Source organism: Ferdinandcohnia salidurans, from assembly GCF_042680725.1.
GTDB lineage: Bacteria > Bacillota > Bacilli > Bacillales > Bacillaceae_L > Ferdinandcohnia > Ferdinandcohnia salidurans.
Genome location: NZ_JBHUEK010000011.1, coordinates 1 through 56621, shown reverse-complemented (window position 1 = coordinate 56621; position 56621 = coordinate 1). Strand labels below are relative to the sequence as shown.

Here is a 56621-nt window from a genome sequence, read left to right as displayed (position 1 = left end):
GAATAGGGTCATTAGATCGGAATTTTTCAACTTGGCTCCACGAAGTCCCACCGGCTCCTGCAACATCAATAAATGCAACTCCTGCATCAACTAACTTTTTAGCTGTTTGATCATCAATTCCCCATCCGACTTCTTTAACCCCGACAGGAACCTCCAGTGTTTTGCATAGTTGTTCAATCTTCTTTAATAACCCTTTAAAATTCGTATCTCCATTATCTTGAATCACTTCCTGGATACTGTTCAAATGAAGAACGAGCATATCCGCATCGGTCATCTCGATAATTCGCCTGCATTCCTCGACTCCATATCCGAAATTTAACTGAACCGCTCCTAAGTTAGCTATAATTGGGACGCTTGGTGCATATTCCCTCACCTGAAAAGAGGAAGCATGTCCGTCACTGTCGAGTAGCGCCCGAGTTGATCCGAGTGCTAGAGCCCAACCCCTTTCCTCAGCAGCTATAGCCAAGTTTCGGTTAATCGCCTCCGCAAGGCCTGTCCCACCCGTCATCGAACTGATGAGAAACGGAGTTTGGCATTCAAAGCCTAGGAATTTGGTTTTAATAGAGATTTCATCAAAATCAATTTCAGGGAGTGCATTATGAACGAACACAAGCTTCTCTAAACCTGTTGAAATTGATTCTCCCGTAACTTTTTCGTTCAGAGTAATTTGAATATGTTGAGATTTTCTTTGCTCAATTGAGTTGGCCATCACTAACACCTGCCCTTATTCTAAATTCACACACTCATGTTACTTACAGCAAACACGGTCTCTAGACCTAATAACATTGTGCTATTTGGTCTGTACTTCTTCCACTGTTTGCTCTACTTCAGCACGCGTCATTTTCTCCCGACCATCTTTCAATGCTTGTAACGTTTTATGTGCCAAGGCAAGCGGAAGGCGACAAAATAATATAATGCTTTTCCTTTTAAGAGATTTCATATACAAATCGGCTTTTGCTAGGTTTTCCTCAGCGTATTCGAATAAATCGGCACGATTCCAACCGTCAGGAACAAAGCTTACACCACGTTCGTCCAAATCTTCCTTCTGATTGCGCAAAATGTTTACAGCCTGAAGTCCACGACCATAACCAATCGCTAATTCCCGATCTGTCTTTTCTCCGCCGTAATGCTCCCAAAGGTCTGATAGCATCACTCCAACAAGTCCTGCAACGTAATATGTATAGTCATCCAAATCTTCACGTGTACGAATACTCCAATTTGCTTTGGACCATTTTGCCATTCCCGATGCCATCTCACAAGCAGCATTTGTAACAATCGTCAAAGCATCCTTCGGACAAGCCTCTAGCCATTCTTCTAAACGAATTGTCACTTCAGGCATTTTATCTTTTATTGGTCCAAGTATTCTTAAATATTCTTCATTATCAAATGGTTGTTTGAATAATTCGCTTAACTTTGCTAAAACTGTATATTTCACATCATTGTCGATCTCTTCATGGTCTTCAATTTCATCAATCGCACGAAATACTAAATAAGCAGATGCAACCGAATACTTTAATTCCTTCTGCAAGAAAGTAATCGGTATATAAAATGTACGACTCGTCTCTTTTAACATACGCATCGCATCTTTAGGAAACCCACTCATATTTCATACCTCCTATTTACAAGCCTTTAACATTCATTATACATAACATTCATGAAAGTTGGTCAATGTAAGAACTACCAAAATTAAAAAGTGGAGACTTTTTTACTAATGACCCTCATCCCGATAAATGTATTTGGATTTTTTGAGTTCTCTTTAACTTGTATATTTGTAATAATAATCCTCGCTAATCTAATAAGTCTAATGGTATTATTCCCATAACTATCGACTTTTTAAATCCAATCTTATTGGCACAATGTATCGTCGATCTATATTAAAGCTACACTTATAGGATGTTTAGAGGATTCAAAGTTGACTTCCGAAAAGGTATTTGATTCTGACTCATCCTCGAATATAATCCATGGGCACTGTCAGAATACGCACTTGATTGGGACACTGCTTGATGAAAAACTGGGGGCCGTGTCCGAATACGTACTTGATTCGGTCACTGCTTGATGAAATACTGGGAGCCGTGTCCAAATACCTTTTTGATTCTGACTCATTCTCGACTATATCCAATACTCTTTGTCAGAATACGCGCTTGATTGGGACACCGCTTGATGGAATACTGGAAGCCGTGTCCAAATACACCCTTGATTCTGACTCATCCTCAACTATATCCAATACTCTGTGTCCGAATACGTACTTGATTCCGACACTGCTTGGTGAAAAACTGGGGGCCGTGTCCAAATACCGCCTTGTTTCTGACTCATCCTCGACTATAACCCAAGGGCTCTGTCAGAATACTTACTTGATTCCGACTCATCCTCAACTATATCCAATACTCTCTGTCAAAATACGCACTTGATTCTGACACTGCATAATGACATCCTTTGGATTCGTGTCAAAATAGAACTTGCTCAAAAACAAACTCATGCTGGAAATGATTTTTCTATGCCACTTCATTAAACCAAAACATAAAAAAGACCCTTTCCACAAAAGTGAAAAGAGCCTTGAAACGCCAAAATTAACGTTTTGAGAACTGAGGTGCACGACGAGCGCCTTTAAGACCGTATTTTTTACGTTCTTTCATACGCGGATCACGTGTTAATAGTCCTGCAGATTTTAATGCTGGACGGAATTCAGGATCAGCTTGTAGCAATGCACGAGCGATACCGTGACGGATAGCTCCAGCTTGACCAGTGTATCCTCCGCCATTAACGTTAACAAGAACGTCATAATTACCTAAAGTTTCAGTAGCGTTTAGAGGTTGTTTTACAACTTCTCTTAAAGCTTCGAATGGAATATAGTCTGCAATGTCACGACCGTTGATTACAATGCGTCCGTCGCCAGGAACTAAACGTACACGCGCAACAGAGCTTTTACGACGACCAGTGCCATAATATTGTACCTGTGCCAAATTAATACCCTCCTTATTAATTAACCGCGAAGTTCGTAAACTTCAGGTTGTTGTGCTTGATGTGGATGTTCGCTTCCAGCATAAACGTGCAATTTCTTACCCATTTGACGACCAAGTGAACCTTTTGGAAGCATTCCTTTGATTGCAAGTTCAAGCATTTTTGTTGGATAGTTTGTACGCATTTCTAATGCCGTTCTTGATTTTAATCCACCTGGGAATTGACTGTGACGGTAGTAAATCTTGTCATTTAATTTATTACCAGTTAATTCGATTTTTTCAGCATTGATAATGATTACATTATCACCAGTGTCAACATGTGGTGTGTAAGTTGGTTTGTGTTTTCCACGAAGTAATGTTGCAACTTCAGTTGATAAACGACCTAAAGTTTTGCCTGCAGCATCTACAACATACCATTTGCGCTCTATATTGCTAGCATTAGCCATAAATGTTGTACGCATGAATTTCCCTCCTAATTTCACTAACGTTTCATTTTGTATTTAATCACGATTAAAGTTCCGGGGCTTTAACGTGGTGTTTAAATATCATACTAAAATATAATATAACTTTCAGGATGTAATGTCAAGGAAATGTTACACCAGGATTAGTTGTTATAGCATTATGGGGGTTTCCTAAACCTTCCACTCTTCGTAGTACACCTGCCAAAGGTATAATCCCTGACCTGGCGCGGTCTTTCCTGCAAGCGATCTGTCCTTTCCGGAAAGGATCGATTCCATCATAGTTGGGTCTTTTTGACCTCTTCCAACTTCTAATAGGGTGCCTACTAATATTCTTACCATATTATATAAGAACCCATTTCCTATAAACGAAAAAATAAGTTCATCATCATGTTTTTCAATATTAATCTCGTATATGGTTCGTACTTTATCTTGTACTTCCGTTTTTGAAGCACAGAAACTCGTAAAATCATGTGTTCCTATTAATCGTAACGAAGCTTCTCTCATCGCATGAAGATCTACCGGGAAAGTATAATGATGAGTATAATGACGTTTAAAAACGCAAGGTTCTTCACTCATTAACAATCGATAGCGATATTCCTTCGCCTTCACATCAAAACGTGCGTGAAAGTCTGGATCCACTTCCTCAACATAACGAACGCGAATGTCTTCAGGGAGCATCGAATTTAGGGCTCGTTTCCACCCTTCGACTGGAATAGATAATGGAGAATCAAAATGAACAACCTGTCCACGTGCATGTACAGTTGCATCTGTTCGACCAGAAGCTACTGTTTTCACCTGTTCTCCTTTATGCATTTTCTGTAAAGCAAGTTCGAAGTCAGATTGTACTGTTCGTTTATTTGGTTGTACCTGGTACCCTGAAAAATGGGTTCCATCATAGGAAATGATGCATTTGTAACGACTCATTTTTTCCCTCATTATCCTCGTAGTAAAAATAATACCATTGCCATTGCAAATAGTAAGACTAACATAAGTGTATCAAGACCACGCCACTGTAGCACACGTAATTTAGTACGTCCTTCTCCACCTCGATAACCTCTTGCTTCCATCGCAATAGCAAGTTCTTCTGCCCGTTTAAATGAACTTATAAACAATGGAATTAATAAAGGAACAACAGCCTTCATGCGATCTTTTATCGGTCCACTCGTAAATTCGACTCCTCTTGCAGCCTGTGCCTTCATTATTTTCTCTGTTTCTTGCATTAACGTCGGTATAAATCGAAGTGAAATCGACATCATTAACGCAAGCTCATGTGTTGGGAGACCGATTTTTTTAAATGGAGCTAATAAGCTTTCCATGCCATCGGTGATTTCAATCGGAGTACTTGTTAATGTTAATATTGTAGTCATAATAATTAAAAATAATAGCCGTAATGAAATAAAAATCCCTTGTGTTACGCCACCTTCATAAATTTGAAGCCATCCAAGGTCAACTAACAAGTCTCCTTCTTTGGTTAAAAAGACATGAAGGATAAATGTAAATAGAATAACCCATAAAATTGGTTTCAATCCTGACAAAATGTAGCGTAATTGGACTTTTGTTAATAACACAATTCCTAAAGTATAAATCCCTAATAATGCATAGGTAAGAACTGAATTGGCTAAAAAAACAATAAACACATAGAAGAAAATTAATAATAGCTTTGCTCTAGGATCCATTTGGTGAATTAGCGAATGACCAGGTATATATCGACCTATAATAATGTTCATTTCGGTACCCCCTTATCGTTAAGGGCATTTCCTACATATTGAACAATTTCATCCACCGACAGACTAGCTGATCTTGGAATCTCAATTCCTAACTTTTCTTCGAGCAGTCCTTTTAATCTAACTGCCTCAGGGACATCCAAACCTAAATGAAGAACTTGTTCAGGTTTTGAGAATATCTCTACAGGACTTCCTTGAAATTTTATCGTTCCTTTTTCCATTACAAGTATTTGATCAGCGTAACGGGAAGCATCCTCCATACTATGCGTTACAAGGATTGTTGTCAGACCGTTTTCTTTATGAAGTTTATAAAACATCTCCATAATTTCAAACCGTCCCCTAGGGTCTAGCCCTGCAGTAGGCTCATCCAAGACTAAAACCTGTGGGTTCATCGCCAAAATTCCTGCAATCGCAACCCGCCGCATTTGACCTCCACTTAAATCAAAAGGTGACTTCATTAAGTATTCATCAGATAGTCCGACCATTTTTATGGTTTGTCTAGCTCTTTCTTTAGCTTCTTCTAATGGAACCCCAAAATTTAGCGGTCCAAAACAAATATCTTTCTCGACCGTTTCCTCAAAAAGTTGATGTTCGGGAAATTGGAATACAACTCCAACGTTCTTTCGTAACGACTTAAGGTTTTTTTCTTTTTGTTTGGAACTAATTGTACGTTCTCCAATGGTGATTGATCCTGAGGTTGGCTGCAAGAGTCCATTTAAATGCTGGAGGATGGTTGATTTTCCAGAACCCGTATGACCAATTATAGCGGTATATGAACCAGACTTGATATGCGCATTAACATCATATAAGGCTAGTCTTTCAAATGGTGAACGAATCTGATAGCGATGTTCTAAATTTTCGATTGTAATGTCCATAACTCATCCACCAAGCCTTCTTCTGTTATATGATTCTTAGAGAGAGGAACACCGATTGCTCGTAGTTTTTTAGATACTTTTACAGAAAAGGGTAAATCCAAACCAATTTCTACAAGCTTATCATCTAACGCAAAAATCTCCTCGGGTTTTCCTTCTGCGAACAATTGTCCCTGATTCATTACAATAATTCGATCGGCTCTTGCTGCTTCCTCTAAGTCATGGGTAATTGACATAACCGTAATCTGACTCTCATTTTTAATTTCTCTTATCGTTTCTAAAACCTCTGTACGACCGATTGGATCTAACATAGAGGTCGCCTCATCCAAGATGATTAAATCCGGTTGGACAGCAAGAACACCAGCAATTGCAACTCTTTGTTTTTGTCCACCTGAAAGCTGATGCGGTTCATGCTCTAGAAAATCTCTCATATTTACCATATCAATAACTCTTTCAATTCGAGAGGCCATCGTTTCTCGTGGGATCCCGTTGTTTTCCATTCCAAAGGCAATATCATCTTTTACAGTTGTTCCAACGAACTGATTATCCGGATTTTGAAACACCATCCCAATCTTCCTTCGAATATCCCAAATTGAATCTTCATTTAGCTGTACACCCTCAATTGTTACTACTCCAGTCTGAGGCAACAATAACCCATTGAGAATACGTGCTAGGGTTGATTTTCCAGAACCGTTGTGACCAACAATCGCAAGCCACTCTCCTTTTTGAACAGAGAATGATAGATTTTCTAGCGCGGGACTCGCATTTTCTGCATATTGATAGCTTATCTGATCAACGACTAAAAGGTTCTCGCTCATTCTCATCCCCCTCTACCTTCTTATTAAAATACACCAAGGCGTATTTTACCCAAGATTTCTTAAACTTTTTCAAATCTGTAACTCTGCTGGACGCCTTAAACTTTTTCAACCAAGAGGCTGAATAAAATTATTTCCATAGAAATAATACTATTTCTTAAGCCAACTTACTACCTAAAAAATATTCGTTTCTACCTTATCTGTCAAGGGAATAAGAACGCGTTATTCCTAACTTCAAGGAAAAATGCTATGCATTATGTTCGTTCAAAAAGGATTGTAATATACTATTTATGGATAATTCTATCTTTTTTGAAAAATGATGAATGTAAAACAAAAAGGGCTTAGACCAGTTTGGAAAACTGTCCCGCCCTTATAAGAAAATAAAAATTAAACTAATTCAATGATAACCATTGGAGCACCGTCACCACGACGAGGTCCGATTTTCATGATACGAGTGTATCCACCTTGACGCTCTTCATAACGAGTTGCAATGTCACTGAATAATTTTTGTAGCGCATCTTGACCAGTCTCTTCGTTTGCTACTTCGTTACGGATGTAAGATGCAGCTTGACGACGAGCGTGAAGGTCACCACGCTTACCTAATGTAATCATTTTTTCTACAACTGATTTTAATTCCTTCGCGCGAGCTTCAGTAGTTTCGATACGCTCGTTGATGATTAAGTCAGTAGTAAGGTCACGTAATAACGCCTTACGTTGCGCGCTTGTACGTCCTAATTTTTGGTATGACATGAGGTATTCCCTCCTTTGTTGAATTATTATGAAAGACAAAGCATTAGATAACTAGGCTCTTGTAACAATAGACTTTCGTGATGAGAAAGATGCCTCTAATTCGCATAATTCAAACCGAGTCAGTCATCTTTACGTAAGCCTAAACCAAGCTCTTCTAGTTTAGCCTTAACTTCTTCTAAAGATTTACGACCAAGGTTACGTACCTTCATCATATCTTCTTCAGTTTTATGAGCAAGCTCTTGAACCGTATTAATTCCTGCTCTCTTTAAGCAGTTATATGAACGAACTGAGAGATCCAATTCTTCAATTGTCATCTCGAGGACTTTCTCTTTTTGATCCTCTTCTTTTTCAACCATAATTTCTGCATTTTGAGCTTCATCTGTTAATCCTACAAAAATATTTAAATGTTCTGTAAGGATTTTCGCACCTAGTGCAATCGCTTCTTTCGGACCAGTACTGCCGTCTGTCCAAACATCAAAAGTCAGTTTGTCAAAGTTCGCGACCTGTCCAACACGTGTATTTTCCACTTGGTAATTAACACGTGCAACTGGTGTATAGATGGAATCAATCGGAATAACACCGATTGGTCGATCATCACGCTTGTTTGCATCAGCTGGAGAATATCCTCGTCCGCGCTTTGCAGTTAATCTCACACGAAAATGTGCATCCTTAGCAAGAGTTGCAATGTGTAGATCTGGATTTAAGATTTCAACATCACTGTCATGCGTGATATCAGAAGCTTTAACCGGACCTTCACCTTGAACATCAATCTCAAGAGTCTTCTCATCATCTGAGTAGATTTTAAGAGCTAATTTCTTCACATTTAAGATAATAGATGTTACATCTTCGACGACGCCTTCGATTGTTGAGAACTCATGCAGTACCCCATCTATTTGGATAGACGTAACAGCGGCACCAGGGAGAGAAGATAATAGGATACGACGTAAGGAGTTACCCAAAGTTGTTCCATATCCACGCTCAAGTGGCTCGACGACGAATTTACCATAATTGGCATCTTCGCTGATTTCAACCGTTTCGATTTTTGGTTTTTCAATTTCGATCATTTATAAACCCTCCTTCAAAACGTCGAAACCTCGGCTAGACCATGATCAAAGACGTCTAACCGAAATTCCCAAAAGTTAAGTTCCCTAACTGTGCACAACAACTCGATTATTCTGTAAAGAACTTATAAAGAAAACATGGCGATTTGTAAGTAATACTCACTCACGCCTTTGTTACACTTATAAGATAAGAAAGTATTTGAAGCTTCCTTACACAGTAAAAAAGTTTATCAAAACCCATTAATCCATTATAGCCATGGATAAAAAATCTTATACAGAAAAAGATCAAATACGTCTTGTCGTATTTGTAATTATGTTATACACGACGACGTTTTGGTGGGCGACATCCGTTATGTGGTACTGGAGTAACATCTTTAATAGCTGTAACTTCAAGACCAGCAGCTTGAAGAGCACGAATTGCAGCTTCACGTCCTGCACCAGGGCCTTTTACAGTTACTTCAAGAGTTCTCATACCATGTTCCATTGATGCTTTTGCAGCTGTTTCAGCAGCCATTTGTGCAGCGAATGGAGTAGACTTACGTGAACCTCTGAAACCAAGAGCACCAGCACTTGACCAAGAAATTGCATTTCCGTGTGCATCTGTAATTGTTACGATCGTATTGTTGAATGTTGAACGGATGTGTGCAACACCAGATTCAATATTCTTTTTCACACGACGTTTACGAGTATTCGTTTTACGTGCCATTTATCCATTACCTCCCTTACTATTTCTTCTTGTTTGCTACAGTACGACGAGGTCCTTTACGTGTACGAGCGTTATTTTTTGTATTTTGACCTCTTACAGGTAATCCACGACGATGACGTAGACCACGGTAAGAACCGATTTCGATTAAACGTTTGATGTTAAGTGATACTTCACGACGAAGGTCACCTTCTACTTTGTAACGGTCAACGATGTCACGGATCTTGTTTAATTCGTCTTCTGTAAGATCACGAACTCGTGTATCTTCAGAAACACCAGCTTCTGCTAGGATTTTTTGTGCAGTTGGACGTCCGATTCCAAAAATATATGTTAAAGATATAACCACACGTTTTTCACGCGGAATATCAACACCAGCAATACGTGCCATTTAGACGTACACCTCCTTATTATTTAGCCTTGTTTTTGTTTATGTTTTGGGTTTTCACAAATTACCATTACTTTACCTTTTCTACGAATAACTTTACACTTTTCGCAGATAGGTTTTACTGATGGTCTCACTTTCATTTTTCAAACCTCCTTGATAGTTCGGAGCGCATTTATTTAAAACGGTACGTAATCCTACCGCGAGTCAAGTCATAAGGTGATAATTCAACCGTTACCTTGTCTCCGGGTAAAATACGAATAAAGTGCATGCGAATTTTACCAGAAACATGGGCCAAAACAGTATGACCATTCTCTAATTCAACTTTAAACATTGCATTAGGTAATGTTTCAGCAACAGTACCTTCAACTTCAATTACATCGTCTTTCGCCATTGGAATGTTCTCCCTTCTTCAAATCAGTAACTTGCTCATTGACAAACTTCGATACACACTAACATTGCTTTACGTTTGCCATCGACCAGTTTCCTTAATACTGCTCTGAACTTCCGGAGATACGTAATCAAAAATTAGATGAATGTTATTCTAATGAATAGGGTTTGTGCCTTACAATTTTGTTAAGATCTCATACCCTGTTTCTGTAATAGCAATCGTATGTTCAAAATGCGCACACGTTTTGCCATCGACTGTTACAACAGTCCAGTTATCTGCTAACGTCTTCACGTATCGACTACCTGCATTTACCATCGGTTCAACGGCAAGTACCATTCCTGGTTTTAAACGTGGTCCTTTATTAGGAGGACCGTAATGTGGAATTTGCGGCTCCTCATGTAATTCTTTGCCCACACCGTGACCAACATATTCTCGTACGATCGAGAAATTGTTCGCTTCGACATAAACTTGGATTGCATGAGAAATATTTGAAAGACGCACACCAGGTTTTGCTTCCTCTAATCCTCGATAAAGGGATTCTTCGGTTACAGTGAGAAGTTTTTGATTTTCGTTATGAATCGTACCTACTGGATATGTCCAAGCTGAGTCACCATGATAGCCGTTGTATTGCGCTCCGATATCGATACTAATGATATCTCCATCTTGTAAAACGCGATCACCTGGCATGCCATGTACCAACTCTTCATTAACAGAGGTACAGATACTACCGCGAAAACCATTATACCCTTTAAAAGAAGGAATTGCATCAAATCCACGAATAAACTTTTCAGCAATTGTATCCAGTTCTTTCGTTGAAATCCCTGGAGTAATATATTGTTGTAATTCTTGGTGTGTCAATGCAACGATCTTTCCAGCCTCGCGCATAATTTCGATCTCTCTTGGAGACTTGCAAATAATCATTTACTTTAATCCCCCAAGAAGCTCCTCTACATCACCAAAAACTTTGTTTATTTCTTGTTGCCCATTGATATTGCGAAGATATCCCTTTTCCTGATAAAAGTCAAGAAGTGGCTTAGATTGCTCGATATTTACTTGTAGACGAGTTCCAACTGTTTCCGCATTATCATCTGCACGTTGATAAAGTTCACCGCCACACTTATCACATTTACCCTCCTGAGTAGGTGGGTTAAATACTAAGTGGTACGTAGAACCACATTCCTTACAAATTCGTCGACCTGTTAATCTCTCAAGTAAGATTTCAGAATTGACATCAATGTTAATCACATAGTCAATTTTTTTATCGAGGTCAGTAAGAATTGTCTCAAGTGCTTCTGCTTGTGGAACGGTACGTGGAAATCCATCAAGTAAGAAACCCTTCTTGCAATCTTCTTTGCTTAATCGCTCACGGACAATTCCGATCGTAACTTCATCAGGAACAAGCTCACCTTTATCCATAAAGGACTTTGCTTGAAGCCCTAGTTCTGTTCCATCTTTAATTGCAGCACGGAACATATCTCCCGTAGAGATATGAGGGATATTGTACTTTTCTACGATTTTTTCAGCTTGAGTACCTTTACCAGCACCCGGAAGCCCCATTAATACTAAGTTCAAGTGATTTGCCCCCTCAGCCTCTTTATCTTAGAGGTGCTGGGAAATGTATTCCCAGTACCTTATTTGATAAATCCTTTATAATGGCGTTTTACAAGTTGACTTTCAAGTTGCTTCATTGTTTCCAGTGCAACACCGATAACGATGAGTAAGCTCGTTCCACCAATTTGTAAAGACTCCGGTAAATTCGCAAATTTTATAAAGAATACAGGAAGAACAGAAATAGCTGCTAAGAAAATAGAACCAACAAATGTTAATCGATACAGAATTTTCGTTACATACTCTTGCGTATTTCTTCCTGGGCGAATCCCTGGAATATAGCCGCCTTGCTTTTTTAAATTATCTGCCATTTGCTCAGGATTTACTTGAACAAATGTATAGAAATATGTGAACGCAATGATTAGTGCGATATATATGATCATCCCAACAGGCTGAGTATAATCAAAATATTTTTGAATCCATTCAGTTACCGCATTAGGACCAAAGAACGAAGCAATCGTTGGTGGCGTAATAATGAAGGAAACTGCAAAGATTACAGGAATAACACCAGCCGCATTTACTTTTAACGGTAAATGAGTAGAGTGTCCTCCAACCGGGCTATTAGCAGCTAATCGCTTTGCATATTGGATTGGAATTTTTCGTAAAGCTTGTTGTACGAATATTACACCTACAACAACAGCTATAACGGCAATTAACAATAATACAACAGTAATGATACGTAAGAATAACTGATCTCCAGCATCTTGAAACTGCTGTACATAGTATTGATTTACAGCCGTTGGAATTGCGGCAACAATACCAGCAAAGATAATAATTGAAATTCCGTTACCAACACCTTTAGCTGTAATCTGTTCACCTAACCACATTAAAAATGCTGTTCCGGCAGTTAGAACTACAGCAATTAGTAGGTAAGTACCAATGTTTGGATTTTCAATTAACATCCCGTTTGACATATTGTTAAAGCCGATTGACATACCTAATGCTTGGATAAAACCAAGCACTATTGTGCCATAACGAGTAAATTGAGCCAATTTACGACGTCCAACTTCTCCTTGCTTAGACCATTCCGTAAATTTAGGAACAACGTCCATTTGCAACAATTGAATAATAATTGAAGCAGTAATGTAAGGCATGATCCCCATTGCAAGGATTGAGAAGTTAAACAGTGCTCCACCACCAAATGTATTTAAAAGGCCAAACGCTGTATTGCTGTCAGTCGCTTTTAAAACATCGGCATTTACATTTGGTACTGGAATAAAGGTGCCGATTCGAAATACTACTAACATTAGTAAGGTGAATATAATCTTGTTTCTTATATCACCAACGCGCATAAAATTGGAGATTGTTTGAAACATTAAATCACCTCAGTTTTTCCGCCAGCAGCTTCAATAGCTTGTTGAGCAGTAGAGGAGAATTTGTGAGCTCTAACTGTTAGCTTTTTGTCAAGAGTACCTTTTCCAAGGATCTTAACACCAGCATTAAGTTTACTTACAACGCCAGTTTCAATTAAAAGTTCAGGTGTAACTTCTGTTCCGTCTTCGAAACGATTTAATGTTTCAAGGTTAACAATTGCAAAGTCTTTGCGATTGATGTTTGTAAAACCACGTTTTGGTAGGCGTTGGAATAGAGGCGTTTGACCACCTTCAAATCCAGGACGAACACCGCCACCAGAACGCGCTTTTTGACCTTTATGACCTTTACCAGATGTTTTACCATTACCTGAACCAGTTCCACGTCCTACACGGTTACGTGTTTTACGAGAACCTTCAGCCGGTTGTAATTCATGAAGTTTCATTTGGGCACCTCCTTATTTCAGAAAAAAATTCGATTATTGTTCTTTAACCGTAACTAGGTGAGCAACTTTATTAATCATACCGCGAATCGCAGCATTATCATCATGAACAACAGTTTGATGTAATTTTTTCAATCCAAGAGTACGAACAGTTACACGTTGGTCTTCAGGACGTCCAATGACACTGCGAGTGAGGGTGATTTCTAATTTCTTTGACATGTGTTTTCCCTCCTATCCTAACAGTTCTTCTACTGATTTACCACGTAACTTAGCTACTTCTTCAGCACGCTTTAATTGAGTTAATCCTTCTATTGTAGCACGAATCATATTTACAGGAGTATTTGTTCCTAATGACTTAGAAAGGATATCACCAACACCAGCAAGTTCTAATACCGCACGAACTGGTCCACCAGCGATAACACCAGTACCTTCAGATGCAGGTTTTAATAGTACTTCACCTGCTCCAAATTGACCAATTACTTGGTGTGGAATTGTTGTTCCGACCATTGGTACAGAAACAAGATTCTTTTTAGCATCTTCAATTGCTTTACGAATTGCATCTGGAACTTCTTGAGCTTTACCAGTTCCAAAACCAACATGTCCGTTCTTATCACCGACAACAACTAGTGCTGCAAAGCGGAAACGACGACCACCTTTAACAACCTTAGCTACACGGTTAACGGTAACTACGCGTTCTTCAAGTTCTAATTTGTTTGGATCAATGCGACGCATCTATAATGTCCCTCCTTTTTTATTAAAATTGTAGTCCAGCTTCACGAGCAGCATCTGCTAGTGCTTTAACACGTCCGTGATATAAGTAACCTCCGCGGTCGAATACAACCTCTTTGATTCCTTTTTCAATTCCACGTTTTGCAACTAGTTCGCCAACCTTTGTAGCTGCATCTACGTTTCCAGCACCTTCAACAGAAAGTTCTTTATCTAATGTAGAAGCACTTGCGATTGTTACTGAGTTCACATCATCGATTAATTGAGCGTAAATGTGTTTATTTGAGCGGAACACATTTAAGCGAGGACGAGTAGCAGTTCCTGAAACACGAGAACGAACACGAGCATGTCTTTTTCTACGAACTGCATTTTTATCCTGTTTCGTAATCATTTACGTCTCTCCTTTCTTTTACCTAAAAAGGCTTACTTCGCAGTTTTACCTTCCTTACGACGAACAAATTCACCTTCGTAGCGAATACCTTTTCCTTTATAAGGCTCAGGCGGACGTACACCACGAATATTAGCAGCTAACGCTCCAACGCGTTCTTTGTCGATACCTTTAACAACAATCTTTGTGTTAGACGGTACATCGATTTCTACGCCAGTCTCTGGAACGATTTCTACTGGATGAGAATATCCAACGTTTAGGACAAGTTTATTACCAGATTTTTGAGCACGGTATCCGACCCCGATTAGCTCTAAACCTCTTTCAAAACCTTTGGATACACCTTCAACCATGTTTCCTAAAAGACTACGAGTTGTGCCGTGAAGAGCACGGTGTTCTTTATTATCAGTTGGACGAGTAACGCTAATTACGTTCTCTTCAACATTGATTTGCATATCAGGGTGGAAAGCACGAGTTAATTCGCCCTTTGGTCCCTTAACAGTAACAGTATTACCGTTGAAAGTTACAGTAACACCTGATGGTATTTCGATTGGTTTTTTACCAATACGTGACATGTACTACACCTCCATTCTTTTCAAGCTATTACCAAACGTAAGCTAATACTTCTCCGCCGGCTTGCTTTTGACGAGCTTCTTTATCAGTTAACACACCTTGTGAAGTTGAAACGATCGCGATTCCTAAACCGTTTAACACACGTGGTACTTCGTTAGATTTTGCATAAACACGTAGACCAGGCTTACTAATACGCTTAAGACCAGTAATTACGCGCTCATTGTTTGCACCGTACTTTAAGAAGATACGGATAATACCTTGTTTATCATCCTCAATATATTCAACGTCACGAACGAAACCTTCACGCTTTAAAATTTCAGCGATTTCCCTTTTGATATTTGATGCAGGGATTTCAAGCTTCTCATGACGAACCATGTTCGCATTACGGATGCGAGTAAGCATATCTGCAATTGGATCTGTCATCACCATAGTATTTTTACCTCCTTCCCAATTCGGGGTTTACCAACTTGCTTTTTTTACACCAGGAATTTGACCCTTATAAGCTAGTTCACGGAAACAAATACGGCATAATTTAAATTTACGTAATACAGAGTGTGGACGGCCGCAACGTTCGCAACGAGTGTACTCTTGTACTTTAAATTTCTGTGTGCGTTTTTGTTTCGCAATCATTGATTTTTTAGCCACGTTTTCGCCTCCTTTACTTTTGGAACGGCATACCGAACGCTGTTAATAACTCACGAGCTTCTTCGTCAGTATTTGCAGTTGTTACGATAACGATATCCATACCACGAACTTTACTTACTTTATCGTAATCAATTTCAGGAAAAATTAATTGTTCTTTTACACCTAATGTGTAGTTACCACGACCATCAAAAGATTTCTTTGATACACCACGGAAGTCACGTACACGCGGAAGTGAGATAGAAACAAGCTTATCTAGGAAATCATACATACGTTCACCACGTAATGTAACTTTCGCACCGATTGGCATACCCTCACGAAGACGGAAACCAGCGATAGATTTCTTAGCTCTAGTTACAACTGGCTTTTGACCACTTAGAGCAGCTAACTCCTCTACTGCGTTATCTAAAACTTTAGAGTTTTGAACTGCGTCACCAACACCCATGTTGATCACGATTTTTTCTACTTTCGGAACCTGCATAACAGACTTATAGTTAAACTTGCTCATTAGAGCAGGTGTGATTTCTTTTTGAAATTTTTCTTTTAGGCGGTTCATGTAAGTACCTCCTTTCTTTGTTTACTATTTATCTAAAACTTCACCAGATTTTTTTGCTACACGTACCTTTTTGCCATCAACATCTTTGTAACCAACACGTGTTGGAGTACCAGATTTAGGATCTAATGGCATTACATTTGATACATGAATAGGTGCCTCTTGGCTAATGATTCCACCTTGTGGATTCACTTGAGACGGTTTTGAGTGTTTCTTTACGATATTAACGCCTTCTACAAGAACACGGTCTTTCTTTGGAAAGCTTTCAAGGATCACACCTTGTTTACCTTTATCTTTACCTGAAATAACCTGTACCTTGTCACCCTTTTTTACATGCATCTATTTCGCACCTCCTTAAAGGCTAATCGATTTCGAATTATAATACTTCTGGAGCTAATGAAACAATTTTCATAAAGTTGCTATCACGTAATTCACGTGCCACAGGACCGAAGATACGAGTTCCACGTGGACTCTTGTCATCACGGATAATAACGCAGGCATTTTCATCAAAACGGATGTAAGTACCGTCATTACGACGCACACCACGTTTAGTACGTACGATAACAGCTTTAACAACATCACCTTTTTTGACAACGCCACCTGGTGTTGCTTGTTTTACTGTACATACGATAACATCACCGATATTTGCTGTTTTACGACCTGAACCACCTAATACTTTAATAGTTAGTACTTCACGTGCTCCAGAATTGTCAGCAACTTTCAAACGAGTTTCTTGTTGAATCATTCATGAAACCTCCCTTCGGATTATTGATTGATCCGAACAATATATTTAGATAATAACTGCTTTCTCAACTACTTCAACAAGACGGAAGCGTTTTGTAGCAGATAATGGGCGTGTCTCCATAATTCTAACGACGTCGCCGATTTTTGCAACATTGTTTTCATCATGTGCTTTGAACTTTTTAGAATACTTTACGCGTTTACCGTAAAGAGAATGTTTCTTATAGGTTTCTACTAGAACAGTTACTGTTTTATCCATTTTGTCAGATACAACACGTCCAGTGTAGACTTTACGTTGGTTACGTTCACTCACTATCGTAGACCTCCTTCCTGGTTATCGATTATTTACGACCGATTTCTCTTTCGCGGACTACTGTCTTCATACGAGCGATTGATTTACGTACTTCACGAATACGTGCAGTATTCTCAAGCTGGCCAGTAGCTAATTGAAAGCGAAGGTTAAATAACTCTTCTTTTAATGATTTTACTTTTTGTTCTATTTCAGCAGTGGTAAGGTCACGGATTTCATTAGCTTTCATTTGATTCACCACCAATTTCTTCACGTTTTACGAACTTAGTTTTAACTGGTAGTTTATGAGCTGCTAGGCGTAGAGCTTCACGAGCGATCTCTTCAGATACACCAGCAATTTCAAACAAAACTTTTCCAGGCTTAACAACAGCTACCCATCCTTCAGGAGCACCTTTACCGGAACCCATACGTACTTCAAGAGGTTTTGCTGTATAAGGTTTTGATGGGAAAATTTTAATCCAAACTTTACCGCCACGTTTCATATAACGTGTCATCGCGATACGAGCAGCTTCGATTTGACGGTTTGTAATCCAAGATGCTTCTTGAGCTTGTAAACCGTATTCTCCGAAATGTACTTCAGTACCACCTTTTGCTTGACCACGCATCTTTCCACGGTGTTCTCTGCGGTATTTCACACGTTTTGGTAATAACATATTATTTTCCTCCTTCCACAGTCTTCTTCTTAGTAGGAAGGACTTCTCCACGATAGATCCATACTTTTACGCCGATCTTTCCATAAGTTGTATCAGCTTCAGCAGTACCATAGTCGATATCTGCACGAAGTGTATGAAGTGGAACTGTACCTTCACTGTAGTGTTCTGCACGAGCGATATCAGCTCCGCCTAAACGACCTGAAGTTTGTGTTTTAATACCTTGAGCACCAGCACGCATAGCACGTTGAATAGCTTGCTTTTGTGCACGACGGAATGAAACACGGTTTTCTAATTGACGAGCAATATTTTCAGCTACAAGAGTTGCATCGACATCAGCTCTCTTGATTTCAAGGATGTTGATGTGTACTCTCTTGCCAGTTAATTGGTTTAATGCTTTACGAAGTGCTTCAACTTCCGTACCACCTTTACCAATAACCATACCTGGTTTTGCAGTATGGACAGTAACGTTAATACGATTAGCTGCACGTTCGATCTCAATTTTAGATACAGAAGCATCACTTAAACGCTTTGCGATGTATTCGCGAACTTTAAGGTCTTCGTGTAATAAATCTGCATAGTCTTTGCCTGCGTACCATTTTGACTCCCAATCACGAATGATGCCGACACGCAGTCCGACTGGATTAACTTTTTGACCCACTACTTATCCCTCCTTCTTTTCTGATACCACGATTGTAATGTGGCTAGTGCGTTTATTGATCTGACTTGCACGTCCCATAGCTCTTGGACGGAATCTTTTTAATGTTGGACCTTCATTTACATATGCTTCAGTAATAACTAGGTTATTAGCGTCCATTTCGTAGTTATGCTCTGCATTCGCAATCGCAGAATTTAATACCTTTTCTACAACAGGAGAAGCAGCCTTTGGTGTGTGTCGTAGGATCGCGATTGCTTCACCTACTTGCTTGCCTCGAATTAGATCTGCTACTAAACGAACCTTACGAGGAGCAATACGAACTGTTCTCGCAACAGCTTTAGCTTGCATAGATAATCCTCCTCTCATTAACGTCTTGTTTTCTTATCGTCATTTGCGTGACCTTTGTAAGTACGGCTTGGTGCGAATTCACCAAGTTTATGACCTACCATATCTTCAGTAACATAGACTGGTACATGTTTACGACCATCATATACCGCAATTGTATGACCGATGAATTGAGGGAAAATCGTTGAACGACGTGACCAAGTTTTAATAACTTGTTTCTTCTCAGATCCATTTTGATTTTCTACCTTTTTCATTAAGTGGTCATCTACAAAAGGTCCTTTTTTCAAACTGCGTCCCATAAGTGAACCTCCCTTCGTGATTGACCTACGGTTCCGATGAACCGTAGCACAATCCCGTTATTTTTTACGACGACGTACGATAAATTTATCTGACTTGTTTTTCTTCTTACGAGTCTTGAATCCAAGAGTTGGTTTACCCCATGGAGTCATAGGTGACTTACGTCCGATTGGTGATTTACCTTCACCACCACCGTGTGGGTGATCATTAGGGTTCATTACAGATCCACGAACTGTTGGGCGTTTACCTAACCAGCGTGAACGACCTGCTTTACCAATGTTAACTAGTTCATGTTGTTCGTTACCTACTTGACCTACTGTCGCGCGGCAAGTAGCTAGAATCATGCGAACTTCACCTGAATTTAAACGAACAAGAACATATTTACCTTCTTTACCAAGTACTTGTGCAGAAGTTCCAGCTGAACGAATTAATTGTCCACCTTTACCAGGTTTTAATTCGATGTTGTGGATTACTGTACCTACTGGAATGTTAACTAATGGAAGTGCGTTACCTACTTTAATGTCAGCATCTGAACCTGAAACTACCTCCATACCTACTTGTAGGTTTTTAGGAGCAAGAATGTAACGTTTTTCTCCATCTGCATAGTTAATTAAAGCAATATTTGCTGAACGGTTTGGATCATATTCGATCGTAGCAACGCGTCCTGGTATACCATCTTTATCGCGTTTGAAGTCAATCACACGATATTGACGCTTGTGTCCGCCAGCTTGATGACGTACTGTGATTTTACCTTGGTTATTACGTCCACCTTTTTTGTGTAAAGGCGCAAGTAATGATTTCTCTGGTCTGTCGGTAGTAATTTCAGCAAAGTCTAATGTTGTCATACCACGACGACCGTTAGAGGTTGGTTTATATTTTTTAATCGCCATCTCAATTTCCCTCCTTCTCTATAAAATTAAACTTCAAAGAATTCGATTTCTTTGCTATCTGCAGTTAACTTAACGATTGCTTTTCTGCGACGATTTGTATATCCACTGTAACGTCCTACACGCTTGAACTTACCTTTGTAGTTCATGATGTTTACTTTTTCAACTGTTACACCGAAAATTTGCTGAATAGCATCTTTTACTTCGGTTTTATTAGCTTTCACGTCAACATCAAATGTGTATTTTTTTTCAGCCATAAGGTCTGATGAACGTTCAGTAATAACAGGGCTCTTAATAATATCACGAGGATCTTTCATTATGCGAGCACCTCCTCTACTTTTTCCACCGCAGCTTTAGTAATCACAAGCTTATCATGGTTAAGAACATCAAGAACATTTACTCCATTAGCAACAACAACTGTTACTCCAGGAATATTACGTGCTGAAAGTTCCACTGCTTCATTTGCATCTGCAGTTACGATTAACGCTTTACGATCAACGTTTAATCCTTTCAGTACCGCAACCATTTCTTTAGTTTTAGGAGTTTCTAATACTAGATTTTCTAATACTAGAATATTTTCCTCTAATACCTTAGTAGATAATGCTGATTTGATTGCTAAACGGCGTACTTTTTTAGGTAATTTGTAGCTATAGCTTCTTGGAGTTGGACCAAATACTGTTCCACCGCCACGCCATTGTGGTGAACGAATAGAACCTTGACGAGCACGACCAGTACCCTTTTGACGCCATGGTTTACGTCCTCCGCCAGCTACTTCAGAACGGATTTTTGTTTTGTGAGTTCCTTGACGTAAGGAAGCTCTTTGCATAATTACTGCATCGAATAATACTTGTTTGTTTGGTTCAACACCGAATACAGAATCGTTTAATTCAATTTCTCCTACAGCTGAACCAGATTGGTTATACAATGATACTTTAGGCATTCAAATGTCCTCCTTTCCTAGTAAATTATTTTACTTTTACAGCACTTTTTACTGTAATAACAGATTTTCTCGCACCAGGTACATTACCTTTTACTAGAAGAAGATTACGCTCTGTATCTACTTTCACGATCTCTAAGTTTTGTACTGTGATACGTTCTCCACCCATACGACCAGGTAGAAGTTTGTTTTTGAATACACGGTTTGGAGCTACAGGTCCCATTGAACCAGGACGTCGGTGATAGCGTGAACCGTGACTCATAGGTCCGCGAGATTGTCCGTGGCGCTTGATCGCACCTTGGAATCCTTTACCTTTTGAAATTCCTGTTACATCTACAATATCTCCCTCTGCGAAGATATCAACTTTGACTTCCTGACCAACTTCAAACTCATCTAAGTTAACTCCACGTAATTCACGTACGAAGCGCTTAGGTGCAGTGTTTGCTTTTGCTGCATGACCCTTTTCAGGTTTGTTTGAAAGCTTTTCTCTCTTATCGTCAAAACCGATTTGAACTGCTTCATATCCATCAGTCTCAACTGATTTCTTTTGAAGAACTACGTTCGGAGCAGCTTCGATTACAGTTACAGGGATAAGCTCACCGTTACCTACGAATACTTGAGTCATACCAATTTTTCTTCCTAAGATTCCTTTGGTCATTAGTCACACCTCCTAATATATTTACAATTTATTTCATTTTAAAATTAAAGTTTGATTTCAATGTCAACACCAGATGGTAAATCCAAACGCATTAATGAATCAACAGTTTGTGGTGTTGGGTTAACGATGTCGATTAAGCGTTTATGTGTACGCATTTCGAATTGTTCACGAGAATCTTTATACTTGTGAACAGCACGAAGAATCGTATAAACAGACTTCTCAGTTGGAAGTGGAATAGGACCAGATACAGCTGCCCCAGATCGTTTTGCTGTTTCTACGATTTTTTCTGCAGATTGATCAAGAATTCTGTGATCATAAGCTTTTAAACGAATACGAATTTTTTGTTTTGCCATTATTTTCCCTCCTTTATCGCCTACTTTTAAAATAGACCTTCTCCGTGGAAATTTCCTTACACTCGCCATGGCAAAGCGGCCGGGTGTATCAGCAACCTTCCACATCATCGCAGTCAAAGACCAACATTGTCTATTATACAGAAACCAAATACGAAATGCAACATAAATCTTTGTTTTATGCATGTCTTTCGCACTTTTTCAATTATACACACCATCAGTATACATTTCAACAAAAGTCCTAATATATTTTTACGTTAGATTTTGGAAACTAATTTATTGTGATCTTTCTTCTATTATATATAGAAAATATCTCATAAAAAAACAGGCGGTATGATCCGCCTGCTTTGTAAACATATTGGAATTATTACTCTTGGATTGTAGCAACAACGCCAGCGCCTACTGTACGTCCACCTTCACGAATAGAGAACTTAGTTCCTTCTTCGATTGCAACTGGAGCGATTAGTTCAACAGTCATTTCGATGTTGTCGCCAGGCATTACCATTTCTACACCTTCTGGAAGGTTACAAATTCCAGTTACATCAGTTGTACGGAAGTAGAACTGAGGACGGTAGTTTGAGAAGAATGGAGTGTGACGTCCACCTTCTTCTTTTGATAATACATATACTTCTGCTTTAAACTTTGTATGTGGCTTGATTGTACCTGGCTTAGCAAGTACTTGACCACGTTGGATGTCTTCACGAGCAACACCACGAAGTAGTGCACCGATGTTATCACCAGCTTCAGCATAGTCAAGAAGCTTACGGAACATTTCAACACCTGTTACAGTAGTTGATTTTGGTTCTTCAGTTAAACCGATGATTTCAACTACATCACCAACTTTAACTTGTCCACGCTCAACACGACCTGTAGCAACTGTACCACGACCAGTGATTGAGAATACATCCTCAACTGGCATCATGAATGGCTTTTCAGTGTCACGAGTTGGAGTTGGAACGTACTCGTCAACAGCAGCCATTAATTCAATAATTTTTTCTTCCCACTCAGCTTCTCCTTCAAGAGCTTTTAGAGCAGAACCTTTGATTACTGGAATGTCGTCACCAGGGAATTCATATTCAGAAAGAAGGTCACGTACTTCCATTTCTACTAATTCTAATAATTCTTCATCGTCTACCATGTCACATTTGTTCATGAATACAACTAGGTAAGGTACACCTACTTGACGAGAAAGAAGGATATGCTCACGAGTTTGTGGCATTGGACCATCAGCAGCAGATACTACTAGAATCCCACCGTCCATTTGAGCAGCACCAGTAATCATGTTCTTTACGTAGTCAGCGTGTCCTGGGCAGTCAACGTGTGCATAGTGACGGTTGTCAGTTTCATACTCAACGTGTGAAGTTGAGATTGTGATTCCACGCTCACGCTCTTCAGGAGCTCCATCGATTTGGTCATAGCCCATTGCAGTACCTTTTCCGCTTCTTTTAGCAAGAACAGAAGTGATAGCTGCTGTTAAAGTTGTTTTACCATGGTCAACGTGTCCAATTGTACCAATATTAGCATGTGGTTTCGAACGGTCAAATTTCTCTTTTCCCATTTGAAAAGCCTCCTTAAGTATTAGTTATTTTTATAGTAAGTATGATATCCCGAAAGTGGGGTAGTCCCACTTTCAGAGCCTACATAAGTAGTTATACTTGATGTAAAGGCGAAAATCAATTATTCACCTTTATTTTTTTTGATAATTTCTTCAGAAATTGATTTTGGTACTTCTTCGTAATGATCGAAGTGCATTGTGAATACCCCACGACCTTGTGTGTTAGAACGTAAAGAAGTAGCATATCCAAACATTTCAGATAGTGGAACCATCGCACGTACTACTTGTGCATTACCGCGCGCTTCCATACCTTCAACGCGTCCACGACGAGAAGTGATACCACCCATAATGTCTCCCATGTATTCCTCAGGAATAACAACTTCAACCCTCATAACAGGCTCAAGAATTACAGGCTGACATTTTGATGCAGCGTTCTTAAGTGCCATAGAAGCGGCAATTTTAAACGCCATTTCACTTGAGTCAACATCATGGTATGAACCATCATAAAGTCTAGCTTTGATATCTACTAATGGATAACCAGCTAGAACCCCTCTATCTAGAGCGTCTTCTAGACCAGCTTGTACAGCAGGAATGTATTCACGTGGAACTACCCCACCAACAATCGCGTTTTCGAATTCGAAACCTTTACCTTCTTCGTTTGGTGAGAATTCAATCCAAACGTGTCCGAATTGTCCGCGTCCACCAGATTGACGAGCGAATTTACCTTCAACCTGTGCAGATTGACGGAAAGTTTCACGATACGCAACTTGTGGTGCACCAACATTGGCTTCTACTTTGAACTCACGCTTCATACGATCTACTAGGATGTCTAAGTGCAACTCACCCATACCTGCAATAATCGTTTGACCTGTTTCTTGGTCAGTATGTGCTCTAAATGTCGGATCCTCTTCTTGAAGCTTTTGTAAAGCTGTAGACATTTTGTCTTGGTCAGCTTTTGATTTTGGCTCAACAGAAAGTTGAATAACTGGTTCTGGGAATGTCATAGATTCAAGAATTACTAATTCTTTCTCATCACATAATGTATCACCAGTTGTTGTATCTTTTAAACCAACAGCTGCAGCGATGTCCCCTGCATAAACAGTTGAGATTTCCGCACGGCTATTCGCATGCATTTGAAGGATACGTCCGATACGTTCACGCTTCCCTTTAGTTGAGTTTTGTACATATGAACCAGAATTTAATGTACCTGAATATACACGGAAGAACGTTAATTTACCAACATATGGGTCAGTCATTACTTTAAACGCAAGCGCAGAGAATGGCTCGCTGTCATCAGAATGACGCTCAACTTCTTCACCTGTATCAGGAAGGTGACCTTGAATAGATGCAACATCTGTTGGAGCTGGTAGATAATCGATAACCGCATCAAGTACTTTTTGAACACCTTTGTTTTTGAATGCAGTACCACATGTTACTGGGTAGAATTCTACCTTAAGTGTAGCTGTACGAATAGCTGCACGTAATTCCTCGTTAGAGATTTCTTCTCCACCAAGATATCTTTCCATCAATTCTTCATCTAGTTCCGCTACAGCTTCTACAAGCTTTTCGCGATATTCGTTTGCTTGGTCTTGAAATTCCTCAGGAATTTCACCTACTTCGATATCAGTACCTAGGTCATTACCATAGAATGTTGCATTCATTTCAACAAGATCAATGATACCTCTGAATTGATCTTCTGCACCAATTGGTAATTGAATCGGGTGTGCATTCGCTTGTAGACGGTCATGTAATGTGCTTACAGAGTATAGGAAGTCAGCACCAATCTTGTCCATTTTGTTTACGAATACAATACGTGGAACACCATAAGTAGTAGCCTGTCTCCAAACTGTTTCTGTTTGTGGCTCAACCCCTGATTGTGCATCAAGAACAGTTACTGCACCATCAAGTACACGAAGTGAACGTTCAACCTCAACTGTGAAGTCTACGTGTCCTGGAGTGTCGATGATGTTAACGCGGTGATTCTTCCAAGATGCAGTTGTAGCTGCAGATGTAATCGTAATACCACGTTCTTGTTCTTGCTCCATCCAGTCCATTTGTGAAGCACCTTCATGTGTTTCACCGATCTTATGAATTTTACCAGTATAATAAAGGATACGCTCAGTTGTTGTTGTTTTACCAGCATCAATGTGAGCCATGATACCAATATTACGAGTCTTTTCTAAGGAGAACTCTCTTGCCATTTGGGTCTTTCTCCTTCCTAATGTTAAGTATAATTTTTTATTGTAAGAATGGCTCTGTTAATCAACTTAACAGAGCTGTTTAGTTTAATAGCTTTCTTCGTAGTTATAATTTAATTCAGCAAAAAGCTGAATTAAATTATTACCAACGATAGTGAGCAAATGCTTTGTTTGCTTCTGCCATTTTGTGAGTATCTTCACGTTTCTTAACAGATGCACCAGAGTTGTTGGCTGCATCAAGAATTTCGTTAGCTAAACGCTCTTCCATTGTTTTTTCACCACGAAGACGAGCGTAGTTTACTAACCAACGTAATCCTAAAGTAGAACGACGATCCGGGCGAACTTCAACAGGAACTTGATAGTTTGCACCACCTACACGACGTGCTCTTACTTCTAGGACAGGCATGATGTTTTTAAGTGCTTGTTCAAACACTTCCATTGCATCTTTACCTGAACGTTGTTGAACTAAATCAAACGCATTATATAAAATCGCTTGAGATTTACCTCTTTTTCCATCAACCATCATTTTGTTGATTAAACGAGTTACAAGCTTTGAATTGTAAATTGGATCTGGTAATACATCTCTTTTAGTAATAGGTCCTTTACGAGGCATTGATATTTCCTCCTTTCAGTCATAAATGTGTTAGTCTATTATTTCTTAGCTGCTTTTGGTCTCTTAGTACCATATTTAGAACGACTTTGCGCACGGTTATTAACACCAGCAGTGTCAAGTGCACCACGAACGATGTGATAACGTACCCCCGGTAAGTCTTTAACACGTCCACCACGAATTAGTACAACACTGTGCTCTTGTAAGTTGTGACCAATTCCTGGGATGTAAGCAGTAACCTCAATTCCGTTAGTTAAACGTACACGAGCATACTTACGAAGTGCTGAGTTCGGCTTCTTAGGAGTCATAGTACCAACACGTGTACAAACACCACGCTTTTGAGGTGAAGTAGCATTAGTTTGTGACTTTTTGAAGCTGTTGTAACCTTTATTTAATGCTGGAGAGTCGGATTTTTGAACTTTGCTTTCGCGACCCTTACGAATTAATTGGTTAATAGTAGGCATTATTTGTTTCCTCCCTTCTTCTTTCATCAAGACCACATATCCAGGTGGTTCATCTTTTTACAAAAAACAAAGTTCTTGTAGATTCACTTCTCCACAAAAACAGTTCTTAATTAATTATCGCAACAGCAGAAGCTCCTACTTCGATTCCACAAGCTTTTCCTAGCCTTTTCATCGAATCTACCTTTGATATTGGGATTTGTTGTACCTCAGCTAATTGTAATACTTTGTTGATCACACGCCGATCGGCATCTTCTGCCACAACTATCTCCTTTACCTTATCGGTTTGTATAGCCTTTACTGCCTGCTTAGTACCTATAATTATCTTCTTTGCCTGTGATACTTTTTCATAAGACATCTAAAATATCCTCCAAAGCAACAGGTTTAAGGAGCACCTTAGATATATTAACACCCTAAGAGAAGGATGTCAACTACAAGTAAATAAAATTATTTAGGCTCGTAGTAGACATCCACTATCTTAGATATGCTCTTCTAACCTTTATTCAACACCAACAGTGTCTTCTTGTTGCTCTACAACTACTGGTTCTGCTCGTCGATAACGATTCATACCTGTACCTGCAGGAACAAGTTTACCAATAATTACATTCTCTTTTAGTCCTAGTAATTCATCACGTTTTCCTTTAATTGCAGCATCAGTTAGGACACGAGTTGTCTCCTGGAATGACGCAGCAGATAGGAATGAATCAGTTTCTAGTGATGCTTTAGTAATACCTAGAAGTACCGGTCTACCAGTAGCAGGAGCTTTACCTTCAAGTAATACTTTCGTGTTAGCATCCGTGAATTGATGTATATCAAGTAATGAACCTGGTAATACATCTGTTTCACCTGCATCAGTAACTCTAACCTTACGAAGCATCTGTCTTACCATAACTTCGACGTGTTTATCACCAATTTCAACACCCTGCATACGATATACTTTTTGAACTTCTTTTAAAAGGTATTCCTGAACAGCAGTAGTATTAGTAACCTTTAATAATTCTTTTGGATCAACAGAACCTTCAGTTAACACCTGACCACTCTCAACTTGTTGACCTTCAGCGACCTTCAAGCGAGCGCCATATGGTGCAGTGTAAGAACGAGATTCAACGTCACCTTGGATTACAACTTCTTGCTGTCTGTCTTTTATTTCATTAACTGCGGTAACAACACCGTTGATTTCTGTAATAACAGCTTGACCTTTTGGATTTCTCGCTTCAAATAATTCTTGAATACGAGGTAAACCTTGAGTTATATCGTCTCCTGCAACCCCACCAGTATGGAATGTACGCATTGTAAGCTGAGTTCCTGGTTCACCGATTGATTGAGCGGCAATGATACCAACTGCTTCACCAACTTCAACCTCTGATCCCGTTGCTAGATTACGACCATAACATTTTTTACAAACGCCGTGGCGTGTGTTACATGTAAACGCAGAACGGATTGTAACTTCTTCGACACCAGCATCAACAATTATTTTTGCGATATCTTCTGTAATTAGTTCGTTTTCTGCTACTAACACTTCATTTGTTTCAGGGTGAACAACTTTCTTTCTTGCATAACGGCCATCGAGACGCTCTTCAAGAGGTTCAATAATTTCTGTTCCCTCTTTTAACGAGCTAACAAGTAAGCCGCGATCTGTACCACAGTCGTCCTCACGTACAATTACGTCTTGAGCTACGTCAACTAGACGTCTTGTTAGGTAACCAGAGTCAGCTGTCTTAAGGGCAGTATCTGCAAGACCTTTACGAGCACCATGCGTAGAAATGAAGTACTCTAATACTGTTAGACCTTCACGGAAACTAGATTTAATTGGAAGTTCAATGATACGACCAGCCGGGTTCGCCATAAGTCCACGCATACCAGCTAACTGTGTAAAGTTAGATGCGTTACCACGGGCACCGGAATCACTCATCATGAAGATTGGGTTTCGCTTATCAAGTGAAGCCATTAGCTTGCCTTGAATGGTATCTTTCGCCGCACTCCAGATTGAGATAACTCGATCATAACGCTCATCTTCTGTAATTAAACCACGTCTAAATTGTTTTAATACGTTATCAACCTTTGCTTGAGCTTGCGCTAAAATCTCTTCTTTTTCAGCTAATACAACAATATCTGCTACACCAACAGTGATACCAGCTTTTGTTGAATACTTAAATCCAAGATCCTTCATGCGATCAAGCATTTTAGAGGTTTCAGTAATTTTAAAACGTTTAAAGATTTCAGCAATTATATTACCGAGTATTTTCTTCTTGAACGGATCGATCTGTTCTTGAGCTTGAATTAGTTCTTTAACATTCGCACCCTTAGGAACAAAATACTTTTCAGGTGTTTTCACTTCTAGGTTTGTTTTTGTAGGTTCGTTAATAAATGGGAATGATCTTGGTAAAATCTCATTAAAAATCAACTTACCTACTGTTGTCATTAGCAACATATTATTTTGTTCTTCTGTAAATGTTGGGTTCATTAAGGAACCCGCATGTACCGCAACTCTAGTATGAAGATGTACATACCCATTTTGATATGCAAGAATAGCTTCATTTGTATCCTTGAAAACCATTCCTTCTCCGACTGCCCCAGGACGCTCCATAGTTAAGTAATAGTTACCTAATACCATATCCTGTGATGGTGTAACTACTGGCTTTCCATCTTTCGGATTTAAAATATTTTGTGCTGCCAACATTAATAGTCTCGCTTCAGCTTGCGCCTCAGAAGAAAGTGGTACGTGAACCGCCATTTGGTCACCGTCAAAGTCTGCATTATATGCCGTACACACAAGTGGGTGAAGACGGATTGCGCGTCCTTCAACTAATGTAGGTTCAAATGCTTGAATACCTAAACGGTGTAATGTAGGGGCACGGTTTAAGAGAACCGGATGCTCCTTAATTACTGACTCAAGCACATCCCAAACTTCAGGTTGCACACGTTCAATCTTTCTTTTCGCACTCTTTATGTTGTGAGCAAGCCCTTTTTCAACTAGCTCTTTCATCACAAATGGTTTGAATAGTTCTAACGCCATTTCCTTTGGTAGACCACATTGATACATCTTAAGGTTCGGACCTACAACAATTACGGAACGACCAGAATAGTCAACACGTTTACCTAATAGGTTTTGACGGAAACGACCTTGCTTACCTTTCAACATGTGTGAAAGGGATTTTAGTGGACGGTTACCAGGTCCTGTAACAGGTCTGCCACGACGTCCGTTGTCAATCAGTGCATCAACCGCTTCTTGAAGCATACGCTTTTCATTCTGAACAATAATGCTTGGTGCGCCTAAATCTAAAAGACGCTTTAAGCGATTGTTACGGTTAATAACACGACGGTATAAGTCGTTTAAATCTGAAGTTGCAAAACGACCACCATCAAGCTGAACCATTGGTCGTAGTTCAGGAGGAATAACTGGTAGTACATCAAGAATCATCCATGAAGGCTCGTTACCTGAGTTACGGAATGCTTCCAGTACCTCAAGTCGCTTAATTGCACGAGTTCTTCTTTGTCCTTGAGAAGTTTTCAACTCTTCTTTTAAGCCATCTACTTCTTTTTCTAGATCGATATCGAGCAGAAGCTTTTTAATCGCTTCAGCGCCCATTGCAGCATGGAATGTGTTCCCGTATTTTTCACGGTATGCACGATATTCCTTTTCAGAAAGCAATTGCTTTTTATCTAAAGGAGTATCTCCAGTTTCTGTTACAACGTAAGAAGCAAAGTAAATTACTTCTTCAAGAGCCCGAGGGGACATGTCTAAGACAAGTCCCATTCGGCTTGGAATTCCTTTAAAGTACCAAATATGTGATACAGGTGCTGCAAGTTCAATATGTCCCATGCGTTCCCGACGAACTTTTGCACGAGTAACTTCTACGCCGCATCGATCACAGACTACACCTTTGTAGCGAACACGTTTATATTTACCACAGTGACATTCCCAGTCCTTTTGTGGACCAAAGATTCGTTCACAGAATAACCCATCTTTTTCTGGTTTTAATGTACGATAGTTAATTGTTTCTGGCTTCTTCACTTCACCGAAAGACCATGAACGGATCTTATCTGGAGAAGCGAGGCCAATGCTCATGTATTCAAAATTATTAACATCTAGCAAGGGGCCTACCTCCCTTTTGATCTTCAGGATTACCCTAATTGACCTTTGCTTTGAATGACAATCAAATGCGCCTTGGCGTATTTGTGCCCGATTTTTTTCGAGCACGCTCGAAAAGTTTCCTTAAAAAAATCGTGGCATCCGCCGGAGGCTTTATCATTAAGCAGCAGTTCTTGCTGCTTAATGATATCTATTCCTTAACTACTGCGTTCTTTTCTAATTCTGAGTCGGTTTGTTGGTCAGAATCAAGAGATATTCCCTCTGATTGACTTGCTTCCTCATCATCTTCTAAATCACGCATTTCAATCTCTTCTTCATCACCTGAAAGAATTTTCACATCTAATCCCAGTGATTGTAGTTCTTTAATTAATACTTTAAACGATTCAGGTACACCTGGTTCAGGTACATTTTCACCCTTAACAATCGCTTCGTATGTCTTCACACGGCCAACAACATCATCGGATTTAACTGTAAGGATCTCTTGTAACGTGTATGCAGCACCATAAGCTTCAAGCGCCCAAACTTCCATTTCACCGAAACGTTGTCCTCCGAACTGAGCCTTACCACCAAGTGGTTGCTGTGTAACAAGAGAATAAGGTCCAGTTGAACGAGCATGAAGTTTGTCATCAACCATGTGTGCTAGTTTAATCATATACATGATACCAACAGATACTCGATTATCAAACGGTTCACCTGTTCTTCCATCATATAAAACTGTTTTCGCATCACGAGACATTCCAGCTTCTTCTAAAGTATCCCAAACATCTTCTTCCGTTGCACCGTCAAATACTGGTGACGCAACATGAATACCCAGTTGTCTAGCAGCCATACCTAAGTGTAGCTCTAGAACCTGACCGATGTTCATACGTGACGGAACCCCTAGTGGGTTTAACATGATGTCGATTGGCGTTCCATCTGGAAGGTATGGCATATCTTCTTCCGGAAGAATTCTTGAAATTACCCCTTTGTTTCCGTGACGACCAGCCATCTTATCTCCTTCGTGTATTTTACGTTTTTGAACGATATATACACGAACAAGCTGATTTACACCTGGTGGTAATTCATCTCCATCTTCTCGGTTGAACACCTTCACATCAAGAACAATTCCTCCACCACCATGTGGTACACGAAGAGAAGTATCGCGCACTTCACGTGCTTTTTCACCAAAGATTGCGTGTAATAGACGTTCTTCAGCTGTTAGTTCCGTTACCCCTTTTGGTGTAACTTTACCTACAAGTAAATCACCGTCTTTTACCTCGGCACCAACACGGATAATTCCACGCTCGTCGAGATTGCGTAATGCGTCTTCTCCAACGTTTGGAATATCACGTGTGATTTCCTCTGGTCCTAATTTTGTATCACGTGATTCAGATTCATATTCTTCAATATGAATAGATGTATAAACATCATCTTTTACAAGTCTTTCACTCATGATGATGGCATCTTCATAGTTATATCCATCCCAGTTAATAAAACCAACAAGAACGTTACGTCCTAACGCTAGTTCACCCTTTTCCATAGAAGGACCATCTGCAAGGATTTCTCCTTTAACAACTTCATCCCCCTCTGTAACAATCGGGCGTTGGTTATAACATGTACCTTGGTTCGAACGAATAAATTTTAGTAGACGGTATTTATCAAGGTCGCCTTTCACCTTTTGACCATCAACTTCTTGATAGCGACGTACCGAGATTTGTTTTGCTTCAACTCGCTCAACAATACCAGGGTGTTTACAAATTACTGCGGCACCTGAGTCCTTACCAGATACATACTCCATACCTGTACCGACGAACGGCGCTTCCGGCTGCATAAGAGGAACAGCTTGACGTTGCATGTTCGCACCCATTAGCGCACGGTTTGAGTCATCATTTTCTAAGAAAGGAATACATGCAGTCGCTGCAGAAACAACTTGTTTTGGCGATACATCCATGTAGTCAATTCGGTCACGGTGTACAACAGTGTTCTCACCCTTGAAACGAGCAACTACATCTTCATCTAAAAATTCTCCATTTTCACCTAAACGAGAATTTGCCTGAGCAGTAACATAGTTATCCTCTTCGTCTGCTGTTAAGTAGTCAATTCTATCTGTAACTTTGCCTGTTTCAGGATCAACTCTTCGATACGGAGTTTCGATAAACCCAAATCGATTCACCTTTGCATAAGATGATAATGAGTTAATTAGACCGATGTTTGGACCTTCTGGTGTTTCAATCGGACACATACGACCATAGTGAGAGTAATGAACGTCACGAACTTCGAATCCTGCACGTTCACGTGTTAAACCACCAGGTCCTAATGCTGATAATCTTCGTTTATGTGTTAATTCTGCTAATGGATTTGTCTGGTCCATAAATTGTGAAAGCTGAGAGCTACCAAAGAACTCTTTAATTGAAGCGATCACTGGACGGATATTGATTAATTGTTGTGGAGTAATCGTATTCGTATCTTGAATTGACATTCTCTCACGAACAACACGTTCCATTCTTGATAATCCAATACGGAATTGGTTTTGTAGAAGCTCACCAACTGAACGCAGACGACGATTACCTAAATGGTCGATATCATCTGTATCTCCAACTTGATGTAACAAGTTAAAGAAATAGCTAATTGAAGAAAGAATATCCGCTTGTGTAATATTCTTAACGCCTTCTTCGATATAGGCATTACCAATGACATTAATGACTTGTTCGCCATCTGGGTCATTTGGAGCGTAAATCTTTATAGACTGAAGTGTGATTTCTTCATCTATAACGCCACCTGCTGGCTGAAGTGATTTAAAACCAATACCATTCTCCAAATATGGAATGATACGGTCTAGCGTTCTGCGATCGAGAAGCGTGTCTTTTTCCACGATAATCTCACCAGTTTCAGGATCAACAAGTGTTTCTGCAATACGCTGATTAAACAAACGGTTCTTAATATGAAGTTTTTTATTGATTTTGTAGCGTCCTACACTCGCAAGGTCGTAACGCTTCGGATCAAAAAAGCGTGATTCCAATAAACTTTTTGCGTTTTCGACTGTTGGCGGTTCTCCAGGACGTAGACGTTCATATATTTCTAGTAATGCTTTTTCTGTGCTTTCTGTGTTGTCTTTTTCAAGCGTGTTGCGTAAATATTCATTTTCACCAAATAAATCGATGATTTCTTGATCAGAGCCAAACCCAAGCGCGCGCAAAAGGACCGTTACCGGCAATTTACGAGTACGGTCGATACGAACGTACACAACATCCTTCGCATCTGTTTCATACTCTAACCATGCACCACGGTTTGGTATTACCGTTGCTGTAAAGCCGCGTTTACCATTCTTATCAACTTTGCCACTGAAATAAACACTCGGTGAACGAACCAATTGTGAAACAATTACACGTTCTGCACCATTGATAACGAACGTACCTGTTTCTGTCATGAGTGGGAAGTCACCCATAAATACATCTTGGTCTTTTACTTCACCAGTTTCTTTATTGATCAAACGCACCTTTACTCTAAGTGGCGCTGAATAAGTAACATCTCTTTCCTTTGATTCCTCTACAGAATACTTTGGCTCACCTAAACTGTAATCAATGAACTCTAGAGATAGGTTACCTGTAAAATCTTCAATCGGGGAAATATCTTGGAACATTTCCCTAAGACCCTCATCAAGAAACCACTGATAAGAAGAGGTTTGAATCTCAATAAGATTTGGTAATTCTAAAACTTCACTAATACGAGCATAACTTCTTCGTTGGCGGTGTCGTCCATACTGAACTAGTTGACCTATCAACCCATTCACCCCTCATATCAAGCGTTATTAATCTTGCTATTTTATAAATACTTACTAATTATAAAAGCCTACCTATAAACTAATATAAATAGTAAGAAGTAAACCGCAAATCAAAATGATAGGACACATAAAGCAGCCTATCAAATCCGACTTTTTCAAGCCAAATAAATACTGATCTGTTTTGTCTAGAAAAATGTTTAATAGCTATTTTAAGCCGAAAAATAACCTTTTTTATAGACAAAAAGAAAAAGGGTTTCTACTATGAAAACCACAATTCTAAAAACAAACTATTGATTTTATCAGTTTTTCCATACATACTATATTTATACATATATTTAATTTTTTAGTTATACATGGAAAAATTACATATCGGCATTATATAATGCTACCACACGTGAAATACCCAGTCAACTTATTTTTTCATTTGTCAAGTGGAAATTTCCTTTTGAATTATTTCGTTTTCTTAGCTCTAATAATATGGTAGCCTTTCTTTCTTTCAACAATCTCTACTTCTTCGAAGATCAGCTCAAGCTTCTCGATCGCAGACGGAGCTCCTTGCTTCTTTTGAATCACAACCCACAATTCACCGCCAGGAACTAAATATTGATAGCTCTCTTCTAAAATATGATGTACCACTTTTTTTCCTGCGCGAATTGGAGGATTTGAAATAATGGCCGCAAAGCCTCGTTTTTCTACATTTGTAAATAAATCGCTTTGATGTATATTAACATTTGTGACCTTATTTATTTCCGCATTCTTTATTGAAAGCTCGATTGCCCGTTCATTCACGTCGATCATTTCAACAAGACGTTCATTATGTACTTTTGCGAGTGCAAGACCAATCGGACCATACCCACAACCAACATCTAAAAATGGACCAGTAACTTCTGGAGCTTCAAACTCCTCCACTAATAAACGAGATCCAAAATCAACTTCATTTTTTGAAAAAACTCCACTATCACTTGTAAAAGAAAATGAATTTCCTTTTAAGACAAATACCTGAGTTTTTTGATTACTTGCCACAGTGGGTTTACTAGTATAATAATGTTCGGCCATCAATATATCTCCCAACATAAGAGTATATGAACAGTATACCCATTTCATTCATACTTGATAAAAAAAGCTCGCTTGATAGCGAGCTTTTTCATACGTTACTTAAGATTACTTAACTTCTACGCCAGCTCCAACTTCTTCAAGTTTAGCTTTAACTTCTTCAGCTTCCTCTTTAGAAACGCCTTCTTTGATTGGTTTTGGAGTGTTGTCAACAAGTTCTTTAGCTTCTTTTAAGCCAAGACCAGTGATTTCACGTACAACTTTGATAACTTTGATTTTTTGTGCACCAGCGTCTGATAATACAACATCAAACTCAGTTTGCTCAGCAGCAGCTTCAGCTCCGCCACCAGCAGCTACAGCTACAGGAGCAGCAGCAGTTACACCAAATTCTTCTTCAATTGCTTTTACTAGGTCATTTAGTTCTAAAACAGTCATGCTTTTAACTGCTTCAATGATTTGTTCTTTAGTCATTAGAAAATCCTCCTTAAATAATTATCCTATTTGTATTTCGAATTGTATAATTGTATTACGATTAAGCGCCTTGCTCTTCTTTTTGTTCTGCAACTGCTTTAGTAGCAAGTGCAAGGTTACGAATTGGAGCTTGAAGTACGCTAAGCAACATAGAAAGTAAACCTTCGCGTGATGGTAGATCAGCAAGAGCTTTAACTTCCTCAAGAGTTGCAACATTTCCTTCGATAACACCCGCTTTGATTTCTAATGCTTCATGCTTTTTCGCAAAATCATTAAGAATTTTAGCAGGAGCAACTACGTCTTCATTACTGAATGCAATTGCGTTTGGTCCTGTTAATGCATCATTTAAACCAGCAAGCTCAGCTTGTTCTGCAGCGCGGCGAGTTAATGTGTTTTTGTACACTTTAAATTCAATGCCTGCCTCACGAAGTTGCTTACGTAGTTCTGTTACTTCTGCAACAGATAGACCGCGATAGTCAACAACGATCGTTGATTTACTTTCACGTAATTTGTCTGCAATTTCAGTTACGATTTGTTTCTTTTGTTCTACTGCATGACTCATTCTTTTACACCTCCTGTGAGTTATTTCGCAACACTTGAAACCGTTCGGTGTTAGAGGGCGTTCATGAAGAACACGTTTCTAGATTAAAAAACCTCTATGCCAAGTAGACACAGAGGTAGTAATGATCAAGTAATATATACTACACCTCGGTAGGAAATTAAGCTATCGAAGCACCTACTGTCTACGGTACAAATGCTATTCATTTGTTAACAACAAAATCTATTATATGAAATGCTCTTGTAAAAGTCAATATCCACTATTTTCTAATTAGAATGTAGAAGCGTCAACTTTTACGCCAGGTCCCATTGTAGAAGATACAGCAACGTTTTTCATGTAAGTTCCTTTTGCTGCAGATGGTTTAACCTTAAGCATAGTTTCATAAATTGTAGTGAAGTTCTCAATTAGTTTTTGATCATCAAATGAGATCTTACCAATCGGAACATGAATGTTAGAAGATTTATCAACGCGGTATTCAACTTTACCAGCTTTGATTTCATTAATTGCTTTTGTTACATCAAAAGTAACAGTTCCTGTTTTAGGGTTTGGCATTAAACCTTTTGGCCCTAATACACGACCAAGCTTACCAACTTCACCCATCATGTCAGGAGTAGCTACGATTACATCGAAATCAAACCAACCTTGGTTGATTTTGTTGATGAACTCGCTATCGCCAACATAATCAGCTCCAGCAGCTTCTGCTTCTTTTGCTTTTTCACCTTTAGCGAAAACTAATACACGTTGAGTTTTACCAGTACCGTTTGGTAGAACAACTGCACCACGAATTTGTTGGTCAGCTTTCTTAGGGTCTACTCCTAAACGGAATGCAACTTCTACAGTCGCATCAAATTTAGCTGTGCTTGTTTTCTTTACTAATTCAATTGCTTCTGCAACTGAGTAAGCTTTTGTACGGTCTACTAATTTAGCAGCTTCTACGTACTTTTTACCTCTTTTTGCCATTTTAATTTCCTCCTCAATTGTGGTTTTAACGGAATAACCTCCCACGCCAAGCGTGACAGCACTTTTATGCACTGACGCTAGACAGAACAAAGGTTGCGAACGAAAGAAAAGTGATGTTCCATCCGCAACCCCCGAACAAATTGTAGCAAATTGGAATTAGTCTTCGATGACAATTCCCATGCTACGAGCAGTACCTTCAACCATACGCATTGCAGATTCAACATTTGCTGCATTTAAATCAGGCATTTTTGTTTCTGCAATCTCGCGTACTTTATCACGCTTAACTGTTGCAACTTTATTACGGTTTGGTTCACCAGAACCAGACTCAATTCCAGCCGCTTTCTTTAAAAGAACTGCAGCAGGAGGAGTTTTTGTAATAAATGTAAATGAACGATCTTCATAAACTGTGATTACAACAGGAATAATTAAACCAGCTTGTTCTGCTGTACGAGCGTTGAACTCTTTACAGAATCCCATAATGTTAACACCTGCTTGACCTAATGCTGGTCCAACCGGTGGCGCTGGGTTTGCTTTACCCGCTGGAATTTGTAATTTAACCTCTTTAATTACTTTTTTAGCCACGAGACACACCTCCTTAAAGTCCGTGATGTGGTAATAGGGTTTTACCCTCCCACTCATCTATTCTTTATAATCAATAAAGAACGTTAGCATAGTTAGTCTCAATATTTTGAGACATACTGACCTATGCAATATTACCACTTTTGATTTACAATATCAAGTTTTTCTTCATTAGATTTTTTCGATTTGTGTAAAGTCCAACTCAACTGGGGTTTCACGACCGAACATATTGACAAGAACTTTTACCTTTTGCTTATCGACATCTAGATCTTCGATTGCACCTGTGAAGTTTGTGAATGGACCTTCTTTCACACGAACTGTTTCTTTTAATTCAAAGTCAACATCAATAGGCCTTTCATCCATTCCCATTCTCTTAAGGATGAATGTTACTTCTTCTGGTAAAAGTGGCGTTGGTTTTGAGCCTGAACCCGCTGAACCAACGAAACCTGTAACTCCAGGTGTGTTACGTACTACATACCAAGAATCATCTGTCATGATTAATTCAACTAAAACATAACCAGGGAATACCTTCTTCTTAACGATTTTCTTTTTTCCGTTCTTGATATCAGTTTCTTCATCTTCCGGAACAATAACGCGGAAGATTTTATCTTGCATGCCCATTGATTCGACACGTTTCTCTAAATTTGCTTTTACTTTATTTTCATACCCTGAGTACGTATGAACAACATACCAATTCTTTTCCATAAGTTAGGACTGCTTGTCCTTCCCTCCCTTTACTGGGTTTTGACACCGTCTTGACATTCTATATTTTTTGCAATTAAAAAAACCCGTAACCGGGCTTTCTCGTAAACACTCTTTGTTCTCTATTCATCATTATACCATGAGTGAACAGGGTTTATTCAAGTACTAAACGAATTAATTCAGAAATTCCAAGATCAACCACTGCGAAAAATACAGATACAAAAATTACCGTTGTTAATGTAACAATTGTATAACGTGTAAGTTCTTTTCTTTTCGGCCAGCTTGTTTTCTTCATTTCTCGAACTATTTCACGAAAAAACTTGGTTATGTTTTTCATCCATGTAACCTCCAACTTTATCAGAACAATCCTAATCTATTTCGTTTCACGATGATTCGTGTGAGAATTGCAGGTCTTACAAAACTTCTTCATTTCAAGCCGTTCAGCTGAAGAGCTATTCTTCATGGTCGTATAATTTCTACTACCACATTCCACACAGGCTAAAATTACCTTTTTACGCATTTTATCACCATCCATGTAAAATGCAGCTTGCATCCTATTATTAAATAAATTGTCTCAATTTCCTTAAAAATGTAACACAGGCTTGATTTATATGTCAATACTAGGCCCTGACTGTAAATATTGGTTAGAAACGGTTCCTTTTATAACTTAATCTCTTGAATTTCTAAATACCGTTCTAATTTACGTTTTACACGTTGGAGCGCATTATCTATAGATTTTACATGACGATTTAAATCCTCTGAGATTTCCTGATAGGACCTTCCGTCTAGATATAAGGATAACACCTTACGCTCTAAATCACTTAGGAGCTCTGCCATTTTTAATTCAATGTCATCAAACTTTTCCCTATTGATGATTAATTCTTCAGGATCTAAAATCTTCGCACCTGAAATAACATCCATTAATGTACGGTCAGATTCTTCATCATATATCGGCTTGTCCAATGAAACATAAGAATTAAGAGGTATATGCTTCTGTCTTGTCGCGGTTTTAATCGCAGTAATAATCTGACGTGTAATACAAAGTTCTGCAAACGCTTTAAAAGAGGAAAGTTTGTCCTCCTTGAAATCACGAATTGCTTTGTATAGCCCGATCATACCTTCTTGAACAATATCTTCGCGATCTGCTCCTATTAAAAAGTATGATCTGGCTTTTGCACGCACAAAATTTCTATACTTATTAATTAAATAGTCCAATGCTTCACTTTCACCAGCATGGACCAATTCCACGACTTCCTCATCCTCTAGTCGGTCATAATATAATCTGTTGCCATAATCATCGAAGCTTGAACTCACACCGATCCCTCCGACCTACCTTAGAAGTTGTTTCCTACCAAAAACGCTAATAAATAAAGTTAATACGTAATGTTCGTAAAATTCTTTATCTAGAAATATTATACAGGAGTGCTTTTCCAAGCGTCAACCCGCTCATTGCTGTCCTCGACGCCATTTTTCAAATATTTCTGCAATTTCGTCGGAAAGTGGAATTTTTGAAACACTTTTTTCTTGATAGGTTTTCTTGACGTCCTTTTGAATTCCAGACTCTACTACTTCCATCTCCGTCAGTAATTCTCTAGCCGATTTCCTTAAGGCCCCTTGTCCAAATATCTGCCATTGCTCGGTAAAATCAGAAGTTGCTACATGGATTTGTGTTTTAATATTATTTAATTGTTGTGCTAGCTTTTCTATCCGTTCATCCGCCGTCTCATTTTCACGCGTAAAAATAACTTCGATTTTTCGACTTTTCATTTTTGATTCAATTCCTGGTACGAGGTGTGCATCAAATACAACAATCACCTTATATCCTGTGTACGCCTGATATTCAGCCATCTTCTCGATTAACAAATCACGCGCTGCTGAAAAGTCCTTTGTTTTAAGATGACGTAGTTCTGGCCATGCACCTATAATGTTGTAGCCATCTACCAGCAGGATATCCATTTGATTTACTCTCCTAACGGATTCCGCTTACGATAAACCTCATACATAAGTAGACTAGCAGCAACAGAAGCATTTAAAGAGGTTACTTTTCCCTGCATCGGTAAATGTAAAAGAAAATCACATTTTTCTTTCACAAGGCGTCCCATGCCTCTACCCTCACTGCCAATAACTAAGCCAATCGACATTTTACCGTCGACATTTCGATAATCCTCTTTTCCCTTCGCATCTGTACCAACAATCCATACCCCACGGTCCTTTAATTCATCAATCGTTCTCGCTAAGTTCGTTACTCGTGCAACTGGAATATACTCAATCGCCCCTGTTGACGCCTTTGCAACGGTTGCTGTTAATCCTACTGCTCTTCTTTTGGGAATAATTACCCCATGTGCTCCAACTGCATCGGCTGTACGAAGGATTGAACCAAGGTTATGAGGATCCTCTAATTCATCTAACAAGATGATAAAAGGAGCTTCGTTTCGCTTTTCGGCAGCTGCTAAAATATCATCAACTTCTGCATACTCATACGCTGCTACCTGTGCAACAACGCCTTGGTGGTTGCCTTCAACCATCTGGTCAATCTTTTTTTTCGGAACAAATTGAACCAATACGTTACCCTCTTTAGCAAGGGAAGTAATCTGGTTCATTTGCCCTCTGTTGGACCCCTCTGCAATCCAAATTTTATTGATATCACGCTCAGATTTCAATGCTTCAATTACGGGGTTTTTTCCAATAATATAATCACTAGCCATTTCTTTTTCCTCCTTTCTTAAGATTCGATAATTCGAAATGCCTCTTCAATAATCGAATGGATTCTGTCTGTATCATTTTGTAAAAAGTGAAAACCGAGTAATGCTTCAAACGCTGTACTGTATCGGTATGTCTGGACATCTGTATTTTTAGGAACTGTTCCACTCTTTGCGTTGCGACCCCTTCTGATTACTGCTTTTTCTTCCTCTGAAAAAAAATCTTCATCAAGCATCTCATGGATTACCGCCGATTGTGCTTTAGCCGATACATAATGCTTCGCCTGATTATGGAGTTGATTGGGTCTAACACTCCCCTTTTGCAAGAGGTAATGCCGTACATACATTTCGTATACGGCATCCCCCATATAAGCTAGGGCAAGACTATTTAATTGATGACTATCAATTTGGTTGTCTGATAAAAACTTCATTCATTATCCTCTTTTCCATCTTGTACCTTGAGGAGTGTCTTCTAGAATAATATTCATTGCCTTTAATTGGTCACGAATTTGGTCAGACAAAGCAAAGTCGCGATCTTTTCGTGCTTGGATTCGCTTTGCAATTAGTTCTTCGATTTCCTCATCAAGTAGTTGTTCATCTTCTAATTTAAGACCTAGTGTATTAAATAATACCTCGAATTCTTGGATAAAGGCTTCGATCACCTTTTCGGCCGTGTTTTTTTCTTGTAAGTAATAATTGGCCTGTTTCGACATCTCAAACAAAACAGATATTGCATTTGCCGTATTAAAATCATCATCCATTGCCTCAATGAAATCATTGCGAAACGCTGTGATTTTTTCTAGCCATGTTTCATCATCATTCGTTAGATTCGTACTGCTTTGCAGACGATGCTTTAAGTTTGCGTATGAAGTACGTAATCGTTCTAATGCATTTTTTGTACTTTCTAGTAATTCAACACTATAGTTAATTGGGTGTCGATAATGGACAGACAGCATGAAAAAGCGCAATACCTGTGGGTCCACGTCTTTGATAATATCGTGAACCAATACAAAGTTACCAAGAGATTTTGACATTTTTTCATTATCAATATTAATATAGCCGTTGTGCATCCAATAATTTGCAAACGTTTTTCCATTCACAGCTTCGGATTGTGCAATTTCATTTTCATGGTGTGGAAACGCTAAGTCTTGACCACCTGCGTGAATATCAATTGTTTCACCTAAGTATCTTTTAGCCATTGCCGAGCACTCGATGTGCCAACCTGGGCGACCATCGCCCCACGGGCTTTCCCAATAGATTTCTCCAGGCTTCGCACTTTTCCATAAGACAAAGTCAAGGGCATCCTGCTTCTTATCTCCCACTTCAATCCTCGCACCTACGCGTAGTTCGTCAATGGACTGGTGCGAAAGCTTTCCATATTCCTTGAATTCCCTCGTACGATAGTAAACATCACCTTCTGATTCATAGGCAAAGCCCTTCTCAATAAGAGCCTGGATAAAATCAATAATAATATCCATATTCTCTGTAACCCTTGGATGAACATCCGCCTTTTTGCATCCTAATGCAGACACGTCCTCAAAATAAGCATCGATAAAACGTTCCGCAATAGTCGGCACCTCTTCACCTAACTCATTTGCTGCTTTAATCAATTTATCGTCAACATCTGTAAAATTGGATACATAATGAACATCATAGCCTCTAAATTCAAAATAACGACGAACTGTATCAAATACTATGGCAGGCCGTGCATTTCCAATATGGATATAGTTATAAACAGTTGGACCACACACATACATTTTTACTTTATTTGCCTCAAGTGGTTTAAACTCTTCCTTCTTACGAGTTAGCGTATTATAAAGGTGAATGGACATTATCCTTTGCTCCTTCCTTATGTTGGATTACCTTTTTTAGGCTTTCAATTTCGTTTTCTAGTTCTCTGATTTTATCTAAAACCGGATCTGGTAAATCGCGGTGATTTAAATCCTTGCTATTTCTTACTTTAATACCATCCTGGATTACAACCCTACCTGGGATACCGACGACGGTGGAATTCGGAGGAACATCTTGCAGAACAACCGAACCCGCTCCTACTTTTGAATTCTCTCCAATTGTAATCGATCCTAATACTTTGGCTCCTGTTGCAATCAGTGCATTGTCCTTAATTGTTGGATGCCGCTTTCCTTTTTCTTTCCCTGTTCCACCGAGGGTTACGCCCTGAAACACTGTCACATTGTCCCCAATTTCACAGGTCTCACCAATCACTACGCCCATCCCATGGTCAATGAAAAATCGACGGCCAATTTTAGCACCAGGGTGAATTTCAATTCCTGTGAAGAAACGACTTATTTGCGAAACAGTTCTAGCTAAGAAAAACAATTTCCTTTTAAAAAGAAAATGTGCCACTCGGTGTGACCAAATTGCATGCAATCCGGAGTAAGTCAGCATCACCTCAAAATGAGTTCTTGCAGCTGGGTCCTGTTCAAACACAACTTCGATATCCTCTTTCATTCGCTTAAACACAATCAACCCTCCTTATAAGAAAAACGCAAGCGCCTTGCTCAGCCCCGACAAGCACAAGATAAGCGCTGACAGAAGGCGCTCTTTGCCTTCAGAAGCGATTGGTTTGTGACCTCGAGGGGCTAGGCGCTGAAGCTAGACATTACCTTTTTCGCCAAAATAAAAAGCGCCCCTGTGTAAAAACACAGAGACGCTTAATCGCGCGGTTCCACTCTGTTTAGGTAATCAATGGTATCTATTACCTCAACTTAATCTCGTAACGGTGAGACTCCGCTTTTATCTACTACATAAATGGTTCGATAAAAGACTCAAAGGTGCATTTCAATAAGCGTTTCCCATAAACCACTTTCAGCCGGTGATGGTTCTCTCTGTTCATATTTGCCCGATTCCTGCAAATACTTTAATGTCAATCACTTATTTACTCTCCTTATCAACACTTTTAAATTATATAATTGATTACCTATACTATATTACATTTTCAACAAGATGTTAACTAATTAAACTATTTAGGCGTGAAATTATTTTTTCTTTTCCTAGTAAATGAATTGCTTGTGGCAAATCAGGTCCATGAAGTTGACCTGTTGCAGCCGCACGAATTGGCATGAAAAGATTCTTCCCTTTTTGTCCAGTTCCTTTTTGAACAGCTTTAATCGCCGCCTTAATTTCAGCAGCACCGAATGTTTCAAGACCTTCAACCTCTTGTAAAAACGCCTTTAAAACTTCAGGAACTGTTTCACCTGCAAGAACTTCCTTCGCATCCTCTTCAATCGTTAACTCTTCTCTAAAGAAAAGCTCTGTTAATTCAACAATCTCAGCGCCGTAGCTCATTTTTTCTTGATGAAGCGCAATTAAATCTTGTGCCCATTGCTTGTCAATGTCACTTAATGGCTCATTTAATCTACCAGCTTTAATTAAGTGTGGCAATGATAGATCTACTAAGCGATCTAATTCTATATTCTTCATATATTGGTTGTTCATCCAAGTAAGCTTTTGTGTATCAAATACAGCAGGTGATTTTGAAAGACGTGCAGGATCAAAGATCTCAATAAACTCATCTTTTGTATGAAGCTCTTCTTCTCCAACCGGTGACCATCCTAATAGAGTGATGAAGTTAAATAAAGCTTCAGGAAGATATCCAAGTTCTTCATACTGTTCAATAAATTGAATAATTGACTCATCACGCTTACTAAGCTTTTTACGGCTTTCGTTTACAATCAATGTCATATGCCCAAAGGTTGGGATATCCCAGTTAAATGCCTCATACACCACCATTTGCTTCGGTGTATTTGAAATATGATCTTCTCCACGTAATACATGTGAAATTTCCATTAAATGATCATCAATAACTACCGCAAAATTATAAGTAGGTGTTCCATCTTTTTTCACGATAACATAATCGCCCATGCCTTCAGACTCAAAAGAAATCTCGCCTTTAACCATGTCGTTAAACGTGAACACCTTTCCTTCAGGAATGATGATACGAATACTTGGTTGTCTTCCTTCATTTTCTAAAGCTTGTTGTTGGTCCTTTGTTAAGTGACGACATTTTCCTGAATAATGAGGAGTCTCGCCACGTTCAATTTGCTCTTCACGCTCTTTTTCAATCTCTTCTTCCGTACAGTAGCATTTATAAGCGAGTCCTTTATCTAGTAACTCTGTATAATACTTTTCATAAATCTCATTACGCTCTGATTGACGGTATGGGCCATACTCACCATCAACATCTGGTCCTTCGTCCCAATCAATGCCAAGCCATTTTAAATATTTAAGCTGGCTCTCTTCGCCGCCTTCAATATTTCGCTTCTTATCTGTATCTTCAATACGGATAATGAATTTTCCATTTTGGTTTCTAGCATATAGATAATTAAATAAAGCCGTTCTTGCATTTCCAATATGTAAATGTCCTGTTGGACTTGGTGCATATCGCACTCGAACGTTATTTGACATTTATGTACCCTCCGTTACGACCTTTATATCATTGATATTTTAACACCACTTTGTTTACTGTCAAAGAATTAGTTATCTTCCTTTAACAATAGCACTGTAGCTTGTGCTGCAATTCCCTCACCACGACCCGCAAAGCCTAATTTTTCAGTTGTTGTGGCTTTTACATTCACCTGTGATGGGTCTGCTTCTAACAATTCGGCAATTCGTCCTCTGATTTGTTCAATATACGGTGCCATTTTAGGCTTTTGAGCAATAATGGTACAGTCGATATTTCCAAGCCTATACCCTTTTTTCCTCACCAGCTCCCATACATGCTGTTGAAGTTTTGCAGAATCAGCATCCTTAAAATTCGGGTCTGTATCCGGAAAATGCTTGCCTATGTCTCCTTCACCAATCGCACCAAGACAGGCATCAGATACTGTGTGCAACAATACATCTGCATCAGAATGGCCTAATAATCCTTTTTCATATGGGATTGTAATTCCACCTATAATTAACGGGCGTCCTTCAACCAATTGGTGAACATCAAAGCCCTGCCCAATACGAAACATGGGTTCTCCCCCTTTTTATCAAGTTGTTTACTCCAGAAAAAATTTAGCTTGTCCAGTTTTGTAAGATTGCTTCAGCAAAAATTAAGTCATCTGGAGTCGTAAGTTTAATATTTAAGTAATCGCCTCTAACAATATAAACTTGTTTCGGAATTCTTTCAACGAGACTCGCTTCATCCGTGCCGAGAAAATCCTCTTTTTTAGCTAATTCATGTGCTTCTTGTAAGATAGAAACATGAAAAGCTTGTGGGGTTTGGATTGCCCACAAGCTAGAACGTTCAACTGTCTCTTCCACATATAAATCACTAGAGGCGCGTTTAATTGTATCCTTTACGGGAACCGCTAGAACAGCCGCTCCCTTTTCTGCTGCCACACTTACTAACTCATGAACATGCTCTTGTTTCAGAAAAGGTCTGGCACCATCATGAACCAACACAATATCTGTATTTTTCGCAGCTAGTAAGCCATTATAAACACTATACTGTCGTTCACTGCCACCCTGAACCAAAGAAACAACCTTTTGAATGCGATATGTTTGAAGCAATTCTTCAAAGATTAGCTGTTCATCCTTATTGATCACTAAAATGATTCCTGAACACATTGGATCCTGTTCAAAAACTCTTAATGTATGAACAATTACTGGTATTGATTGCAATTCGATGAATTGTTTATTCTTTCCTGCATTCATTCTCTTTCCTTGACCAGCAGCAGGAATTATAACCTGATAATTCACCACTTAGCGCCCCTATCGATGTTTAAGTATTCAATTATAAAGCTTTTTCAAGCAACTTTGGCTTTGCGAAAATCATTCGACCCGCTGATGTTTGTAACACACTCGTTACAAGTACATCAATGCGTTTTCCGATATAATCACGACCTTCTTCCACGACAATCATTGTGCCGTCATCTAAGTAAGCAACACCCTGATTATGTTCTTTTCCATCCTTAATGACCTGCACACTCAATTCTTCACCCGGTAACACAACTGGTTTCACAGCATTTGCTAAGTCATTAATGTTCAATACTGCTACATTTTGCAGCTCACAAACCTTGTTAAGGTTAAAGTCATTTGTCACGACTACACCCATCGTTAATTTCGCAAGTTTCACTAACTTACTATCAACCTCTTGTATATCGTCAAAGTCACCTTCATAGATATCTACCTTGATTGATAGTTCTTTTTGAATTCGGTTTAAAATATCCAAACCTCTTCTACCACGGTTTCGCTTTAACACGTCTGAAGAATCCGCAATATGCTGAAGTTCCTCTAAAACAAATCGTGGAATGACAATGGTTCCTTCAAGAAATCCGGTTTGGCAAATATCTGCAATACGTCCATCAATAATTACACTTGTATCCAAAATTTTAAGTTTTTTGGCCTGTTGGTTAACTTCCTCGTCCTCTAAGCCCTTTTTCTTCCCAGCACGGTTAATAGAGAATAAGTTCACAAGCTCATCCCGCTTTTTGAAACCAACCTGGAATCCTAAATATCCCAAAAGCAGGGTTATGAAAATAGGAAGCACTGTATTTACGACTGAAAATGTAATACGGTCTAATGGAATCACAATTAAAAACGCAACAATTAAACCTGAAATTAAACCTAGGCTTCCAAATAACACATCTGTAACAGGAGCTTTGATCAATGACTCTTCAAGCCATTTAATTAGACCTACGATATAATCTACTAACCAAAAAGTAACAATAAATAATATAATAGCACCTAAAATCGCAAGCGTATATGAGTTATTTAAGTATGGAATATTGTCGATATCTAACAGCTTAAGTAAATCAGGTAGATATACAATTCCAAGCATACCTCCGACGATTAGAAAAAATAGCTGCACAATACGTTTTAACATTCCTTCACCTCCTCCTATTCATTATAATCACTTTATAATAATTGAAACCTACAATAAATAGCTTTTTTCAAAATGTAAACAGAATGACATAGACGTGTAAACGATACCTATATATTATTTTAAAATCCTACTAAAATTATTACTGCTCCTGTAAAAAAATATTATCAGCATACGCAACACGTCAAGAAAGTGGTATGTCCATTTGTCCACACTTACTATACGTAAAAAGAAGCAAAGATGTTTCATTTTCACCCGATTTTTTTATACCAATATTTAAGCTATCCCAGTGTATGTTGAATAGCCTGCCTAATATCACTTACGCCGATTACTTCAATGCCCTTTGGAATGGTCCATCCACCAAGATTACGTTCAGGAAGGATTACTCGCTTAAATCCAAGCTTTGCTGCTTCCTGGACCCGCTGCTCGATACGAGAAACTCTTCTTACCTCACCGGTTAGGCCAACCTCTCCAATAATAACGTCTGCCGGATTTGTTGCTTGATCTCTGAAACTAGAAGCAATACTTAAAGCAACAGCTAAATCTATTGCTGGTTCATCTAATTTCACTCCACCTGCAACCTTTAAATAGGCATCTTGGTTTTGCAAAAGAAAACCTGCCCTTTTTTCTAATACAGCCATTAATAACGAAACCCTATTTTGGTCAATTCCAGTTGCCATTCGTCGTGGATTTCCAAAGCTAGTTGGTGAAATCAATGCCTGAATTTCAACGAGGACTGGTCGTGTCCCTTCCATTGAGGCAACAACCGTTGATCCTGCAGATCCCGCAGAACGCTCTTCTAGAAAAATTTCGGATGGATTTGCAACCTCTTCAAGGCCTGTTTCCTTCATCTCAAAAATACCCATTTCATTGGTTGAACCAAAACGGTTTTTCACTGCACGTAGTATTCGGTATGTATGATGACGTTCCCCCTCAAAGTAAAGAACCGTATCAACCATATGCTCCAATAAACGAGGGCCTGCAATATTCCCCTCTTTCGTAACATGACCAACGATAAAAATAGCAATCCCATTTGTTTTTGCAATTCGCATTAACTCTGCTGTACATTCACGTACCTGTGACACACTACCAGGAGCAGAGGCAATATCAGAGTGATAAATCGTCTGAATGGAGTCAATGACTACAAAAGAAGGTTTAAGCTCAGAAATTGTCTGGGAAATAAATTCGAGGTCCGTTTCCGCTAAGACATACAATTGATCAGAGGAAACACCTAGTCGATCAGATCGTAGCTTAGTTTGCTTGACCGATTCTTCTCCGGAAATATATAAAACTTTGTCTTGTTTGGCTAATTGAGAGGATACTTGTAGCAGTAAGGTAGACTTTCCTATACCTGGGTCTCCCCCAATTAGGACAAGCGAACCCCTGACGATCCCGCCACCAAGTACGCGATTAAATTCTTTGTTTGCTGTATACATTCTTGGTTCATTTTCTGACTCAATTGAAGTGATTGGTGAAGGCTTTCGTTGAACGGTGGGACTTGAATGAGTAAAAGCACCTTTCCTAGCTGGTTTATGCAAGGTTTCCTCGACTAATGAATTCCACGCACCACATCCGGGACATTTCCCCATCCATTTTGGTGTTTCATAGCCACAGGATTGACAGGTGAATTTCGTTTTTGTTTTTGCCATCGTCATTAATCCTTTCTTTAGAAAAAAGAGGTATACACAAACTATTTAATGTATACCTCTTTTACAATTTACATGTTATTTCACTGTTTCTTTTGTTTCTTCGACTTCCTTCGTTTGAATAACAAATTCTCCGTTATCGAAGTCCATTATAATTTTCTTTCCTTTTTCTATTTTACCGCGTAATAGCTCTTCAGACAAACGGTCTTCAATTTGTTTTTGGATCGCACGGCGTAATGGACGTGCCCCATATTCAGGATCATAGCCTTCCTCAGCAATTCGGTCTTTAGCCGCTTCTGTTAACTCAAGTTCAAAGTCCTGCTCTTTTAGACGTTTCGTTAACTGATCTGACATGAGCGTTACAATTTCCTTCAGATGCTTCTTCTCTAGTGAGTGGAAGACGATGATTTCATCAATACGGTTGAGGAATTCTGGACGGAATGCTTTCTTCAATTCCTCCATTACCTTATCCTTCATGTTTTTATAATCTTGTTTTTCATCTTCAAGCGCAAAACCAACATACTTGTTACGTTTCAATGTGCTAGCGCCAACGTTTGAAGTCATAATTAGGATCGTATTTCTAAAATCAACAGTACGTCCCTTGGAATCAGTCAAACGACCATCCTCAAGCACTTGAAGTAAAATATTAAACACATCTGGATGTGCTTTTTCAATCTCATCTAATAGAACGACGGAGTATGGTTTACGACGGACCTTTTCTGTTAATTGACCGCCCTCTTCATAGCCGACATACCCTGGAGGTGAGCCCACTAGTCTAGATGTGGAATGCTTCTCCATATACTCAGACATATCTACACGGATCATCGCATCTTCATCGCCGAAAATAGATTCAGCTAGAGCACGAGCCAGTTCTGTCTTACCTACACCTGTTGGGCCAAGGAAAATAAATGAACCCGTTGGGCGCTTCGGATCTTTTAATCCTGCACGTGAACGTCTAACTGCCTTGGAAACGGCTTTAACTGCCTCTTCCTGACCGATTACTCGTGAGTGGAGGATTTCTTCCATGTTTAATAATTTATTCGCTTCAGTTTGTGCTAGCTTTGATACAGGAACCCCAGTCCAGCTTGATACGACCATTGCGATATCATCCACTGTAACCTCAGAGTTCTCTTGCCCTTGCTTTTCCTTCCAGTTTTTCTTCGTTTCTTCTAACTGCTCACGAAGACGTTGCTCGGAATCACGTAATGATGCTGCTTTTTCAAACTCTTGACTTTGAACCGCTGCATCCTTTTCCTTGCGAACCTCTTCAAGCTTTTGTTCAAGCTCCTTTAAATTTGGTGGTGCAGTGTATGAACGAAGACGAACCTTTGAACCAGCCTCATCAATCAAGTCAATTGCTTTATCTGGCAGAAAGCGGTCTGAAATATAGCGATCTGACAGTTTAACAGCTTGAACGATAGACTCATCTGAGATTGATACTCTATGATGCGCTTCATAACGGTCGCGTAATCCTTTTAAAATTAAAATAGATTCTTCAACAGTTGGTTCATCCACTTGAATTGGTTGGAAGCGTCGCTCTAAAGCAGCATCCTTTTCAATATATTTTCGATATTCGTCTAACGTTGTAGCACCAATACATTGTAGTTCACCACGAGCAAGTGATGGTTTTAAGATGTTTGACGCATCAATTGCGCCTTCTGCTCCACCTGCTCCAATTAGGGTGTGGAGTTCATCTATAAATAGAATGATATTGCCAGCTTGACGAATTTCATCCATTACCTTTTTTAGGCGGTCTTCAAATTCCCCGCGGTATTTAGTACCCGCAACCACAGTACCCATATCAAGGGTCATTACTCTTTTATCACGAAGCGTTTCTGGTACTTCATTATTGATAATTTGCTGTGCTAATCCTTCTGCAATTGCCGTTTTACCAACACCAGGCTCTCCAATTAGAACTGGGTTGTTTTTCGTACGACGGCTAAGTACCTCAATCACACGTTGAATTTCTTTACTACGGCCAATAACTGGATCAAGGCTTCCTTCTCTTGCAATCGCAGTTAAATCACGCGCTAAACTATCAAGAGTTGGGGTATTGGCATTTGTAGAGCCTCCACCATGATGTCCTGATGATGACTCATTGCTTCCCAATAGCTGAAGAACCTGCTGACGGGCTTTATTTAAGCTCACTCCAAGATTGTTTAATACTCGTGCAGCGACGCCTTCCCCTTCACGAATTAATCCCAGTAGGATATGTTCTGTACCCACATAAGAGTGACCTAGCTTACGAGCCTCATCCATGGATAACTCGATTACCTTTTTTGCACGTGGGGTATAATGAATCGTCTGTGATCCCTCTTGACCACGTCCGATTAAAGCTTCTACCTCTTTTTGAATTTTTTCAGGTCCTAATCCTAATGCAAGTAAGGCCTTTGCTGCGATTCCTTCGCCTTCGCGAATAAGACCTAATAATACATGTTCAGTTCCAATATTGTTATGCCCTAATCGTACAGCTTCCTCTTGAGCTAAAGCTAATACCTTTTGTGCACGCTCAGTAAATCTGCCAAACATCATAACCCATCACCCTCCATGTCAGTAGTCTTATTATTTTCTAGCTTCAATCTTTCTCGAATGATAGACGCTCTTTTAACGTCTCTTTCATTTGGCCTTAATGCCCCACCAGCATATGATTGTAAGAATCCAGGTTGTGTTAAAACCATGAGTTCATTAAGGATACTTCTTGATATATCTTTTATATAGCCAAGATCTATACCTAATCGGACATCTGATAAACACTTTGCTGCTTCCTTCGATTCAATGATCCGACTATTAGCTAAAACACCATAGGAACGGAATACTCGGTCCTCTAACTGAATATTAGAGGTTTTTACCAAAGCTTCTCGTGCAGAACGTTCTTGCGCAATCAGCTGAGCAACAACACTCTCTAAATCTTCAACAATATCTTCTTCTGTCTTTCCAAGCGTAATCTGATTAGAAATTTGAAAAATATTTCCTAACGCCTCACTGCCTTCACCATATATTCCTCTTACAACAAGGCCAAGCTGATTGATTGCCGGGATAATTCGACTCATTTGATGAGTTAAGATAAGTGCTGGCAGATGCATCATCACAGAAGCACGTATCCCAGTCCCTACATTCGTCGGGCAGCTGGTTAAATAACCTCTTGTTTCATCAAATGCGTAATCGACATGCTCTTCAATCCAATCATCTAGGTTATTTGCAACCCGTAAAGCTTCAGATAATTGTAACCCCGGGAATAAACATTGTATTCGAATATGGTCTTCTTCATTAATCATAATGCTAATTTCTTCATTTTCAGATAAAAGACAAGCTCCAAATGGAGAGTCCTCAGCTAAATGTGGACTTATCAAATGTTTTTCAACAAGCACCCTCTTCTCAATTGGTTGGAGATCCATCATTTTTAATAATTCCATTTCTCCAATTGACGGAAAACTCTTTCCTGAAAAGCCCTTTTGGAAGACTTCCACAATTTGCTGAGCTTCTTCATTTGAATAAACCGTTGAAAAGGGGACATTTTTCAAATTTCGAGCAAGCCTGATCCTTGAACTTAAGACAATATCCGAATCCGGCCCTTCTTGACTCATCCAAGAGCTTAAGGCTTGATTGATAAAATGCTCAAGTGACATTGATTATACCTCCCCCTCTTTGTAACCACTTAGCTTTTTCTCTAAAGCCCTTACGTGGTCACGAACTTCTGCAGCCTTTTCAAATTCCTCTAGGGAAATATATTCCTGCATCTTTAGCTTTAATTGTTCAATCTCTTTTCGGATATGGAAGGAGCCTCCGATTCGTTTTGGAATTTTCCCTGTATGATGTGTATTACCGCTATGCAGACGTTTTAAGATTGGGGTAAGTTGTTTTTCAAAGGTTGGATAGCAATGCGAGCAGCCAAACCGACCTACCTTTGCAAATTGTTGAAAAGTCATTTTACAGTTTTTACATTGTAAAATCTCATTTTGTTGAAAAGCATTTTGCTTTGAACCTGCAAGTGGTTCAAATTGTAGAAGTCCTGCTAATAAGTTATCTATTGAAAAGCCAGATGTGCCTGGAAACATAAACATCTCACTTTTTTCTTGAGCACAATGTTCACATATATGAACCTCTGTCTTTTCACCGTTAATAATCTTTGTAAAATGTAATGTGGCAGGACGTTGATTGCATTCTTGGCATATCATGTTAAGCACCTTCCTACTTCTAACCTTATTATCTATACATGAGGGATGTTAGCATTGCCTTTAACATTCGTGCTCTCAGCTCATCCCGATGAGGAAGCTCAATAAACAGAACGGAACGATCAATTACACTAAGCATGATCTTCGCCTCTCTTTTCGAGATCACTTCCTCCTCAACCAAGCGCAAAATCACATCTTCAGCACTCGTTTGTGAAATCCGTTTGTCTATAAGGCGAACGAGTTGATTAATCAACTGAGAATCATTATTCGTTTTTACCTTCATAATACGAATATAACCCCCGCCACCTCGTTTACTTTCAACTAAATAGCCTCTCTCCAGCGTAAATCGTGTATTTATTACATAGTTAATTTGAGATGGGACACATTCAAATTTATCGGCAATCTCACTTCTTTTTATTTCAACTATAGCTCGATCACTTGTATCAAGAACACTTTTTAGATAGTGTTCGATGATATCAGATATATTCCTCATTATGACCACACCTCACCTTGACCTTGACTTTGACTATATTTGACTATAACTATAATATAAAATGACTGCACTAATTTTTCAACTGTTTCGCTTTTCAAATTGAACGTCAAAATTACTTAGGCAATCATTTTCAAGGCATTTACTATCCTATACTTTCCAAATCTAGTACCCCTCTAAACACCAAATCAGAAAATTTTTTGCACCATTTCTTGTTTTGACATTTCTTCATACAATCGCAAACGTTCATTTTTACTTCCGACCTCAACATCAATTGTGTACTGGCAATTATTATTAATTTTATCCTTCGAGTACTTAATATTAAAATCCCTTACCCGAAAACCATTATCTTTAAATAATTGTAAGATCGAAGAAAATGAGGATATATCTTCATTGATAATGATATGGACAACTTTTCTTTTTCTGGATTTAAAGAAGAATTCCTCAAATCGATTAAGAAAAATGAGGCTCAATAAAACAACTATTGTGGTTAATATGGCAGGCGCATACATCCCTAACCCGATAATTAACCCTAGACCGGCAACCACCCAAATGGAAGCTGCAGTCGTTAACCCCCGTACCGTTGCATCCCTAACAAGAATGGTACCAGCACCTAAAAATCCAATACCACTAATAACATAGGAAGGAATCCGCGCTGGATCAAAACGTACATTTGTACTCATTTCTAAATAAGGTTGAAACCCGTAAATCGACATTAACATCATTAAACAAGAGCCGACCCCAACTAGCAAATGTGTACGAAACCCAGCAGGGTGTTTATGTACTTCCCTCTCCAATCCAACTAACCCGCACAATAACGCCGCTAAAAAAATACGTATCGACATCGTTAAAAATTCTTCTGTTTGGAACGATGCAATAAAATCAATCATGTTACATCCTCCCCTTTTATATATATGCAAAAACCTTTTATTAGGTATTCGATAGGCAATCTAAATCCCCTTTTTTAAACAAGAAAAAAATTTAGTGTTTTATAAGTATACGATTCATCAATTAAATTATGATTTCTGAGGACCCATTTTTTTAGAATAGTAATTAATACTTATAACTAAGACATTTTTATCATAAACAATCTGATACAAATTAATGATATTCATGAGGATGTAAAAATTAACAAGGTTATGGGGAGTTAAGATTTAAAAGGGCGGGTTTTTGGAGGAGCTGAGGAATATTGGATAGTATGTTTAAAGTAAATCAATAGAGGCTTCGATGGTACTGCTGGTGTATCGTTTATATGCTGCATGCGATATAGTATTTATCGTTTTGCGAGCTAGCGATATACTGATTAGGCTGTTTGCGGTATAGTATTTATCGTTTATCGGGTTAGTGATATACCGATTAGGCTGTTTTCGGTATAGCACTTATTGTTTTGCGATATGACAATATACCGATTAGGCACTTATTGTTTTTCGTTTTTTCTAATTTCATCATAATGCGGTTACAATACTCACAATTACATTCCTTTATCGAAGAAAACCCACCATGATTTCAAATTACTATTTCCAAACACAAAAAAAGACCAACCATAACGGTTGATCTTTTAGTTGCCTAGCGACGTCCTACTCTCACAGGGGCAA

The 56621-nt window shown here is 39.0% G+C and carries 69 protein-coding genes, 1 pseudogene and 2 other annotated features (1 of these 72 running past the window's edge); all 70 genes and pseudogenes read right to left on the bottom strand.

From position 1 onward, the window contains the following. On the bottom strand, nt 1–709 hold the 5' portion of the coding sequence (gene fni / locus ACFSFW_RS09560; RefSeq protein WP_388037513.1) for a type 2 isopentenyl-diphosphate Delta-isomerase. 320 nt of this gene lie to the left of the window's left edge; 709 of the gene's 1029 nt are visible here — the first part of the coding sequence; the start codon lies at nt 707–709; the stop codon falls past the left edge of the window. Nucleotides 710–790: 81 nt separating this feature from the next. Further along, complete coding sequence (locus ACFSFW_RS09555) at nt 791–1603, bottom strand: squalene/phytoene synthase family protein (protein ID WP_388037510.1); 813 nt, start codon at nt 1601–1603, stop codon at nt 791–793. A gap of 964 nt (nt 1604–2567) precedes the next feature. After that, nucleotides 2568–2960, bottom strand: a complete 393-nt coding sequence (rpsI, locus tag ACFSFW_RS09550) for a 30S ribosomal protein S9 (protein ID WP_099352767.1) — start codon at nt 2958–2960, stop codon at nt 2568–2570. A 20-nt stretch (nt 2961–2980) separates the two neighbouring features. Continuing rightward, the gene (gene rplM / locus ACFSFW_RS09545) at nt 2981–3418 is read right to left on the bottom strand and encodes a 50S ribosomal protein L13 (RefSeq protein WP_099352766.1); all 438 of its coding nucleotides are present in this window, start codon (nt 3416–3418) and stop codon (nt 2981–2983) included. 171 nt (nt 3419–3589) lie between these two features. Further along, complete coding sequence (gene truA, locus ACFSFW_RS09540; protein ID WP_388037507.1) at nt 3590–4342, bottom strand: tRNA pseudouridine(38-40) synthase TruA; 753 nt, start codon at nt 4340–4342, stop codon at nt 3590–3592. Nucleotides 4343–4353: 11 nt separating this feature from the next. Next, on the bottom strand, nt 4354–5145 hold the full coding sequence (locus tag ACFSFW_RS09535; RefSeq protein WP_304220135.1) for an energy-coupling factor transporter transmembrane component T family protein: 792 nt from the start codon (nt 5143–5145) through the stop codon (nt 4354–4356). Continuing rightward, nucleotides 5142–6017: an energy-coupling factor ABC transporter ATP-binding protein gene (locus ACFSFW_RS09530; protein ID WP_388037504.1), complete on the bottom strand. Its 876-nt coding sequence runs from the start codon at nt 6015–6017 to the stop codon at nt 5142–5144. Before ACFSFW_RS09530 ends, ACFSFW_RS09535 begins: the two co-directional genes overlap by 4 nt. Continuing rightward, nucleotides 5993–6832 carry an energy-coupling factor ABC transporter ATP-binding protein gene (locus ACFSFW_RS09525; RefSeq protein WP_388037501.1) on the bottom strand — a complete coding sequence of 280 codons (840 nt, stop codon included), beginning with the start codon at nt 6830–6832 and terminating at the stop codon, nt 5993–5995. The genes ACFSFW_RS09530 and ACFSFW_RS09525 overlap by 25 nt, the downstream gene beginning before the upstream one ends. A 384-nt stretch (nt 6833–7216) precedes the next feature. Continuing rightward, on the bottom strand, nt 7217–7579 hold the full coding sequence (gene rplQ / locus ACFSFW_RS09520; protein WP_099352761.1) for a 50S ribosomal protein L17: 363 nt from the start codon (nt 7577–7579) through the stop codon (nt 7217–7219). A 119-nt stretch (nt 7580–7698) separates the two neighbouring features. Beyond that, nucleotides 7699–8643, bottom strand: a complete 945-nt coding sequence (locus tag ACFSFW_RS09515) for a DNA-directed RNA polymerase subunit alpha (protein ID WP_099352760.1) — start codon at nt 8641–8643, stop codon at nt 7699–7701. Nucleotides 8644–8956: 313 nt separating this feature from the next. Continuing rightward, nucleotides 8957–9346, bottom strand: a complete 390-nt coding sequence (gene rpsK / locus ACFSFW_RS09510) for a 30S ribosomal protein S11 (protein WP_010285108.1) — start codon at nt 9344–9346, stop codon at nt 8957–8959. Between the two features lie 19 nt (nt 9347–9365). Next, complete coding sequence (gene rpsM, locus ACFSFW_RS09505; protein WP_010285107.1) at nt 9366–9731, bottom strand: 30S ribosomal protein S13; 366 nt, start codon at nt 9729–9731, stop codon at nt 9366–9368. Nucleotides 9732–9754: 23 nt separating this feature from the next. Further along, entirely contained in the window at nt 9755–9868 is a 114-nt protein-coding gene (gene rpmJ, locus ACFSFW_RS09500) for a 50S ribosomal protein L36 (RefSeq protein WP_003156543.1), read from the bottom strand. Between the two features lie 32 nt (nt 9869–9900). Next, complete coding sequence (infA, locus tag ACFSFW_RS09495; protein WP_010285101.1) at nt 9901–10119, bottom strand: translation initiation factor IF-1; 219 nt, start codon at nt 10117–10119, stop codon at nt 9901–9903. Beyond that, nucleotides 10097–10260, bottom strand: a pseudogene (locus tag ACFSFW_RS09490) (KOW domain-containing RNA-binding protein); the annotation flags it as partial. The pseudogene ACFSFW_RS09490 and the gene infA, both read right to left, overlap by 23 nt. 30 nt (nt 10261–10290) lie before the next feature. Beyond that, the gene (map, locus tag ACFSFW_RS09485) at nt 10291–11037 is read right to left on the bottom strand and encodes a type I methionyl aminopeptidase (RefSeq protein ID WP_304220138.1); all 747 of its coding nucleotides are present in this window, start codon (nt 11035–11037) and stop codon (nt 10291–10293) included. Beyond that, nucleotides 11038–11688, bottom strand: coding sequence for an adenylate kinase (locus ACFSFW_RS09480; protein ID WP_304220139.1), 651 nt, complete (start codon nt 11686–11688; stop codon nt 11038–11040). A 59-nt stretch (nt 11689–11747) separates the two neighbouring features. Further along, complete coding sequence (gene secY / locus ACFSFW_RS09475) at nt 11748–13040, bottom strand: preprotein translocase subunit SecY (RefSeq protein ID WP_099364829.1); 1293 nt, start codon at nt 13038–13040, stop codon at nt 11748–11750. Beyond that, nucleotides 13040–13480, bottom strand: a complete 441-nt coding sequence (gene rplO, locus ACFSFW_RS09470; protein WP_099352754.1) for a 50S ribosomal protein L15 — start codon at nt 13478–13480, stop codon at nt 13040–13042. Before rplO ends, secY begins: the two co-directional genes overlap by 1 nt. Before the next feature lie 33 nt (nt 13481–13513). Continuing rightward, nucleotides 13514–13696, bottom strand: a complete 183-nt coding sequence (gene rpmD / locus ACFSFW_RS09465; protein WP_010285086.1) for a 50S ribosomal protein L30 — start codon at nt 13694–13696, stop codon at nt 13514–13516. Between the two features lie 12 nt (nt 13697–13708). Beyond that, nucleotides 13709–14209, bottom strand: coding sequence for a 30S ribosomal protein S5 (gene rpsE, locus ACFSFW_RS09460; RefSeq protein ID WP_099352753.1), 501 nt, complete (start codon nt 14207–14209; stop codon nt 13709–13711). A 22-nt stretch (nt 14210–14231) separates the two neighbouring features. Then, nucleotides 14232–14594 carry a 50S ribosomal protein L18 gene (rplR, locus tag ACFSFW_RS09455; RefSeq protein WP_099364827.1) on the bottom strand — a complete coding sequence of 121 codons (363 nt, stop codon included), beginning with the start codon at nt 14592–14594 and terminating at the stop codon, nt 14232–14234. 32 nt (nt 14595–14626) lie between these two features. After that, complete coding sequence (gene rplF, locus ACFSFW_RS09450) at nt 14627–15163, bottom strand: 50S ribosomal protein L6 (protein WP_304220140.1); 537 nt, start codon at nt 15161–15163, stop codon at nt 14627–14629. Nucleotides 15164–15191: 28 nt separating this feature from the next. After that, nucleotides 15192–15590, bottom strand: coding sequence for a 30S ribosomal protein S8 (gene rpsH / locus ACFSFW_RS09445; RefSeq protein WP_099352750.1), 399 nt, complete (start codon nt 15588–15590; stop codon nt 15192–15194). Nucleotides 15591–15620: 30 nt separating this feature from the next. Further along, nucleotides 15621–15806, bottom strand: a complete 186-nt coding sequence (rpsN, locus tag ACFSFW_RS09440; RefSeq protein ID WP_010285078.1) for a 30S ribosomal protein S14 — start codon at nt 15804–15806, stop codon at nt 15621–15623. 13 nt (nt 15807–15819) lie between these two features. Further along, entirely contained in the window at nt 15820–16359 is a 540-nt protein-coding gene (gene rplE, locus ACFSFW_RS09435; protein ID WP_099352749.1) for a 50S ribosomal protein L5, read from the bottom strand. 24 nt (nt 16360–16383) lie between these two features. After that, nucleotides 16384–16695 (bottom strand): 50S ribosomal protein L24, encoded by a 312-nt coding sequence (gene rplX, locus ACFSFW_RS09430; RefSeq protein ID WP_099364825.1) that lies wholly within the window; start codon nt 16693–16695, stop codon nt 16384–16386. A 37-nt stretch (nt 16696–16732) separates the two neighbouring features. Then, a complete protein-coding gene (rplN, locus tag ACFSFW_RS09425) occupies nt 16733–17101 on the bottom strand; it encodes a 50S ribosomal protein L14 (protein ID WP_058000134.1) in 369 nt (122 codons plus the stop codon). A 45-nt stretch (nt 17102–17146) separates the two neighbouring features. Continuing rightward, nucleotides 17147–17410, bottom strand: a complete 264-nt coding sequence (gene rpsQ, locus ACFSFW_RS09420; RefSeq protein ID WP_099352747.1) for a 30S ribosomal protein S17 — start codon at nt 17408–17410, stop codon at nt 17147–17149. A gap of 28 nt (nt 17411–17438) precedes the next feature. Continuing rightward, the gene (gene rpmC, locus ACFSFW_RS09415) at nt 17439–17636 is read right to left on the bottom strand and encodes a 50S ribosomal protein L29 (RefSeq protein WP_010285065.1); all 198 of its coding nucleotides are present in this window, start codon (nt 17634–17636) and stop codon (nt 17439–17441) included. Next, nucleotides 17626–18060 (bottom strand): 50S ribosomal protein L16, encoded by a 435-nt coding sequence (gene rplP, locus ACFSFW_RS09410; RefSeq protein WP_099364824.1) that lies wholly within the window; start codon nt 18058–18060, stop codon nt 17626–17628. Before rplP ends, rpmC begins: the two co-directional genes overlap by 11 nt. A 1-nt stretch (nt 18061) precedes the next feature. After that, nucleotides 18062–18718 carry a 30S ribosomal protein S3 gene (gene rpsC, locus ACFSFW_RS09405; RefSeq protein ID WP_099352745.1) on the bottom strand — a complete coding sequence of 219 codons (657 nt, stop codon included), beginning with the start codon at nt 18716–18718 and terminating at the stop codon, nt 18062–18064. A gap of 3 nt (nt 18719–18721) precedes the next feature. Next, nucleotides 18722–19063, bottom strand: coding sequence for a 50S ribosomal protein L22 (gene rplV / locus ACFSFW_RS09400; RefSeq protein ID WP_010285059.1), 342 nt, complete (start codon nt 19061–19063; stop codon nt 18722–18724). A 17-nt stretch (nt 19064–19080) separates the two neighbouring features. Beyond that, on the bottom strand, nt 19081–19359 hold the full coding sequence (gene rpsS / locus ACFSFW_RS09395; protein WP_099352744.1) for a 30S ribosomal protein S19: 279 nt from the start codon (nt 19357–19359) through the stop codon (nt 19081–19083). A gap of 57 nt (nt 19360–19416) precedes the next feature. Next, nucleotides 19417–20247, bottom strand: a complete 831-nt coding sequence (gene rplB, locus ACFSFW_RS09390; RefSeq protein WP_099364823.1) for a 50S ribosomal protein L2 — start codon at nt 20245–20247, stop codon at nt 19417–19419. A gap of 26 nt (nt 20248–20273) precedes the next feature. Continuing rightward, nucleotides 20274–20561 (bottom strand): 50S ribosomal protein L23, encoded by a 288-nt coding sequence (gene rplW / locus ACFSFW_RS09385; RefSeq protein ID WP_099364822.1) that lies wholly within the window; start codon nt 20559–20561, stop codon nt 20274–20276. Further along, nucleotides 20561–21184 carry a 50S ribosomal protein L4 gene (gene rplD, locus ACFSFW_RS09380; RefSeq protein WP_099364821.1) on the bottom strand — a complete coding sequence of 208 codons (624 nt, stop codon included), beginning with the start codon at nt 21182–21184 and terminating at the stop codon, nt 20561–20563. The genes rplW and rplD overlap by 1 nt, the downstream gene beginning before the upstream one ends. Before the next feature lie 25 nt (nt 21185–21209). Then, nucleotides 21210–21839: a 50S ribosomal protein L3 gene (gene rplC / locus ACFSFW_RS09375; protein WP_099352740.1), complete on the bottom strand. Its 630-nt coding sequence runs from the start codon at nt 21837–21839 to the stop codon at nt 21210–21212. A gap of 44 nt (nt 21840–21883) precedes the next feature. Then, a complete protein-coding gene (rpsJ, locus tag ACFSFW_RS09370; protein WP_003354783.1) occupies nt 21884–22192 on the bottom strand; it encodes a 30S ribosomal protein S10 in 309 nt (102 codons plus the stop codon). Between the two features lie 364 nt (nt 22193–22556). Beyond that, complete coding sequence (gene tuf, locus ACFSFW_RS09365; protein ID WP_099364819.1) at nt 22557–23747, bottom strand: elongation factor Tu; 1191 nt, start codon at nt 23745–23747, stop codon at nt 22557–22559. Between the two features lie 119 nt (nt 23748–23866). Then, on the bottom strand, nt 23867–25945 hold the full coding sequence (fusA, locus tag ACFSFW_RS09360) for an elongation factor G (RefSeq protein WP_304220141.1): 2079 nt from the start codon (nt 25943–25945) through the stop codon (nt 23867–23869). Nucleotides 25946–26084: 139 nt separating this feature from the next. Then, nucleotides 26085–26555 carry a 30S ribosomal protein S7 gene (gene rpsG, locus ACFSFW_RS09355; protein WP_099364817.1) on the bottom strand — a complete coding sequence of 157 codons (471 nt, stop codon included), beginning with the start codon at nt 26553–26555 and terminating at the stop codon, nt 26085–26087. Nucleotides 26556–26593: 38 nt separating this feature from the next. Then, on the bottom strand, nt 26594–27016 hold the full coding sequence (gene rpsL / locus ACFSFW_RS09350) for a 30S ribosomal protein S12 (protein WP_099364816.1): 423 nt from the start codon (nt 27014–27016) through the stop codon (nt 26594–26596). A gap of 106 nt (nt 27017–27122) precedes the next feature. Beyond that, a complete protein-coding gene (locus tag ACFSFW_RS09345; protein ID WP_388037475.1) occupies nt 27123–27371 on the bottom strand; it encodes a 50S ribosomal protein L7ae-like protein in 249 nt (82 codons plus the stop codon). Between the two features lie 141 nt (nt 27372–27512). Then, nucleotides 27513–31109: a DNA-directed RNA polymerase subunit beta' gene (rpoC, locus tag ACFSFW_RS09340; RefSeq protein WP_304220143.1), complete on the bottom strand. Its 3597-nt coding sequence runs from the start codon at nt 31107–31109 to the stop codon at nt 27513–27515. A 187-nt stretch (nt 31110–31296) separates the two neighbouring features. Next, a complete protein-coding gene (gene rpoB, locus ACFSFW_RS09335) occupies nt 31297–34866 on the bottom strand; it encodes a DNA-directed RNA polymerase subunit beta (protein WP_388037472.1) in 3570 nt (1189 codons plus the stop codon). Between the two features lie 450 nt (nt 34867–35316). Beyond that, nucleotides 35317–35922: a class I SAM-dependent methyltransferase gene (locus tag ACFSFW_RS09330; protein ID WP_304220145.1), complete on the bottom strand. Its 606-nt coding sequence runs from the start codon at nt 35920–35922 to the stop codon at nt 35317–35319. A gap of 105 nt (nt 35923–36027) precedes the next feature. Beyond that, nucleotides 36028–36390: a 50S ribosomal protein L7/L12 gene (rplL, locus tag ACFSFW_RS09325; protein ID WP_388037469.1), complete on the bottom strand. Its 363-nt coding sequence runs from the start codon at nt 36388–36390 to the stop codon at nt 36028–36030. Between the two features lie 61 nt (nt 36391–36451). Next, nucleotides 36452–36952, bottom strand: a complete 501-nt coding sequence (rplJ, locus tag ACFSFW_RS09320) for a 50S ribosomal protein L10 (RefSeq protein WP_304220146.1) — start codon at nt 36950–36952, stop codon at nt 36452–36454. A 76-nt stretch (nt 36953–37028) separates the two neighbouring features. Continuing rightward, nucleotides 37029–37157, bottom strand: a sequence feature (ribosomal protein L10 leader region). A gap of 62 nt (nt 37158–37219) precedes the next feature. Continuing rightward, the gene (gene rplA / locus ACFSFW_RS09315; RefSeq protein ID WP_304220147.1) at nt 37220–37909 is read right to left on the bottom strand and encodes a 50S ribosomal protein L1; all 690 of its coding nucleotides are present in this window, start codon (nt 37907–37909) and stop codon (nt 37220–37222) included. A 156-nt stretch (nt 37910–38065) separates the two neighbouring features. Beyond that, nucleotides 38066–38491 carry a 50S ribosomal protein L11 gene (gene rplK, locus ACFSFW_RS09310; protein WP_010285014.1) on the bottom strand — a complete coding sequence of 142 codons (426 nt, stop codon included), beginning with the start codon at nt 38489–38491 and terminating at the stop codon, nt 38066–38068. Between the two features lie 168 nt (nt 38492–38659). Beyond that, the gene (gene nusG / locus ACFSFW_RS09305; RefSeq protein WP_099352727.1) at nt 38660–39193 is read right to left on the bottom strand and encodes a transcription termination/antitermination protein NusG; all 534 of its coding nucleotides are present in this window, start codon (nt 39191–39193) and stop codon (nt 38660–38662) included. Nucleotides 39194–39344: 151 nt separating this feature from the next. Continuing rightward, nucleotides 39345–39527: a preprotein translocase subunit SecE gene (secE, locus tag ACFSFW_RS09300; RefSeq protein WP_099364807.1), complete on the bottom strand. Its 183-nt coding sequence runs from the start codon at nt 39525–39527 to the stop codon at nt 39345–39347. Nucleotides 39528–39563: 36 nt separating this feature from the next. Beyond that, nucleotides 39564–39710 carry a 50S ribosomal protein L33 gene (gene rpmG, locus ACFSFW_RS09295; protein ID WP_099364806.1) on the bottom strand — a complete coding sequence of 49 codons (147 nt, stop codon included), beginning with the start codon at nt 39708–39710 and terminating at the stop codon, nt 39564–39566. 140 nt (nt 39711–39850) lie between these two features. Beyond that, nucleotides 39851–40504 carry an RNA polymerase sporulation sigma factor SigH gene (gene sigH / locus ACFSFW_RS09290; protein WP_010284984.1) on the bottom strand — a complete coding sequence of 218 codons (654 nt, stop codon included), beginning with the start codon at nt 40502–40504 and terminating at the stop codon, nt 39851–39853. Nucleotides 40505–40636: 132 nt separating this feature from the next. Continuing rightward, nucleotides 40637–41146 (bottom strand): NYN domain-containing protein, encoded by a 510-nt coding sequence (locus ACFSFW_RS09285; RefSeq protein WP_099352724.1) that lies wholly within the window; start codon nt 41144–41146, stop codon nt 40637–40639. Nucleotides 41147–41151: 5 nt separating this feature from the next. After that, a complete protein-coding gene (gene rlmB, locus ACFSFW_RS09280) occupies nt 41152–41895 on the bottom strand; it encodes a 23S rRNA (guanosine(2251)-2'-O)-methyltransferase RlmB (RefSeq protein ID WP_304220148.1) in 744 nt (247 codons plus the stop codon). A gap of 17 nt (nt 41896–41912) precedes the next feature. Further along, nucleotides 41913–42320 (bottom strand): Mini-ribonuclease 3, encoded by a 408-nt coding sequence (locus tag ACFSFW_RS09275; RefSeq protein WP_388037460.1) that lies wholly within the window; start codon nt 42318–42320, stop codon nt 41913–41915. Between the two features lie 3 nt (nt 42321–42323). Beyond that, on the bottom strand, nt 42324–43721 hold the full coding sequence (cysS, locus tag ACFSFW_RS09270) for a cysteine--tRNA ligase (RefSeq protein WP_304220149.1): 1398 nt from the start codon (nt 43719–43721) through the stop codon (nt 42324–42326). Then, the gene (gene epsC, locus ACFSFW_RS09265; protein ID WP_099364803.1) at nt 43702–44370 is read right to left on the bottom strand and encodes a serine O-acetyltransferase EpsC; all 669 of its coding nucleotides are present in this window, start codon (nt 44368–44370) and stop codon (nt 43702–43704) included. Before epsC ends, cysS begins: the two co-directional genes overlap by 20 nt. 180 nt (nt 44371–44550) lie before the next feature. Continuing rightward, nucleotides 44551–44810 (bottom strand) — a binding site (T-box leader). 46 nt (nt 44811–44856) lie between these two features. Continuing rightward, nucleotides 44857–46314: a glutamate--tRNA ligase gene (gene gltX / locus ACFSFW_RS09260; protein ID WP_388037456.1), complete on the bottom strand. Its 1458-nt coding sequence runs from the start codon at nt 46312–46314 to the stop codon at nt 44857–44859. Nucleotides 46315–46382: 68 nt separating this feature from the next. Then, a complete protein-coding gene (gene ispF, locus ACFSFW_RS09255) occupies nt 46383–46865 on the bottom strand; it encodes a 2-C-methyl-D-erythritol 2,4-cyclodiphosphate synthase (RefSeq protein WP_304220151.1) in 483 nt (160 codons plus the stop codon). 43 nt (nt 46866–46908) lie between these two features. Continuing rightward, nucleotides 46909–47595 (bottom strand): 2-C-methyl-D-erythritol 4-phosphate cytidylyltransferase, encoded by a 687-nt coding sequence (gene ispD, locus ACFSFW_RS09250; RefSeq protein ID WP_304220152.1) that lies wholly within the window; start codon nt 47593–47595, stop codon nt 46909–46911. A 34-nt stretch (nt 47596–47629) separates the two neighbouring features. After that, a complete protein-coding gene (locus tag ACFSFW_RS09245; RefSeq protein ID WP_304220153.1) occupies nt 47630–48721 on the bottom strand; it encodes a PIN/TRAM domain-containing protein in 1092 nt (363 codons plus the stop codon). A gap of 278 nt (nt 48722–48999) precedes the next feature. Then, nucleotides 49000–50367 carry a DNA repair protein RadA gene (gene radA / locus ACFSFW_RS09240; protein WP_304220154.1) on the bottom strand — a complete coding sequence of 456 codons (1368 nt, stop codon included), beginning with the start codon at nt 50365–50367 and terminating at the stop codon, nt 49000–49002. A gap of 75 nt (nt 50368–50442) precedes the next feature. Further along, a complete protein-coding gene (gene clpC / locus ACFSFW_RS09235) occupies nt 50443–52896 on the bottom strand; it encodes an ATP-dependent protease ATP-binding subunit ClpC (protein WP_304220155.1) in 2454 nt (817 codons plus the stop codon). Continuing rightward, entirely contained in the window at nt 52893–53990 is a 1098-nt protein-coding gene (gene mcsB, locus ACFSFW_RS09230; protein WP_388037451.1) for a protein-arginine kinase McsB, read from the bottom strand. Before mcsB ends, clpC begins: the two co-directional genes overlap by 4 nt. 3 nt (nt 53991–53993) lie before the next feature. Continuing rightward, nucleotides 53994–54539, bottom strand: a complete 546-nt coding sequence (gene mcsA / locus ACFSFW_RS09225; protein ID WP_388037448.1) for a protein-arginine kinase activator protein McsA — start codon at nt 54537–54539, stop codon at nt 53994–53996. A gap of 28 nt (nt 54540–54567) precedes the next feature. Continuing rightward, complete coding sequence (locus ACFSFW_RS09220; protein WP_099364794.1) at nt 54568–55029, bottom strand: CtsR family transcriptional regulator; 462 nt, start codon at nt 55027–55029, stop codon at nt 54568–54570. 185 nt (nt 55030–55214) lie between these two features. Continuing rightward, nucleotides 55215–55916: an MgtC/SapB family protein gene (locus ACFSFW_RS09215; protein ID WP_304220157.1), complete on the bottom strand. Its 702-nt coding sequence runs from the start codon at nt 55914–55916 to the stop codon at nt 55215–55217. Nucleotides 55917–56621: the final 705 nt, after the last annotated feature.

Excerpts from the sequence above, each read along its gene's own strand:
- rplE (WP_099352749.1), bottom strand. The coding sequence starts at position 16,359 with ATGAACCGCCTAAAAGAAAAATTTCAAAAAGAAATCACACCTGCTCTA.
- rplQ (WP_099352761.1), bottom strand. The coding sequence starts at position 7,579 with ATGTCATACCAAAAATTAGGACGTACAAGCGCGCAACGTAAGGCGTTA.
- ACFSFW_RS09345 (WP_388037475.1), bottom strand. The coding sequence starts at position 27,371 with ATGTCTTATGAAAAAGTATCACAGGCAAAGAAGATAATTATAGGTACT.
- rplP (WP_099364824.1), bottom strand. The coding sequence starts at position 18,060 with ATGTTATTACCAAAACGTGTGAAATACCGCAGAGAACACCGTGGAAAG.
- rpsL (WP_099364816.1), bottom strand. The coding sequence starts at position 27,016 with ATGCCTACTATTAACCAATTAATTCGTAAGGGTCGCGAAAGCAAAGTT.
- cysS (WP_304220149.1), bottom strand. The coding sequence starts at position 43,721 with ATGTCCATTCACCTTTATAATACGCTAACTCGTAAGAAGGAAGAGTTT.
- radA (WP_304220154.1), bottom strand. The coding sequence starts at position 50,367 with ATGGCAAAAACAAAAACGAAATTCACCTGTCAATCCTGTGGCTATGAA.
- rlmB (WP_304220148.1), bottom strand. The coding sequence starts at position 41,895 with ATGGCTAGTGATTATATTATTGGAAAAAACCCCGTAATTGAAGCATTG.
- rplF (WP_304220140.1), bottom strand. The coding sequence starts at position 15,163 with ATGTCACGTATTGGTAAAAAACCAATCGAAATACCATCAGGTGTTACT.
- mcsA (WP_388037448.1), bottom strand. The coding sequence starts at position 54,539 with ATGATATGCCAAGAATGCAATCAACGTCCTGCCACATTACATTTTACA.
- rpsS (WP_099352744.1), bottom strand. The coding sequence starts at position 19,359 with ATGGGACGCAGTTTGAAAAAAGGACCTTTTGTAGATGACCACTTAATG.
- ACFSFW_RS09555 (WP_388037510.1), bottom strand. The coding sequence starts at position 1,603 with ATGAGTGGGTTTCCTAAAGATGCGATGCGTATGTTAAAAGAGACGAGT.
- rplR (WP_099364827.1), bottom strand. The coding sequence starts at position 14,594 with ATGATTACGAAACAGGATAAAAATGCAGTTCGTAGAAAAAGACATGCT.
- rplN (WP_058000134.1), bottom strand. The coding sequence starts at position 17,101 with ATGATTCAACAAGAAACTCGTTTGAAAGTTGCTGACAATTCTGGAGCA.
- map (WP_304220138.1), bottom strand. The coding sequence starts at position 11,037 with ATGATTATTTGCAAGTCTCCAAGAGAGATCGAAATTATGCGCGAGGCT.
- secY (WP_099364829.1), bottom strand. The coding sequence starts at position 13,040 with ATGTTTCAAACAATCTCCAATTTTATGCGCGTTGGTGATATAAGAAAC.
- rpsJ (WP_003354783.1), bottom strand. The coding sequence starts at position 22,192 with ATGGCAAAACAAAAAATTCGTATTCGTTTAAAAGCTTATGATCACAGA.
- rpsE (WP_099352753.1), bottom strand. The coding sequence starts at position 14,209 with ATGCGTCGCATTGATCCAAACAAATTAGAACTTGAAGAACGCGTAGTT.
- rplD (WP_099364821.1), bottom strand. The coding sequence starts at position 21,184 with ATGCCTAAAGTATCATTGTATAACCAATCTGGTTCAGCTGTAGGAGAA.
- rplB (WP_099364823.1), bottom strand. The coding sequence starts at position 20,247 with ATGGCGATTAAAAAATATAAACCAACCTCTAACGGTCGTCGTGGTATG.
- ACFSFW_RS09245 (WP_304220153.1), bottom strand. The coding sequence starts at position 48,721 with ATGTTAAAACGTATTGTGCAGCTATTTTTTCTAATCGTCGGAGGTATG.
- rplC (WP_099352740.1), bottom strand. The coding sequence starts at position 21,839 with ATGACCAAAGGAATCTTAGGAAGAAAAATTGGTATGACTCAAGTATTC.
- ACFSFW_RS09285 (WP_099352724.1), bottom strand. The coding sequence starts at position 41,146 with ATGGATATCCTGCTGGTAGATGGCTACAACATTATAGGTGCATGGCCA.
- rpsK (WP_010285108.1), bottom strand. The coding sequence starts at position 9,346 with ATGGCACGTAAAACGAATACTCGTAAACGTCGTGTGAAAAAGAATATT.
- rplM (WP_099352766.1), bottom strand. The coding sequence starts at position 3,418 with ATGCGTACAACATTTATGGCTAATGCTAGCAATATAGAGCGCAAATGG.
- rplJ (WP_304220146.1), bottom strand. The coding sequence starts at position 36,952 with ATGAGTCATGCAGTAGAACAAAAGAAACAAATCGTAACTGAAATTGCA.
- rplW (WP_099364822.1), bottom strand. The coding sequence starts at position 20,561 with ATGAAAGATCCTCGTGATATTATTAAGAGCCCTGTTATTACTGAACGT.
- truA (WP_388037507.1), bottom strand. The coding sequence starts at position 4,342 with ATGAGTCGTTACAAATGCATCATTTCCTATGATGGAACCCATTTTTCA.
- rpsM (WP_010285107.1), bottom strand. The coding sequence starts at position 9,731 with ATGGCACGTATTGCTGGTGTTGATATTCCGCGTGAAAAACGTGTGGTT.
- ACFSFW_RS09530 (WP_388037504.1), bottom strand. The coding sequence starts at position 6,017 with ATGGACATTACAATCGAAAATTTAGAACATCGCTATCAGATTCGTTCA.
- rpsH (WP_099352750.1), bottom strand. The coding sequence starts at position 15,590 with ATGGTGATGACAGATCCAATTGCAGATATGCTTACTCGCATCCGTAAT.
- rplV (WP_010285059.1), bottom strand. The coding sequence starts at position 19,063 with ATGCAAGCTAAAGCTGTTGCGAGAACAGTTCGTATTGCTCCTCGTAAG.
- rplA (WP_304220147.1), bottom strand. The coding sequence starts at position 37,909 with ATGGCAAAAAGAGGTAAAAAGTACGTAGAAGCTGCTAAATTAGTAGAC.
- ACFSFW_RS09525 (WP_388037501.1), bottom strand. The coding sequence starts at position 6,832 with ATGAGCGAGAACCTTTTAGTCGTTGATCAGATAAGCTATCAATATGCA.
- ACFSFW_RS09330 (WP_304220145.1), bottom strand. The coding sequence starts at position 35,922 with ATGGCCGAACATTATTATACTAGTAAACCCACTGTGGCAAGTAATCAA.
- ACFSFW_RS09515 (WP_099352760.1), bottom strand. The coding sequence starts at position 8,643 with ATGATCGAAATTGAAAAACCAAAAATCGAAACGGTTGAAATCAGCGAA.
- ACFSFW_RS09220 (WP_099364794.1), bottom strand. The coding sequence starts at position 55,029 with ATGAGGAATATATCTGATATCATCGAACACTATCTAAAAAGTGTTCTT.
- rpsG (WP_099364817.1), bottom strand. The coding sequence starts at position 26,555 with ATGCCTCGTAAAGGACCTATTACTAAAAGAGATGTATTACCAGATCCA.
- clpC (WP_304220155.1), bottom strand. The coding sequence starts at position 52,896 with ATGATGTTTGGCAGATTTACTGAGCGTGCACAAAAGGTATTAGCTTTA.
- mcsB (WP_388037451.1), bottom strand. The coding sequence starts at position 53,990 with ATGTCACTTGAGCATTTTATCAATCAAGCCTTAAGCTCTTGGATGAGT.
- gltX (WP_388037456.1), bottom strand. The coding sequence starts at position 46,314 with ATGTCAAATAACGTTCGAGTGCGATATGCACCAAGTCCAACAGGACAT.
- fusA (WP_304220141.1), bottom strand. The coding sequence starts at position 25,945 with ATGGCAAGAGAGTTCTCCTTAGAAAAGACTCGTAATATTGGTATCATG.
- rpmG (WP_099364806.1), bottom strand. The coding sequence starts at position 39,710 with ATGCGTAAAAAGGTAATTTTAGCCTGTGTGGAATGTGGTAGTAGAAAT.
- rpmC (WP_010285065.1), bottom strand. The coding sequence starts at position 17,636 with ATGAAAGCTAATGAAATCCGTGACCTTACCACTGCTGAAATAGAACAA.
- tuf (WP_099364819.1), bottom strand. The coding sequence starts at position 23,747 with ATGGGAAAAGAGAAATTTGACCGTTCGAAACCACATGCTAATATTGGT.
- ACFSFW_RS09275 (WP_388037460.1), bottom strand. The coding sequence starts at position 42,320 with ATGAAGTTTTTATCAGACAACCAAATTGATAGTCATCAATTAAATAGT.
- ACFSFW_RS09535 (WP_304220135.1), bottom strand. The coding sequence starts at position 5,145 with ATGAACATTATTATAGGTCGATATATACCTGGTCATTCGCTAATTCAC.
- infA (WP_010285101.1), bottom strand. The coding sequence starts at position 10,119 with ATGGCGAAAGACGATGTAATTGAAGTTGAAGGTACTGTTGCTGAAACA.
- rplX (WP_099364825.1), bottom strand. The coding sequence starts at position 16,695 with ATGCATGTAAAAAAGGGTGACAAGGTACAGGTTATTTCAGGTAAAGAT.
- ACFSFW_RS09215 (WP_304220157.1), bottom strand. The coding sequence starts at position 55,916 with ATGATTGATTTTATTGCATCGTTCCAAACAGAAGAATTTTTAACGATG.
- secE (WP_099364807.1), bottom strand. The coding sequence starts at position 39,527 with ATGAAAAACATAACCAAGTTTTTTCGTGAAATAGTTCGAGAAATGAAG.
- nusG (WP_099352727.1), bottom strand. The coding sequence starts at position 39,193 with ATGGAAAAGAATTGGTATGTTGTTCATACGTACTCAGGGTATGAAAAT.
- rpmJ (WP_003156543.1), bottom strand. The coding sequence starts at position 9,868 with ATGAAAGTGAGACCATCAGTAAAACCTATCTGCGAAAAGTGTAAAGTT.
- rpmD (WP_010285086.1), bottom strand. The coding sequence starts at position 13,696 with ATGTCAAAGAAATTAGAAATCACCCTCACTCGCAGTGTCATTGGACGT.
- rplL (WP_388037469.1), bottom strand. The coding sequence starts at position 36,390 with ATGACTAAAGAACAAATCATTGAAGCAGTTAAAAGCATGACTGTTTTA.
- rplO (WP_099352754.1), bottom strand. The coding sequence starts at position 13,480 with ATGAAACTTCATGAATTACAACCGGCTGAAGGTTCTCGTAAAACACGT.
- ispF (WP_304220151.1), bottom strand. The coding sequence starts at position 46,865 with ATGTTTCGTATTGGGCAGGGCTTTGATGTTCACCAATTGGTTGAAGGA.